The following is a 57671-nucleotide window of genomic DNA, read 5'->3' as shown; positions in this document are numbered from 1 at the left end:
GGCGCATGGACTGGCTATGGTTTTCATGAAGACGGCTTGAAATCCGCGCTGCGCATTGCTGCTGATTTTGATGTTTTACCTGCATGGGCGCAGCTCTGATGCGTGCCGCTTATTTATTAAGCGGGCAGGTGATGCACGAGCGGCTCAGGCCGGTGCAAAACCGCTTCGTGTATCCGGTGTTCTGCCTGCGGCTGAATCTGGCCCGGCTGGGTGAGCTGAATAACCGCTGGTTTGGCGTTAACCGCTGGCGGCCTTTATCGATTGCCACGCGGGATTATGGCGCCAGAGATGGCTCTGATTTGCAGGGCTGGATGCGCGGCCTGCTTAAAGATGCGGCGATAGAGGCCGATGGCGAAATCTGGTTGCAAACCTTTCCCAGAATCTTTGGCTATGCCTTTAACCCGGTTAATTTCTGGTTTTGCCACGATAAAAAGGGCGGCTTAAAGGCCGTGCTGGCCGAAGTGAACAATACCTTTGGCGAGCATCATCGCTATTTACTACAAGCAGCTGGCGGTGGGGACATTCTGCCTGACAGCGATTTACACAGTATGAAAGCGCTGCATGTTTCGCCTTTTTGTCCTGTGGCGGGCCATTACCAGTTTTCTTTTAAAAATTCGCCAGACAGTGCTTTTGTGGGGATTGATTATTTTGATCAGGAAGGCCTGCTGATTAAAACGGCGATTGCAGGCCGGCGCGTCTCGTTTACCCCCGCACATTTACGGCGTGCTTTGCTGGCTCAGCCATTTTTAACGCTGGGCGTGGTTGCCAAAATTCATTGGCAGGCGCTGCGTCTGTGGCTGAAACGCGTGCCGTTTTACCGCAAGCCTCAGCCTCCGTTACATCCTGTCAGCCATCCACTTCATTTGCGAAGTTCAAAGGAAAGCCAATCATGAGCCAAGCGCGCAGCCTGTCTGCTTTGCCCTCTGCCGCGCCTGCTGCGGCCCGGTTATTTATTCAAGTCTTGCAACGCTTGCGGCATGGGCATTTGCAGCTGATTACTCCCGGCGGCAGCCATCTTACATTTGGCAATTTACATACGCCGCCCAGCGCCGTGCTGCATATTCATGACTGGCGCGCTTGTGGCCGTATTATTAAGGCAGGCGATATTGGTTTTGCAGAAAGCTTTGCAGCTGGCTGGCTGGATACGCCAGATTTAACCGCCTTGCTGCGGCTGGCTTTAAAAAACGAAGCGGCGCTGGAGCGCTTTGTCTTTGGCGGCAAGCTGGCCACGCTTTGGTATCGGCTGAAACACTGGCTGCGCCCCAACACGCGTGAGGGCAGTAAACGCAATATCCACGCGCATTATGATATCGGTAATGATTTTTACCAGCTGTGGCTGGATAAAAGCTGGACCTATTCCAGCGCTATTTTTGCAGGTGATTTCAGCCAGAGCTTAGAAAGTGCCCAAGCCGCCAAATACCAGAGAATTATCGATACGCTGGCTTTAAAAGCAGGCGATAAAGTATTGGAAATTGGCTGCGGCTGGGGAGGCTTTGCCGAGCATGCCGCACGCTGCGGCGTTGAAGTGCACGGCATTACCATTTCAGAAGCGCAGCTGGCCGTGGCTCAAGCGCGCAATCAGGGTAATAGCGCCAGGCTGTGGCTCTGTGATTACCGCGATTTAAACGAGCAATACGATGCCATTGTGTCGATAGAAATGTTTGAAGCCGTGGGCGAGCGCTTCTGGCCCGGCTATTTTAATCAGCTGCAGCAATGCTTAAAGCCGGGGGCAAAAGCGCTGGTGCAAAGCATTACCATTGATGATGCGCGGTTTGAAAACTATCGCGCCAATACCGATTTTATTCAGCAGTATATTTTCCCCGGCGGCATGCTGCCCAGCCCGGAGCGCTTTGTGGCCAAGGCGGCCGAAGTTGGCCTTAAAACACTCGATCAATACCATTTTGGCGCAGATTATGCCGAAACGCTGCGCCGCTGGAGCCAGGCTTTTAGCGCGTGTGAAGCCACCATTGCGGCGCAAGGTTTTGATGATGAATTCCGGCGTATCTGGCGGCTTTATTACGCCTATTGCGAAGCAGGCTTTGATGAGGGGCGAACCGATGTGGTGCAGTTCTTATTACAAAAAAACCGCTAGTGCGCTGTTACTGATTCTGCTGCTGACGATGGTGAATGGGGCATTTGCCGCCAGCTGGCGGGAAGAGCTGCCTGCTGCTGCGCCGCTTGGATCGGGAGAATTCCGCTGGTTTGGTTTTAGGGTATATACCGCCCGTTTATGGAGCGAGCAGCGCCCCTTTACAGCCAGCGCGCCGTTTGCGCTGGAGCTGACTTACCACCGCAGCATCAGCCGTGAGCGTTTTGTCAGCACCAGCCTTGATGAAATCAAGCGTTTATCCGGCAAAGAATACAGCAAGGCGCAGCTGGCCCGCTGGCAGGCTGAAATGGAGCGCGCGTTTAGTGATGTAGAAAGCGGCGATCAGCTGATTGGCGTGTATCTGCCCGGTGTGGGCTGCCGTTTTTATGGCAAGAAGGGCCTGAATGCCGAAGTGGCCGATACCGAATTTGCCAAAGCCTTTTTTGCCATCTGGCTGGATGAGCGCAGTAAAGACAGCAATCTGCGCGCGCAGCTTTTGGGGCAAAAGTGAAGCCCGCGCTGGCTTATGGCATGCTGGGCTTGCCGCTGGCCATGGCCGCTCTGCCGGTTTATGTGCACGCCCCGGCTTATTACGCAGGGCAATTAGGCATGGCCTTATCCACCACGGGCTGGGTGCTGTTTGGGGCCAGGCTGATTGATACCGTACAAGACCCGTGGCTGGGTTATTTAATTGACCGGAGGGCAGGGCGCTTACGTGGCTGGATGCTCTGTGCCGGGCTGCTGCTGGCCGCCTCATTTACTGGTTTGTGGCTGGTGCCGGTGCAAGGCAGCGCCTTAATTCTGTGGCTGGCGGTGATGCTGACCGGCATTTACACCGCGCACAGCATGCTCAATATTGCCTACCTGGCATGGGGGGCAAGGCTGGGGGATCAGGCCGCTTTACTTCATGCCGCCGCCTGGCGCGAAGGCGCGGGGCTGATTGGTGTGGTGCTGGCAAGCATCGTGCCGGGCTATTTAATGGCGGGCCAGCAGGTGGAGCAAGGTATGGCCTGGTATGCCCTGGCGTTTGCACTGTTATTAGCTTTGGGCATCGCAGCGCTGCTTTGTCGGGCCCTGCCCTGGCTGGGCGGGGGAGAAAAGCAATCCTGGCGCGAGCCGCTGGCAAATCCGGCATTCAGGCGCTTATTACTGCCTTACTTTTTAAACGCGGTTTCGGTGGCGGTTCCGGCCACGCTGGCGCTGTTTTATATCCGCGATCGCATCGCCGCCCCGCAATTATCCGGTGCATTTTTAGCTGCTTATTTTGTGGCTGCGGCTCTGGGTTTGCCGCTGTGGGTAAGGCTGGCTAAGAAAACCGGCACGGCAAAAGCGTGGCGCTTGGGCATGATTTTGGCTGTGCTGGCTTTTGCAGGCGCGGCTTTGCTCAGTACTGGTGATGTGGCTGCCTATGCCGTGGTGTGCATTCTGGCAGGGCTGGCGCTGGGGGCCGATTTAGCCCTGCCGCCCGTGTTACTGGCCGGACTGATTTCACCCCGGCATTCACCCGCCAGCTATTACGGAATCTGGACACTGCTGGGCAAGCTGGCCCTCGCCCTCTCTGGGCTCGCCTTGCCGCTTTTGGCTTTGGGCGGCTATCAGCCGGGCGTCGCAGGGCAGGGCGGATTAAGCCTTGCGCTGACTTATGCCGCCTTGCCCTGCGCGATTAAATTGCTGGCAATGTGGCGTTTAAATTTAGTCATCCGGCAGCAAGCCACTTTAAAAGGATTCACACCATGAAAGCCTTGTTAATTATGTTTTGCATGCTGCTTGGCGCTTGTGCCGGGCCGGATGTGCGCCATTACCAGCAGCAACAGCCTGCCTTGGATTTAGTGCAGTTTTTTAGCGGCCAGACAGAAGCATGGGGCACGTTTCAAAAGCGTGATGGCGCAGTGGTCAAGCGTTTTCATGTGCTGCTGACCGGCACTCAGCAGGGGGATCACTTTGTGCTGGATGAAGACTTTAGCTATAGCGACGGCAGCAAGCAAAAACGCGTTTGGACTTTACGCCAGCAAGCGGGTGGGCAGTGGACAGGCACAGCGGACGATATTAAAGGCGAGGCGCAAGGGCAGATTGCTGGCAATGCGCTCAACTGGAAATACACCATGCTGCTGCCGGTAGATGGCTCGGTGTATGAAGTGCAGTTTGATGACTGGATGTTTTTAATCGATCAAAAAACCATGATAAACCGTGCCAGCATGAGCAAATTTGGCTGGCAGCTGGGTGAAGTTACGCTGTTTTTCCGCAAAAAGGATTAGCCATGTTTGCCAGCCTTAATCCTCAAATCAGGCAGTGGCGCGCGCAGCGTGTATGGCTGATTGGCGCTTCCAGCGGCATTGGCGCTGCGCTGGCCCGTGATTTAATCGGCAAAGGCGCACGCGTGGCTTTAAGCTCGCGCAGCGAAAGCCGGCTGCTGCAAGTGGCTGCGGCGAGTGAGCAGGTGCAGATTATCCCCTTTGATGTGGCCGATGCAGCCGCCTGGCCTGGCGCTTTTCAGCAGATACAAAGCGCATGGGGCGGGGTAGATCTGGTGGTGTTTTGTGCAGCGGATTACCGGCCTGAGCGCAGTTGGGAGATAAAGGCCGCACAGGTGGAGCGCACGCTGGCGGTGAATTTAGCCAGCGTTTACTTTGGGCTTGAAACCATCCTGCCTGATTTACTCGCCCGGCAAGCGGGCAGCGTGGCAGTGATTGCCAGTGTGGCGGGCTATATGGGCCTGCCCAATGCTTCTGTTTACGGCCCGAGCAAGGCCGCGCTCATTAACCTGGCTGAGCTGCTCTATGCCGATCTGCACCCGCACGGCCTTGGCGTGTATCTGATTAATCCGGGCTTTGTAAAAACGGAGCTAACAGCAAAAAATAACTTCAGCATGCCCGCTCTGCAAACGCCGGAACAAGCCGCCAGCGCTATTTTGCAGGGCATGGAGCAAGGCAGTTTTGAAATCCACTTTCCCCGCCGCTTTACGCTGGCGATGAAGTGCCTGCAAAGATTGCCCTACCGCTGGCGTTTTTCCTTGCTGCAGCGATTGGCGTGATTTCAAGTTATCAGCCCATTTAAGGATTTAAGGTAAACCATGCTGCTTGATGAAATGTTGCAATGGTACGAGGCAATCAGTCCGCAAAATCTGGATGAGATCGAGCGCTTTTATAGTGCAGACGCTTGGTTTAAAGACCCGTTTAATGAGGTAAGCGGTGTGGCAGATATCCGCCGTATTTTTGCTCATATGTTTGAAACCACGCAAAAGCCACGCTTTGTGATGAAAGATCGCGTAATGCAGGGTGAAATGGCGTTTATTACATGGGATTTTATCTTTGAGCTGCAAGGCAAGGCGTACAGCGTGCACGGCGCATCTCACCTTAAATTAAATGCACAGGGCCAGGTGTGTTATCACCGCGATTATTGGGATGCAGCCGAAGAGTTATTCCAAAAACTGCCGGTGATTGGCATGCCTATACGCTGGCTGCGGCGGCAGTTTGCTTTGAAAACGACTGCACTTTAGCTGCCATAGTTTCGTAAGGGGCTGCAAACGCGGTGGTTGCGATTTTTTGCTTAATCTGTGAATGAAAAGCGTTAGATGACGGATAAATATGCCAGTTATCGACCGGTGTCAGGTTTTTTTCCTTAAGCAGTTTCTTCGCTTCCAATTGATCTGGTGTCAGTGCTTCCGCTTCTTTTCTCGTTCCCTGGCAATTGGTATTGTGTACCCACACGCCCATTTCGCCGACAAAGTATGTATGAAAGTCCTCGACTTCAAAGTTGTACACAGTCGTGCGATATACTGGGAATAAAAACTCCTCTCCCTTCCCCTCCATTTCGTCGTTATAAACCCGATCGGGGTTAAAACTAAGATTGGTCATCGGCCCATTAGCAGTAAACTCGACGGATCGGCCATCCAGTTCATCCTGCCAGGCTCCCGCCGCACCATCGCCTTGAATAAAGCCGATGTGTGCATTTTCAGTCTGCGCCAAATACAAGGACTTAGTCACCGAAACCATATGGCCATCAGCCAGCTCCAGCACCATACCAGGATCGATCAAGTCGGCACGCAGCCAGACGTCAGATGGATAATTTGAATCCTTAGTAAGAACTGCGTGCCCAATTTCCTGCGAATATTTCCTCATCCCTTTTATCCAGAACGGATGATTGCGAGTACAGATCAGGAAGCCTTGATCTTGGGACGGTCGTTCAGACTGAGACCCCAGCCACGCAAATTCGAGATACCAGATCTCCTTATCTTCAAAACGATGAGTTTTGCGCACCCGCTTGTACGCCGTTTCGCCCTGACCAGACTCGTCCTTCGCCAGTACCCAATCACCAACCTGGATTTCTTCGATCGCTCGCAATCCGTCTTTGGTGTGCACCAAGGTGCCAGCCACAAAGCAACCTTCCGGATCAAACATCGGACCACGTCGGCGTGTTGCATCCGCAGCATCTTTGATAATCTGATCGTACAAAGCATTACCGCTATACTCTTTGCCACATAAGCATTTCAACTCGTCAAAATTAAGAATGGGTAGCATGTTGCCAAGCCGTGCATAGGATGATTTTCTAAGGCTACCTGATAGCGCCAGAATACGAATTTTTTTCATTAATAAGTGCTCGTGGTATAGAAACAAGTGCAGAGGCCTTCACGCCATATTGCGTATTCTTAAGCATATCCATGCTTGTTGCTTACTTATGTTTTTATACAAGTGTAAAAACAGTTATATTTACTGGCATCGTACAAGGGTGAATCAGAAATGACCATGAAGTGGATCGTGATTGTGTTTTGTACGCTGCTGGTGGGAAACACTTTGGCGAAATCGTCGTCCAAAAGTTATAGCGGCGGGTTTTCTTCTTCCCGCAGCAGTAAATCATCATCGGGCAAGCCTTCTGCTCCGCAAAATACCGGCAGCAGTGAATCTAAAAAAACATCGTTTGGTGTTTTTGGCAGCGCAAAGAAAACCGACACTCAAACCACACCCAGCCAGTCTGCATCGAATAAAAGCATGAGCCGTGCGGCAGAAAAAGATAAAGCTTTAAAGACACTGAATGAGCGGGAAGCCAGATCGCGGCAACCGGCTTCAAATATTTATATTCCTAATCCCAAACCTGATCAAAATCAGCAGGCTCCTGATCCCTACCGGCAGGCGGATTCAGAGCGCAATCCTAACCGTAATGGCTCGTTTGGCCAGTCTTTGGCGGGATCGGTGCTGGGCAATATGCTGGGCAATGCAATCAGCCGCTCCAGCCATCAGCAGGGCACAGCACAGAATCAACAGAATCAGGCGCAAAAGCCGGAGCAGTCTTCTGGCTGGCTGGGGGTGTTTTTCTTTGGTTTGATTGTATTTATCATCGCTTTTTTAATTCTGGCTTTTTTCTTAAGAAAAAAAGCGGCGCCGCAGCGTTACTCCTTAGGGGATCGTTAAGATCAACTTAATTCACTTATGGTTTAAACATCGTTGCTTTTGCAGCGGGCGAGCGCGCCTTGTAACGGATAAGGGATTGTAAAAATGGGCTGGAAAGACGCGTTTAATTACGGTTCTAAATTATTTGCAAAAGAAGAAGAGCGTCAGGATGCAGGTTTGCCTTTGGGGGCCAGAATTGGCAGCCTGATTACCTTGCAAATGTCGCCTTTTATACGCGCCAGTACCAGTGGATCGGTGATTGAAGCGCCTGCTAATTTAAGCATGCTGATTCAGGCGGTAAGCCGGGTAAAAATCAATTTATCGGGGCATTTATATCGCCTGTATATTGAAACCGGCAACGATGAAACGCCTGAAAAATTTATCCAGGTCTTTCAAAACCAGGCAGGCGTGGTGGAAGAAGTCATGTATTGCACACGCTTAACGCGTGTTTTTCCAGCCAGTGCGGAGGATCAGGAAGCCTTTACCGGTGAGGCGGGCTATGGTTTGGGGTGCCAGAGCTACGCTTTAGCGCGCGAGCAGTTTGTGGAGCTGGGTTTTAGTGACAGCAGAATTGCGGAGATCTTTGGCGGGGAAGAGCAGCTGGAATATCAGCGTGATGCAGGCAGTGCCGAAGTGGAGTTTATTCCTCCTTTTACCGGCTCAGAAGTGCGGATTGATGATGCAATGGGCGCGCAGGGCTTAAGTCAGAATATCTGCTTTATGCCCTATGTGCGCCAATTGGCCAGTGGCCCGGAATACTTATTAATTAGTACAGAAGTCGTGACAAGCGAAGATGGCGATTACTCAAAACGCGCCATTCACGTTGATTTTATGATTGGTTTACCTTTAGAGCTGGAACGAATCACCGTGCAGTAATTGCTGGATGTAGCCTGGTGCTGAGCTTGCGAAGCCCAATATTTATGCGAAAGTCACTTTCTTTAATAAAGGAAATCCTATGTCTTCAGGTTGGAATTTAACGGCACGTTTAGTTGCAAAACACTTCAGTGCGCTCGGGGACAAAATCTCTGGCGTGATTGCAAATTTTGATCCTGAAACGGCAACCGAAGCAGATCGTGATCAGCTGCGCAGCGTGTTGCAGGATTCGGCACAAAAATTAGCCAAGGCCAGAGCTGATTTTGCCAAAGAGCAAAAAGATGTTGATGATTTAAAGGCCCTGATTGCTAACGATGAAAAAGCCTTAGAAACCCTGGCTGCACGTTTATCTGCGGGCACAATTTCTGAAGCCACCGTGACAGTGTTTTGCGATGAGCTGGAGGCCAATAAAGGCCGCGTGGCGCAGGAAGAACAAGAAGCTGCGGATGCCCGTGAATTTATGGGTGAGTTTGAAGAAATCGTGAAGCAGCTTTCCCAGCAATTGGCTGATTTTGATGCTGCGGCGAAAAAAGCGTTGCAAGCGCTTGCTGCCGCTGAAGCACAAAAAGATTTGCAGGCAGCCCGTCAGGCAAGGCAGGAACAATTGGCCGGTTTTAAAGGCGTATCGAATAATTCTAACGCTTTAAGTGCTTTAACCCGCCGGGCAGAAAAGGTATCGAATGAAGCGGCCGGGATGAAAATTATTACAGATATCGCGCAAAAGCCATTGGATCAGGCGGCTGAAATTGCGGCAATCAGGCAATCTGTGGCGGCCTCTGCCAGCGGTGAAACGGCGTTGCAGCGTTTACAGCGCTTGTCGGGCAAAGCTTAAGACGGTGCTGTTGTTTTAAGTAAAAGTGGGCGGAAACGCTCACTTTTACTGATTTATATGCTGCTGGCTGCAGCATCGCCTGGATCAGTTTGCATATTCAATTCATGCGCAAACAGGGGCTTGCCAAAGTAGTTGCCTTGAAAAGCCACGCAGCCAATCACCATTAGAAAATCGCGCTGCTCCTGTGTTTCCACTCCTTCCGCAATCACTTTCAGGCCAAGGCTGTGCCCAAGCACAATAATTGCGCGTGCAATAATGGCGTCGCTTGGATCGGACATAATATCCTGTACAAAAGACTGGTCGATTTTAAGCTGATCCAGCGGCAGTTGTTTCAGATTGGACAAGGATGAATATCCCGTGCCAAAGTCATCCAGAGAGAAGCTGACTCCTTGTTTTTTCAGATGATTCATTTTGTCGATGATGTCTTCTATATCGTCGATCAGCATGCTTTCTGTGAGTTCTAATTTCAGCTTTCTGGGGTTTACTCCGGTTTTTTTCAGGGCATAGCTGACGTGTTCAACAAAATTAGCCTGCGTAAACTGCAGGGCGCTTACATTGACGGCCATGCTCCAATTTGCGGTTAAAGGCTGCAATGACCATTGATGCAGCTGATTGCAGGCCGTTTCGAGTACCCATTGCCCCAGCGGTAAAATGATGCCGGTTTCTTCGGCAAGCGGAATAAACTCAAGTGGCGCAACTAAACCCCGCTCAGGGTGATTCCAGCGAACAAGGGCTTCGGCTCCGGTTATCTCGCCGTTGTTATCCACTTGTACCTGATACTGCAGTACAAATTCCTGCCCTGCAAAACCCCGGCGCAAATCCCTGACTGATTCATCATGTGCAGCAGCAGCGGCCTGCATCACGGGGTCAAAGAAACGGGCCGTATTCCGCCCCGCACTTTTGGCCTGATACATCGCCACATCGGCTTTTTTGAGCAGCTCCTCCATGCTTTCCAGGTCTTCCAGAAATAAGACAATACCAATGCTGGGGGTGCTGGAGTAAACATGCTCGTTAAGCGCATAAGGCAGGCCAAGTTCTTCCAGTATTTTGCTGGCGATAAGCTCGGTTTGCGTAACCGCCTCGTGGGGATTGGTGCTGAGTTCTTCGAGCAGGACAACAAACTCATCCCCGCCCAGACGGGCCACGCTGTCTCCTTCCCGCACACAATTTTGTAATCTTTCGGCCACCTGCTGCAGTAAGAGATCTCCCAGGTCATGGCCTAAATTATCATTCAGCTGCTTGAAGTGATCCAGGTCTAAAAACATCAGCGCCCCGTGCTGGCCGTTACGAGCCGAGGTAATCATGGCTTGCCTTAGCCTGTCTGCCAGTAAACGCCGGTTGGCAAGGCCTGTCAGCGGGTCATAAAAGGCAAGCCTGCGAATTTCCTGCTCGTTTTCGCGGTTTTGCGTGATATCCCTGATCAAACCAATAAAGGTGATTCTTCCTGTCAGATTGATTTTTGATACCGACAGGCTCATTGGAAACAGCTGGCCATTTTTGCGCAGGCCTTCTACCTCTCGTGGAACACCAATAATGCGCGCTTCACTGGACTGATAGTTTTGCAGATAGCTGTCATGGTGGCTGCGATGCGGCTCTGGCATCAGCAGGGAAATATTCTTCCCTGTTATTTCTGCGTGGGAATAGCCAAAAATGGCGCTGGCAGCCTGATTAAAAGATTCAATGATGCCGCGTTGATTTATCGTAATGACCGCATCGGCCATGTTATCTAAGATCGTTTGCGTGTGTAAGGCTGAGTCATAGCGAACGGCCTCACTGTGCTGCCATGCATCGAGCATTCCGTTAAATTGCTTTGCAACGGCTTTGATTTCCAAAGGGCCATCCACACTGGCGCGGGTATGGGTATCGCCTTCTGCAACCTGTCTGGCTGTGCGGACCAGCCTGCTGATGGGCTGAATAATAAATATACTGATGCGCCAGGCCAGCAGCAGCGCCAGTATAAGAAAAATGATGCTGAGAGTAAGGCTGTACCATAAGTATTGAGTGTATTCGGCAAAAACTTCTGCCTCAGGAATCCCTGCAAATACGCGCCATTTTGTTCCCGGTACTGTGGCAAATGAGTTAAGCCGGCTGATGCCGTCTTCATTTTTAATAATGCTTAGCTCATTGGGGCGGGCCGATGTTGTGTATTTTGTTTTTTGGCCGATCCATGTTGCGGCATCCCCGGAGTGAAGCGCAATGATATTGCGCTGATCGATTACCGTGATAATGGTTTGTGCGGGCGTGCTATGAAAAACATCTTTGCTGAATTTGAGTAAATCCAGAGGCAAAATGAGCAGCCCGCCCAGCGCGGGATTAAAAACAGGCTGAGCCAGTACCGCAACCCAGCGCCCGGAAGAGCTGCCCACATCGGCGTCACCCAGGGTGAAATGCTGCGTTTGTATTGCTTCGGTAAACCATGGGAATTGCTCCAGCTGGCGGGTGCTTGGTGGCTGGCTTAAATAGCTGCAGATGGGCTGTGCATTTTTGTCCCGCAGAGACAGGGTGGTGAATTCGGGAGAGAGCTGAACAAACTCTTTGAGAAGCGGATCGCAGTGTTGTGGATCAAGTGCTTTTACCTGCGGCCTGCTGGCGATTCTAAGCAGTGTCTGCTGGTAGCGATGTAAGCGACTGGCAATGTCAGAGGCCGAGTTATTGGCAATGATTTGTACTTTTGCATAGGCCTCTTTATGTAACTGCTTCAGCTCATGATTCAAAAAGAGGCCCAGCATGACAACAAATGGCAGTGTAATGGCGAGCGTCAGCAGAAAAAGCTGGATGCGGATAGAGAGTCGCTGCAAAGAGGTAATCATCATAAGTCGTTCATCAGAGTCAGATAAAGCGAAATGCCGGATGATGTAAACATCATACTGCTGTTTTGTTCTTCAGAGCGCTAAAGCTCCTCCTGTTAAGAAGGTAGAATAGTAAAAACGGGGAAAAACTTGTTTTTGGTAACAGATAAGCAGCACGCTTGAAAACAGGCTTTGGCGAAAACGAAATAAATACAAGTATTCTTCCCGGAAGAAAGTGATCTTTTTGCCCGGATTTGTGTTTTGGGGATACTCCTTTTTATCTGCATATTTATCCTTTAAATATAAGCTGCAGAACGCTGAAAATCTCTGATGTTCATGCGGAGTTTTTTGCAAAAAAATAAAGATATTATCTTGTATGCAATTTGCATTTTATTCTTTGCATGATGGGCTTTATTTCATGGCACAGAATGGGCTAAACCCAAACTTTGCATAAACGTCATGGTGCGATGACGTGATAAACTCGCGCACGTCTTTTAACACCCTTCTTTTTGGAATTCCCGGCATGACGATAGTCACCCGCAAACAGCAAGAAAGCCTTCAGGAAAGCTTGCAACAGGTTGTTCGCCTGTTGGACAGGCATCGCGTTGTTGAAGATATGGTGCATCGTCAGGATATGGCTAAGCACGAGCTGGTTGAGCAGCTGGTGCATAAGCAGAATTTGGTCGAGTTACAAAAAAAGCTGGCGAGTTTGCACCCCGCAGACGTAGCGCACATCTTAGAGGCCTTGCCTTTATTTGATCGCTTGCTGGTTTGGGAGCTGGTGAAATCCGAGCATGATGGCGAAATCTTGCTGGAAGTATCCGATGCAGTGCGTGAATCGCTGCTGGCCGATATGGAAAACTACGAGATTATCGCCGCGGCCGAGCATCTGGATGCTGACGAGCTGGCTGACCTTGTGCCGGATTTATCCAATGAGGTACGTTCTGAATTATTAGGCGGGCTGGATGAGGAGGAGCGGGCGCAGCTGCAATCGGCGCTTTCATATCCTGAGGATGAAGTTGGCTCCTTAATGGATTTTGAGATGGTCACTATCCGGGATGACGTTACCCTGGAAGTGGTGCTGCGCTATCTGCGCCGCTTTGACGAGCTGCCTAATCACACCGATAAATTATTTGTGGTTGATCACGAGCAGGTGCTTAAAGGCGTGCTGGCGATTAATCACCTGCTGGTTTCCGATCCCGATTTAACCGTGCACGATGCCATGGCCACTGATGTAGTGACTTTTCGCGGCCACGATGATGCCGGGGATGCCGCGCAGGCGTTCGAGCGTTATGACTTAGTGTCTGCACCGGTGGTGGATTCCAACCATAAAGTGATTGGCCGCCTGACGGTGGATATGATGGTGGACGTGATTCGTGAAGAATCTGACGCCGAAGTCTTGTCTCTGGCCGGTTTGAAAGAAGAAGATCTGTTTTCCAGCGTGTGGAAATCCGCTAAAAACCGCTGGCCATGGCTGGCGGTGAATATCTGTACCGCTTTTGTGGCCAGCCGCGTGATTGGCGCTTTTGAAGAAACCATTACCCATTTAGTGGCGCTGGCCGCTCTGATGCCGATTGTTTCGGGCATTGGCGGTAATACCGGTACGCAAACCATTACCCTGATTATTCGCGGCCTGGCTTTAGGGCAAATTACACCGAGTAATTCAAGCCGCCTGATTGGCAAGGAAGTGGGTATTGCGCTTTTAAATGGCCTGGTTTGGGGCAGCGTACTGGGCGTAATTGCATGGCTGCTTTACCGCCAGGTTTCGTTGGGCGTGGTGATGATGGCGGCCATGATGCTGAATCTGTTAGTTGCGGCTCTTGTGGGGATTTTAGTGCCGCTCACCATGCAAAAATTGGGACGTGATCCGGCATATGGCTCATCAGTCCTGCTGACCGCCACCACCGATTCGATGGGCTTTTTTATTTTCCTTGGGCTGGCTTCGGTCTTCCTGATGTAATGGGCAGAGTATGCGTTTTTCAAAAGCACAGGAACAATGGTTTGTACTGCTGGCTTTAGCCAAATGGCTGTTGCTGGCTGTTTTGGTTGGTATTCTCGCTGGCACGGCCTCGGCGTTTTTTCTGTTTGCTTTAGACTGGGCGACTACGACAAGGCTGGATTATCCCTGGCTGCTGGCGGGCTTGCCCATGGCGGGGGGGATCGTTGGCTGGATTTACTGGCGCTTTGGTAAGCAGGTTGAGGCAGGCAATAATCTGCTGATTGATGAGATTAATGATCCGCAAAAAATTATCCCGCTCAGGATGGCGCCTTTGGTTTTGGGCGGCACCGTGGTTTCCCATATTTTTGGCGCCTCGGTAGGGCGTGAAGGCACGGCAGTGCAAATGGGCGCGGCGCTGGCTGATCAGCTGACCCGGCTGTTTCGCTTACAAAATGGCGACCGGCGCTTATTGCTGATGGCGGGGATCAGCGCGGGCTTTGCCTCTGTATTTGGCACGCCGCTGGCAGGCGCTGTGTTTGGTTTTGAAGTGCTGGCGATTGGCCGTATGCGGGTTGATGCCATCTGGCCCTGCCTTGTTGCTGCCGTGGTGGCCGATCAGGTGGGCCTCTTGTGGGGCGTGCATCATACGCATTATCTGATTGGGGCCATCCCCCCGGTTAGCCTTTGGGTTTTGGCCGCTGTTTTGCTGGCCGGGGCGATTTTTGGTCTGGTTGCGCGCAGCTTTGCCAATGTCACACACCAGCTTGCAGCTGGAATGAAAAAGCTCATTCACTACCCGCCGCTCCGCCCCTTTATTGGCGGGCTGCTGATTGCTTTGGTGGCCTGGTTTTCAGGTGCTGAGCGTTACTTGGGGCTGGGCATCCCAACAATTATCGAATCTTTTCAGCACCCGATGGCAAATTACGATTTTGCCGCGAAATTTGCATTTACTGTGGCGTCGCTTGGCAGTGGCTTTAAAGGCGGCGAAGTCACGCCTCTATTTTATATTGGCGCGACCCTGGGCAATGTACTGGCGCCATTTTTAAATCTGCATTTTGCTTTTCTTGCTGGTCTGGGCTTTGTGGCTGTATTTGCCGGTGCGGCCAATACGCCCATTGCTTCTACGCTGATGGCGATGGAAATGTTTGGGGCAGAAGTGGGCGTGTATGCAGCATTAGCCTGCGTAGTGAGCTATTTATTCTCCGGGCACACTGGTATTTACCGCGCGCAGCGCATCGTGCACGGCAAATACCGGGCGGCGCCTGAGGGCATTAAACTGAGTGAAATAGCGGCTTATCGTGCTTCAAAAAAGTAATCAAATTAAACAGCTGATGCGTTACTGCGAAAACCTAAATTTTGAAATACGTTTACCACGGAAAGCACGGCGTTTTATGGCGATAGTCTTGTTGTGCTTTTCTTCGTAGCCTTCCGTGTTTTTCCTTTGTTCCAAGGTTTAATATTTGAGTTTCATCCTTGGGTGGAATTTTAGCTGCCGTGTATGAATGAGCATGGTTTAGCCAACCGTTTTACGGAAGCCTTTATGAATTATTCAGCTTTATTGCTGCAAAGTGGTTTGGATAAGATTGATGCACAAGTTTTGTTTAGCCATTGCACGGGTAAAAACCGCGCATGGTTAATTGGCCACGGCCAGGATGAGGTTGATCCGGCCCATGTCAGTGTTTTTAATCCACTGGCTGCCCGCCGCAGAGCGGGCGAGCCGGTGGCGTATATTATTGGTTCGCGTGAGTTCTATGGGCGTGATTTTGTTGTAAACCCCAGTGTGCTGATCCCAAGGCCGGATACCGAGTTATTAGTAGAGCTGGCTTTAGAGCGGGCGGCGGACGGGGCAAGGGTGCTTGATCTGGGTACAGGCTCAGGCTGTATTCCGATTACGCTGAAGCTGGAGCGGCTGGATCTGGATGTGAGCGCCGTCGATTTATCCCCATCTGCCTTGATTGTGGCCCAGACCAATGCCAGCCGGCTGGATGCGGCGGTGCGTTTTTATCAGTCGGATTGGTATCAGGCACTGGGAGATGCACGTTTTGAGATCATTGTATCCAACCCTCCCTATATTGAGAAAAATGATCATCATTTAAGCGAAGGCGATTTACGCTTTGAGCCACGCAGCGCCTTAAGTGATGAGGGCGATGGCCTCGTGCATCTTCGCCGTATTATCAGCGGTGCGTGCCATCACTTAAAAGAGAGTGGCTGGCTTTTGTGTGAGCATGGCTGGGATCAGTCAGCGGCTTGCCGTTCCCTGCTGGAAGATGCTGGCTTTCATGAAGTGCAAAGCTGGCGTGATTTATCAGGCATAGAGCGTGTTACCGGCGGACGTTACACTCTGGCGTGATAAAACATGCAGTACACGAAATCTGCCGGATTTGGCTGTGAAATACCCCAAAATGGTCGGATTGAACCTGCCTTATGGGATTTACTTGCCGCGATTTTTTCATAAAAGTACAATACCCGAGTAAATACATCAGGTATCACAAAGGAAACTTAAAATGAACACGCAAGATCTGATTCGCCAGCAAGTAACTGAAAACGCAGTGGTTCTTTATATGAAAGGCACGCCTACCTTTCCACAGTGCGGTTTCTCTGCAGGCGCAGTACAGTTGCTCAAAAACTGTGGCGTCTCTTTTGCTGCGGTAAATGTGCTGGCTGATGCCGATATTCGTCAGGGCATTAAAGAATACGCAAACTGGCCAACTATTCCTCAGCTCTATATCAAGGGCGAGTTTGTCGGTGGCTCCGATATTATGAAAGAGCTGTTTGCCACGGGCGAGCTGCAAAAAATGCTGGAAGGAATTGGCGAAGAGTAAGGCGAAGATCAGTAAAGCAATCCAGGCCTGCCAGCTTAAGCGTGGGGCAGTGCCTGGTTTTATACAGAATAAGGCGTGTTAGTGGTTTTCCTTGCCCACCGCTGCTGTGTATACACCCTGCAATATAGTCTTAAAAACTGCTTCATATCATGGGTGGGGCGGTTTCAGTAAAAGACGGGCGCTCTTCAAGCTTGCTGTAAAATTTCTGCAAATTCGGATAGCGGCTCTGCCAGCCAAGCTCAGGCAGGCGAAAATCGATATAGGCCAAGGTGCATCCCAGCGCCACATCGGCCAAAGAAAATAAATCACTTCCCCACCATTTCTTCTCATCCAGCTCACTTGCAATCTGCTCAAGGCCGCGCTCTATTTTGGCTTGCTGATGCTCAATCCATTCTGTGGATTGCAAATGCGGCGGGCGGATGCGCTCTTGCCTGATTAATACCGCAGCATCGCTTATTCCGTCGGCGAGTGCTTCGCGGCGCTTAATGCTGATGGCCTGGCGATGATCACTGGGGATGAGTTTGCCAACCGGCGAGCTGTGATCCAGAAAATCTACAATCACTCTGGAGTCATACAAGGTTCTGCCATCGTCCAGCAGAAGAATCGGCACCTTACCCAGCGGATTCAGTGCGCTGACACTGCTTTCAGCTGCCCATGGATTGTCTTCAATCAGCTGACATTCAATGCGTTTTTCGGCAAGAACGATGCGTACTTTGCGGCCAAAAGGGCTGGTATACGAGGTAATCAGCTTCATGCCATCTGCATAGGTTGGGTTTGGGATTTCATCTTAGCCGTTTGTCAGGGGGGAAACCAGATTTGTGGTTTGAAAACAACGCAGATAATGGGGATGGGGCGGGTTTCACCCCAATCCTGTCAGCTTAAGCAAAACACAAATCGCAGGAGCGGCTTTCGCCGCGATGGCACTGCTTTTAAAATTATCGCGGCTAAAGCCGCTCCTGCGCTGCTGATGATTAAATAGTCAGGATTAGGCTTCACCCGTCCTTACCAATCACCATTTTTTTGTGGCTGGCGTAATGCACCTCGCTTCTTAACGCCTTACACCGCCGCCATCACTGCCTCAACTTCTTCTGCAGTGCGCGCAATATGCGGGCCAAGAATGCGGCTGCCCGTTTCGGTGATCAGCACATTGTCTTCGATACGGATACCGCCAAAGTCTTTGTATTCATTAAATTTGGCGTAATTAATCAGATCGCTGTGGCGTCCTTCTGCCTGCCAGCTGTCGATCAGGGCAGGGATAAAGTAGATGCCAGGCTCTACTGTAATCACCATGCCTGCTTTTAACGGCTTACCCAGACGTAAATAACCCATGCCAAATAAGTTGCTGCGTTCTACCCCTTCACCATAGCCGACTAAGTTTTCGCCCAGGCTTTCCATATCGTGCACATCCAGACCAATCTGGTGCCCAAGGCCGTGCGGGAAGGCGATGGCGTACGCGCCGGATTCAACAATCGCGTCAGCGTCGCCAGTAAAGAAGCCCAGCTTGCTCATAGCTCTGACCATGACTCTGGCGGCTAATTTATGGGCCGTCAGGTAAGGCAGGCCGGGTTTTAATGCGGCAATGGCCTCGGTCTGCATGGCCAGTACGGCATCATATAATTCGCGCTGGCGCAGGCTGAATTTGCCACCTACCGGAATAGTGCGCGTGATATCGCTGGCATAGCCGCCGGATGAGGTGGCACCGGTATCGTTTAGTACCAAATCGCCAGTTTGCAGTACCTGATGATGATGGTGGTTATGCAGCACTTCGCCGTTTCTGGAGAAAATGCTTGGGTAGGCCAGCTGTAAATCATGGCTTCGGACAATGCCTTCCATTAAGCCTACAACCTGATGCTCCAGCACGGTAGCGTGTGATGCACGCATCGCGGCATGGTGCACATCGCGGGTAATCGCCAGCACTTTTTCCATTTCGGCGATTTCTTCCGCCGATTTAATTTCACGTTGTGCAATCACGGCGTGGGTTAGGGCGCTTGAAAAGCCTGCTTTTACTTTTGAGCTGTCGGTGCTTAATAGCTTTGCCAGCTCCAGAATTGTTTCGCCACGATAGGGGGCCAAATATTGCACGGTAATGCCTGCCGCCTGGGCGGTGGCTAAGGCTTCGCCGAGTTTTGAGTAAGCCTGGCTCTGATTTACACCTGCAGTAGCCGCGCGCTCGCTTAAGCTGGGCTGAGGGCCGGTCCAAACGATATCAGCCACTTCCGGCTCATTACCAAACAGGGTTACCACATCATTGGCGGTATCGATCAGGCCGGCAAGGCCGGGCTCGTTCAGGCCAAAGTAGTAGCGAAAGCTGCTGTCCTGAATAAACGGGAAAATATTATCCGAGTAATTCATGGGCGAATCGACGTTGCCTAGCAGCAAAATCAGGCTATCCGGCAAGCTGGCAGAAAGAGTGGCACGGCGTTGACGATAGATTTCGGGCTGAAACATGGCGTTTTTCCATTGAATGTGTGGGGCGTATCTTTGTTGAAAGAGCGCCGTTTGTAAATGGGTGGAAGTGGCATTTAATCGTGCTGATACCCCCTGAATGGCTGATCTTTTTCTTTTACTAAATGAAACCTGGCGCTTTGCTGCTTAGTTTGCCTGCTAAAGATAGCTGGCTGATCTGCTGAGAAGTGAGGGGGCTGTACTGCTGCTGAGGCTCAAAAACAGCAGGGCTTTATTCGTATTTGTAATAAAGATTAAAAATTATTGTTAAATTTTACATATAGCTTATGTGATGATAATGTTGCTGCACAATAATTAATTGGCATATTCGGGGGTCAGGTTGCTGCAATTTTTAAAGCGTTTATACCTTACAGGGCTGGCGGGTTTCTCTGTTTTTTATGCAGGAAATATTTTTGCGGCCACAGTGCCAGCGATTGAGGATTTCTTTCGTAAGCCGGATATGGTTCAGCCTGTGATGTCGCCTTCGGGTCAGTATATTGCGGCGCTCATGTCGGTGGGGGCAGAAAAGCGTTTAAGGCTGGTTGTGCTCAATATGGATGATTTATCTAAACCCCGCGTGGTTGCCGGGTTTGCTGATGCGAATATCTCAGATGTGCATTGGGTGAATGATGATCGCCTCATTTTTAGTGCCGATGATGGCCAGTCACCCTATGCCTCCCATCAGGGGGCGGGTTTGTATGCGGTGGATCGAGAAGGCAGAAGCACCGTCCGCCGCTTAATTAAGCGCAGCTGGTCGAAAATTTCTGAGGCGGGCGTGATTGATCACGAGTTATCTGCCCTGCATGGTTTTTTTGCACCCTTAAATGATGGCAGCGATGACATCATTGTGGCTCGTTATAATTTAGATAATTTGCACGAATTAAGATCACTGACCTTACTCAGATTGAATACACGTACAGGCCTGAGCAAAACGCTGACCCAGGGGGCTCCGCAGGGAGCGAGGCATTGGGTGGTGGATGCCCAGGGCAATCCGCGTGTGGTTGTGGCGAGTGTCGGGGCAAAAGCGCGTCTGTACTGGAAGCCAAAACCACAGGATGAATGGGGGCTGGTGCAGGAGGGAGAGTTGTTTGGCAACAATGCCCTGAGTTTTGATCCCTTATTTTTAAGCAGTAATAATGTGCTTTACGCCAAGGCTTATGCAGACGCTAAGGCTGATACCCTGTCTTTAGTCAGTATCGATTTAAATAACAAGCCTTTAAAACCAGAGCCTGTTTTATCGCTTAAGGGGTACGATTTCAGCGGTGGTTTGATTCTGGACGAGCAGCGCCAGGGGCTGCTGGGGGTAAATTATCTGACCGACGCCAGGGGCTCACACTGGTTTGATCCGCAAATGAAAGCCTGGCAGGATAAGGTGAATGAGCTCCTTCCCGCTACACTCAACCTATTTGCGTGCAGAAATTGCCGGCAAGCAAAACAATTACTGCTTACATCTTATTCAGACCGGCAACCGCCTGTTTATCGTTTATTTAATCCACAATCGGGCGAGTTAACCCTGCTGGCGCCTTCCAGAAAATGGGTTAGTGCTGAGCAAATGGCTTCCCGTGATCTGGAACATTTCCCGGCCCGGGATGGCCTTGATATCCCGGTGCATATTACCCGGCCTGCAGAGCAAAAAGGCCCGGCGCCTATGGTGGTGCTGGTGCACGGAGGGCCTTATGTGCGGGGTGGTGAGTGGGGCTGGGACAGCCAGTCACAATTCTTAGCATCGCGCGGCTATGTGGTGATTGAGCCCGAATATCGCGGGAGTACTGGCTTTGGTACGAAGCATTTTAAAGCGGGCTGGAAACAGTGGGGCTTGAAAATGCAGGATGATATTGCTGACGCCACACTCTGGGCTATTAAACAGGGTTTTGCAGATGCTAAGCGCGTCTGCATTGCAGGGGCCAGTTATGGCGGCTATGCCACATTAATGGGTTTGATTCGTTATCCGGAGCTTTATCGCTGCGGCGTGAACTGGGTGGGGGTGACAGATATTAATCTGATGTATTCCATTAATTGGAGCGATTCGGATGAAGTATGGAAAACCTATGGTATGCCTGTGCTGGTGGGCGATCCTGTAAAAGATGCCGCTCAATTAGAGCAGACTTCACCTCTTAAGCAGGCAAAGAGGCTGACTCAGCCGCTGCTGCTGGCCTATGGCGGGGAAGACCGCCGCGTACCGTTTGATCACGGCACATTATTGCGCCGGGCGCTGGAGCCGCATAATCCCAATACAGAGTGGATTTTTTACCGTGATGAAGGCCATGGCTGGTCTCAGGAAGAGAATCAGGTCGATTTCTGGAGCAGGGTGGAAAAATTTCTGGATAAAAACCTGAAGCCTTAAGTCCCGTGTGTGCAAGTGGCGGATATTTCTGGCTTTGATTTACGAATGCCAGCAAGCCGGGGGGGTAAAGACAGCTCCCCCGGTATCGTATTTGAATGGTGAAATCAGCAGCGCTTGTTTGAGGGCTTTATTGTTGCTGATGCACTTCCTGCAATGCCTGATTGAATTGCATTAAAAATTCACGGGCCTTGGGTTGATTGATGGGAGTAATCAGGTGCAGGGTGATTTTTTCAATGATGCCGCCAACAGGCACTGGGGTTTGGTGTAATTTTTTAGCCAGATGCGCGATGGTTTCCTTGCCTTGTTTTTGATCGGTAATAATAAAGTCGGCTTTGTCCTCGGCCATTAAGCGTATGCAAGCGCTCATATCGTAGGGGCGGATTGGAAGGAGCAATCCATTTTGAATCATGATTTCGATTTGCTTTAAGTAGGCCCAGCCCAGGGGGTGACAGTAACGCTTGCCGGCTAAAGTTTCGGGCTGCGTGCCGTCCAGATGGCTGCCTTCTAAGGCAAATACACGCATTTCAAGCACGAATAACGGATCGGAATAATCGAATAATTTACGCCGCTCAGGCGTGCTGATATAGGGAAAGGTGCCGGTATACGCGCCTTTCAGCGTTGAGCTATAGCCATTTGACCATGGCCGCCATTCCAGCTCATAGGGTAAGCGGGCTTGTTTCATTACTTTTTTAACTAAGGCAGCAGCCAGCCCGCCATCTGGTAAGGAAGGGTCTGTATAGGGAGCGTAATCCGGCCCTGTAACCAGCTTCACGGGCTCGGCCAGAGTAAGTGCGCTCCAGATGAAAAGCATGATTGCTAACTTGGGCATTGAATTTGTTCTCTTGGCTGTTCAGGTATTTTAGACACAGATCGCCATGATGATGCCCAAGTTGATGATTTGCTGCAGACAGCCTGCCCTGAATGAGCAGGCTGCTGCGTTTAACTGCCTAAGTGTTTGGCAAAGAAGCGCTCCATAGCCTCATAAGCATCAAAGCGGTTTTCCTGATTATGAAAACCATGGCCTTCGTTTTGCTTAACGATGTATTCCACTTCGATTTTGCGTTTTTTAAGCGCTTCAACAATCTGATCTGATTCGGCGATATTCACCCGCGGATCTTTCGCCCCCTGTAATACCAGCAGTGGCGCTTTGATTTTGTCCACATGGAAAACCGGCGAGGCCGATTGCATCAGCGCCTTATCTTTTTCCGGATTGCCCACCATTTCATACATCATTTCCAGATAAGGCTTCCAGTAAGGCGGGATGGTATTCATAAATGTGAACAGATTACTTACCCCTACATAATCCACGCCGCAGGCATACAGATCGGGTGAGAAAGTCATCCCTGATAAGGTGGCGTAGCCGCCGTAGCTTGCGCCATAGATGCATACTTTTTTCGGGTCTGCCACGCCTTGTTTAATCAGCTCTTGTACACCATCGCTGATATCGTTTTGCATGGTTTTGCCCCACTGCTTAAACGACGCTTGCCAGAAGGACTTGCCGTAGCCGGTGGAGCCACGGAAATTCATTTGCAAAACAGCGTAGCCACGGTTGGCTAAAAATTGCACTTCCGGATTAAAACCCCAGCTGTCCCGGGCCCATGGGCCGCCATGCGGGTTGACAATTACAGGCAGGTTTTTAGCTTCTTTGCCTAAAGGCAGCGTCAGATAGCCATTGATGGTAAGCCCGTCGCGGCTTTGATAACTGATCGGTTTCATCTTTGCCATTTGCTGTTCTGGCAGCTCTGGCGAAATATCGGCAAGTTTTTCCAGCTTGCCGTTGGCGTAGTAATAACGGCTGCCCCGGCTGCGGTCGTTCCATGTGGAAACAATCCAGGCGTTTTCGTTTTTATTGCTTTGCAGGCGTAATTCGTAGCCGGGCAGCCTGGCCTGTAAGTCTTTTAGCAGGGCTGCGGTGTCTTTATCCAGTACATGGCGCTCTTCTTTCCAGGTTTCAAAGGTAGCGGCCGTCAGCACTTTGCGCTTTTTGGAGAACAGCAAGCCACCCACATCAACATCATTGCGCTCATATACCACTTTGAGCTCTTTGCCGGTGGCCGGGTCCAGCTCCACAATCGCCAGCTTATCGCGGCCAAGGTTAGACGTGGCGTAGAGGCGTTTATTATCAAAGGTAAAGAAGAGCGGCTGTACCGTGTCTTTGTAGCTGGTGGTGAGTACCACTTTAAATGGGGATTTTTCATCGCTGCGGTAGAGCAGGCTGCTGCTTACACCATCGGTGGTTTTAGCGGCGCGAATCTGCCCTGTGTGATCGGTGATCCAGCCATCGATATTGCCTGGGTTTTCTGCCACAAGGGTCAGCTCACCGGTTTTGATATTCAGGCGGTAGGCATCAAAAATTTCCGGATTTCGCTTGTTTAAGCCAATCAGTACATCGTTCGGATGGTCTTCCAGCTCATCGATCAGCTCGACGCGTACTTTTTCAAATGGGGTTAAATCTTTGGTGGCCTTGCCTTCTTTATCTACCGCAAATAAGTGGAAATTTTCATCGCCGCCATTGTCTTTTAAAAACAAAATATGATCGTCGCCCTTCCAAAAATATTGGCGGATATCACGGTCTGTAATGGCGGTAATGGCTTTGGCCTTGCCACCATGCGGCATGATATGAATATTCAGCCGGTCGGCCACAGGCTGAGTGAAGGAAATAAACTGACCACTGGGGGATAGCTGGTAATTGCTGCTGGGCGGATTTTTAAAAAAATCGCGCATAGGAATCTTAGGCGTGATCACTTCATCTGCAATTGCAGTACCCGATAAAGCAAGCATAAGGCCGGCGGTTCCGGCGGCAAAAAGGTGTTTCATTGCATATCCCTGGCTGATCTGTGTACCAAAAACTATATCTAAATATCCCATTAGAATTGTCGTTAAATTGTAATCAGCACTCCATCCTGATGATCATCGCGCTTATTTGAGTTTTTCTGCTTTTTTAATTTTATTTAAATGCTGATTTTTCTTACTTTGGTTTTAAAAGGCAGTTTTCGGGCGAAAAGGGAGAAGGCTGAGGCAGGAAGGGTAAATGCGTTTTTCTGGGAATTAGCCGGGGCTGTTTATTATTTATAATCCCAGCGGAAAAAATGTTTTATCTTTTCCGCTGGGGAGTCATTAATCAAAACCTTTAATGTGCTCGCCGCGCAAAACAGGTAATTGCCAGCGTAAACGCATTGCTAATAATCTGAAACTAAAGCCCGCAACTAAGGCAATCATTGAGGCGGGGCCGGTTTCTACTTTTAAATAATGCAGCAAAATATACAAAGCGCCGGTAGCCAGAGACACACTGGCGTAAAACTCGCGGCTCAGTACCATTGGTTGCTGATTGCAAAGCACATCGCGCAGCAGCCCGCCAAATACGCCGGTTACAACTCCCGCCATAATGGCTATGCCGGGATGCACGCCAGCTTCCATACCGATATTGCAGCCAATAATGGTGAAGGCTACCAAACCCAGTGCATCAACAAGCAAAAATAAGCGGCGCAGATGATGCAAATGGCTGGCGATTAAAGCAGTTAAAGCGGCTGCCCCAATGGTAAACAGCAGATATTGCGGGTGCGCCACCCAGCCCAGCGGATAGTGGCCCAGCAGCATATCGCGTGCTGTACCACCACCCAGTGCGGTGACCGTGCCTATAAAACAAATACCAAATAAATCCATATTGCGGCGCATGCCCATCAGCGCTCCGGACATGGCTTCGGCAGTGATGGCAATCAAATAGATAGTGTAAAGCAGCATTTCAAACTTCTTTTATCAGAGTGGGGCATAAGTGCTTATGCGAAATAATTAATTAAATGACATTATCCATAAGTGTTTGGATATATTGAATATAATTTAATAAAAATAAGGTATGCTTAAAAATTCTTAATATGTGAAAGATACGCTGGTGAATTTAGACCCCAGACAAACCGAAGCGCTGCGTGCCGTGATTGAAACCGGCAGCTTTGAACAGGCGGCATTGCGCTTACATTTAACGGCTTCTGCTGTCTCGCAGCGGGTGCGGGCGCTGGAAAGTAATCTGGGTAATCCACTGGTCGTGCGCAGCCGTCCGGCCCGGGCCACGCCGGTAGGCCAGCGATTGCTGCAATATTTGCGCCGTGTGATGCAGCTGGAGGCCGATCTGGCTTCAGATTTAGCCGTGGAGCGTTATTCGCCCCTGCTCCTGACTATTGCACTGAATGCAGATACGCTGGGCACATGGTTTTTCCCTGCGCTGGCGCAGGCACTGGTCAATGAAGAAGTGCTGATTGATTTAATTGTTGAAGATCAGGATCACACCTACACCCTGCTCGAATCAGGGATGGCCATAGGCTGCATTGGCAGCGAAGAAAAACCCATGAAAGGCTGCTTTGCCGATGTCTTAGGCGTGATGCGCTATCGCCTGGTGGCGAGCAAAAGCTTCTGCCAGCGCTGGTTTCCTCAGGGTATTAACCGCAGCGATGCGCGGCGTGCTCCGGTGGTGGCGTATTCTCACAAAGATACGCTGCAGGCAGGCTTTCTGGAAAACCACTTTGGGCTGCTGCCCGATGCCTATCCCTGCCATTATGTGCCCGGCACCGAGCCCCATCTGGCAGCTATTTGCCACGGCTTAGGCTATGGCATGGTGCCCGAGCTGCTGCTGGCTGAATCCACTGGTGATCTGATTGATCTTGCACCGGATTACCCGTGCGATGTAAAGCTTTACTGGCACTCATGGAAAGTACAATCGCCGCGTATGGAAGCGCTGTCAAAACAGATTGTGGATGCGGCAAGAGCAGTACTGGGCACGCCTCTTTCCGGGTAGCTATATATGAATACTTGCCGGTGAGTGCCATGCAGGCAACAACTTGTCAGCTGCATATCTTAGAAAACAGGATGGCAGTGTATATTGCTTAAATTCGTAAGGTGTTTATTTCGCGCATAGAAAACCGCTATGCTTGTGAAATAAACGGGCTTAAATAAGTGTGCATTGCCATTTAAATCATAAAGGGAGGTCTATGAAAAAAAATATAATCAGATTCTCCTGTTTGGGGCTGATGATTTATGCTGCATCCGCAATAAGTGCACCACTGGAGCTGGTGACGCTGCAGTATCCCCCTTATCAGTATGAAGAAAATGGGCAGACTAAAGGTTTTGTGGTGGAGATCGTAAAAGAAGTGTTTCGCCGGATGCAGCAGCCCGTAAACATCACTTTAATGCCCTGGACCCGCTCAATTAAAATGATTGAAGATGGCACTGCTGATGCTGTTTTTACTGCATATAAAACGCCAGAAAGAGAAGTATTTGCGGATTATTCTAAAGAAGTGCTGATGCCGCAGGCAGTGTCATTATTTGTTTTAAAAGAATCAAATATTAAGTTTGATGGTGATTTGCAAAAGCTGGCTAATTACAGTTTTGGTGCGGTAAATAAAGTCAGTTATGGGGATGTTTTTGATAATGCAGTTAAAAATAAAATGATTAAAGCCCCGGATGTGACGTATACCGGTGAACAGAATGTGGAAAAATTATTAGCAAAACGTTTTGATATTCTGGTCAGTAATAAGTATGGCGCCTTAGATATTTTAAGGCGCAAAGGTGCTGAGCATAAAGTGAAAGAGCTTGCCCCCGAAGTGCAGGCTATTCCCAGCTATATGGCTTTTTCCAAAAAAAGAAATCTGAGAGCGATAAGGGATAAATTCGATGAAATTTTATCCGCGATGAAAAAAGACGGCAGCTATCAAAGAATGATTGCCAGCCAGAGCCCGGTTGAATTAAAAATCAAATAATGATTGCATGGCACATTTAAAAAACGGGAAGCCCTGGCTTCCCGTTTTTTATTTCAGACGATTAACACCTGTAAACCATTAATAGCGGTAATGCGCCGGTTTATAAGGCCCTTGCTTGGGTACGTCGATATAAGCCGCTTGCTCGTCGGTCAGCTCGGTGAGTGTTGCGCCGATTTTTTTCAGGTGCAGGCGGGCCACCATTTCGTCGAGGTGTTTGGGTAAAACATAAACGCCAACCGGATATTGCTCGGTTTTGGTAAACAGCTCGATTTGCGCCAGTACCTGATTGGTAAAGGAATTGGACATCACAAAGCTGGGGTGGCCGGTGGCGCAGCCCAGATTTACCAGACGCCCTTCGGCCAGCAGGATAATACGTTTGCCATCAGGGAAAATAATATGATCGACTTGCGGTTTGACGTTTTCCCATTCGTACTGGCGTAAGGACGCAACCTGAATTTCGCTGTCAAAGTGGCCGATATTGCAGACGATGGCGTTATTGCGCATCTTGAGCATGTGTTCGTGCGTAATCACGCCCACATTGCCGGTGGTGGTAACAAAAATATCGCCCTGATCGCAGATGCTGTCCATTGTCACCACACGAAAGCCTTCCATGGCGGCTTGCAGCGCGCAAATCGGATCGATTTCGGTGACGTAAACGGTGGCGCCCAGGCCGCGCAGGCTTTGGGCGCAGCCCTTGCCCACATCGCCATAGCCAAGAATCACGGCGGCTTTACCTGCGATCATTACATCGGTAGCGCGTTTAATGCCATCAACCAGTGATTCACGGCAGCCGTAAAGGTTGTCGAATTTAGATTTTGTAACGGCATCGTTAACATTAATGGCAGGGAAGGAGAGACGGCCTTCACTGTGCATTTTATACAGGCGGTGTACACCGGTAGTTGTTTCTTCGGTGACGCCTTTAATATAAGCAAGGCGGGTGGAGTACCACTTAGGATCTTTGGCCAGTGTGGCTTTGATTGAGGCAAACAGCACGATTTCTTCTTCGTTGCCGGGGGCAGAAATCACCGAGGGATCGGTTTCAGCACGTGCGCCAAGGTGCAGCAAAATGGTGGCATCACCGCCATCATCCAGAATCATATTGGCGTACTGGCCGTTGGGGAAATCAAAAATGCGGTGGGTGAAGTCCCAGTATTCTTCGAGTGTTTCGCCCTTGTGGGCAAATACCGATGTACCTGCAGCAGCAATGGCCGCTGCGGCGTGGTCCTGGGTAGAGAAAATATTGCAAGATACCCAGCGCACCTCGGCCCCCAGTGCTTGCAACGCTTCAATCAGCACAGCAGTCTGGATGGTCATATGGATAGAGCCCGCGATACGGGCTCCTTTAAGTGGCTGTGCTTTGGCATACTCGCTCCGCACAGACATCAGGCCGGGCATTTCTGTTTCTGCAATGCGAATTTCTTTACGGCCCCAATCTGCCAAAGATAGATCAGCGACTTTAAAATCAAGATTTGCCACAGTGGTGATTCCTATCTGTGGCCGGGATGGCATCTCCAACACGCATGCCGTACCCGGCGCGGGTTTACAGGAGAGCGCAGTTAAGAAATTCGAGCCTGGCCCCTGGCAGTCTGTCGGACTTAGGCGGTCGTAGCGAAAAATCGCATGGCCGGGACCAGTTTTTGCCGGATTTGTAGTGCCAATAACGAGTTATTGGTCAGAAAATCGGTGCAATATGGGCCGATCAGGTGATTCTGTCGCCGACTGATGCTAAGTTCGACAGGCTGCTAAGGGTTGCAGCGCCCCTCGAATGTGCTTTCATTATAGCGTTAAGAATCTGATGATTGTCTTGTTTACAATGCAGTATTTGCTTACATTAAGTAGCATTCGCACAAAGTGATGACAGGACTGGTTCTGCAGTTGGTAGCAAACTAGAAACAATGCGTTGCATTTATGCTGTGATTTTTAAAGTAAATTTATTTAGGGTCAGTTGGCATAATGAATTGTGCCGCTATCAACCAAGGTTGTGGAATGAAATTAAAACGATGCGCCAGCTTGATCCTGGTCCTGGCTTTAAGTGCCTGCGGATCAATGCGCCAGTATCAGGCCGAATCGCAGGGGGCGATTGATTTTGCCCGCGCAGGCAAGCCCGATAGCGCCCTGGCTGTATTGGAATCGAATAATAGCGATAAAGACCTTTTGTATTATTTGGAAAAGGGTCAGTTATTACAGCTAAAAAGTGACTGGTCTGGCAGTACCGGCGCCTGGCTGAAGGCGGATGCCAAAATTCAGGATTGGGAAGACGCCGCTAAAAACTCACCTGATAAATTAATGGGTGAGGTGGGCAGCTTTTTAATCAACGATAAAACCCGTCGTTACGATGGCTACGATTACGAAAAAGTATTGCTGTCTACTCTGCTGGCTATGAATCATGCCGCAGCAGGGGATTGGGCTAATGCACGGGTTGAAGTCAAAAAAACGCATGAACGCGAAGCAATTATTGCGGAGTATCGCTCGCGTGCATATGAAAAAGACGAAGCAGAGGCTAAAAGCAGAGGTGTAAAAACGACGTTTAAAGATTTAAAAGGCTATCCAACCGAAACGCTGGATGATCCGGACGTTTTAGCTTTAAAAAACAGCTATCAGAATGCGTTTAGTCATTACCTTGCGGCTTTTGTTTATGAAGCGCTGGGTGAAAAAAGCCTGGCAGCGCCGGGCTATCGCAAGGCTATCGAGCTGCAGCCCAATACCAGGATTTTAGAAGATGGCTTGTCTCAGCTCGACAGCAAAACCAGTAAACGCGGAATGAGCGAGGTGTTGTTTGTGGTGAGCTCGGGCCTTGCCCCGGCACGCAAATCTGTGACGGTGCCCCTGCCCATTTATCGGGTTGGCTTAACGGCGATGTCTTTTCCTGTGATTCGCTCTGGCAACGATTTTGCGCCGTCGCAGCTTAAATTAGACGGGCGTTTTCTGCCGGTCAGCACCATCGCCAGCGTAGATGCCATGAGCCGCCGCGCATTGCGGGACGATATGCCGGGCATTATTTTGCGCTCCACTATCCGGGCCGTGACAAAAGGCGTGGCGCAAAAGCAGCTGAATGACCGGGACAATAACGCCAGTGCAATTGCCAGCTTAGTGCTTGGGCTGGTCAGCGTGATTACCGAGCAGGCCGATGAGCGTACCTGGAGTACCCTGCCCGCGCAGATTGCCATCGTGCGGGCAACCCTGCCACAGGGTATGCATAAAGTATTAGTGCCAACACTGCAGGGGCAGGAGGCGTTTGATATTAAAGTAAGCAGCCCTTACCAGATTGTGCCGGTCAGGGTGATGGGTAATCAGGTGTATTTAGGAAAGACAGATTTGTCATCTGTGGTATTAGACACAGTGGTGACTGAGAGCGCAGACGCTATGATTCAGCCAGCTAAGCCTAAAAAGGTGAAGAAATAATCATCGTGTTTTCTACTTTGAATAAAGGAATAACCATGAAAAAGTATCTTGCCCGTGGCGTTTTACTGGCCGCTGTTCTTGGGTTTTCAGCCATCGCCCAGGCCGCCCCGATTTCACTTTCTGATCGCATCGAGCAGCTGGGTGAAATGAAATACATCAAACTCACCGGCGGGCGCACCGCTCAGCGTAATGGCCTGCTGGCAGTGCAGCTTGAAATGCAGAATCAGGATAAGGGCGATCAGCAGCTTTATTATCGCTTCCGCTGGTTTGATGATGCCGGCTTTGTGGTGGGCGGCGAAGAAGTATGGAAGCCGCTTAAATTTATTGGTTTGCAAAAACAAGTTATCGACACCATTGCCCCCGTGCCATCTGCCGTGGATTTCAAAATGGAAGTCAATAGCCCGGACAACACAGGTGCAGTCCCTGCTGCTAAGTAATTTCTAAAGGATCAGATCAATGAAAACAATGAAACAAGCATTAAAGCTGAGCGCGGTATTGGCAGCAGTATTGCTGGCCACAGGCTGCGCTTCCAGCTCATCACCTACCGTAGGCGGTGGCGATGTGGTTTATGGCGACAGCAAGGCGGTTGAAACGGTCACCAATGAATTTGGCTCTACCGATTTGCAAATGATTTCAGAATCAATGGCGCGCTCTTTAATGCAGCACCCATCCATGGCTGGCCGCCCTTTAATTGTGGTGGCCGAAGTTAAAAACAAAACCACTGAATATATTGATACCCGCAATATCACCAATAGCATGAAAACGCAGCTGATGAAAAGCGGTGCTAAATTTGTAACCGACAGCAGCACATTAGATGCGCAGGTTGAAGAAATCCGCCGCCAGACAGAAAGTGGCTTATATAAAAATAAAGTAAAAGTCGGGCAGATGAAGGGCGCTAAATATTTATTAACAGGCGAAATTACATCGATTGTTAAAAAGAACGACAGCACTAAAGACGTTTATTATAAATTCACACTGATCTTAAAGAATATCGAAGAGGGTGTGGATGAATGGCAGGATGAAAAAGAAATTCGCAAAACATCCAAGCGTTAATTTGCAAGGCGGGCATATCACTGTGCCCGCTTCTTGCATTGCAATAAACGCTGGTAGTATTCAATGCATGGGCAAGGTAGAACCTTGCCCGTTTTTTAATTACTCTTCGTCCGCTTTTTTCTGCGGATTGATTCGGGTGACCAGCAGCTGATCAATACGATAATTATCAATATCGACCACTTCAAATTTGTAATCACCAAAAATCAGCAGCTCGGCTTTTTTAGGTATGCGTTTAAGCATATACATCATAAAACCGGCAATGGTTTCGTAATTCTCTTCATCTTTTAATTCGTCGATATCCAGTGCTTTTTTTACGTCTTCAATCGGCGTTACGCCATCAACCAGCCATGAGCTTTCATCCCGCTGCACAATCTGATCGGCGCCAGGGTCTACCATACTGCCCATCAGCTGAATCGTGACATCGTTCAGCGTAATAATGCCAACCACTAAGGCGTATTCATTCAGAATAACGGCAAAGTCTTCGCGAGCTTCTTTAAATTGCTCCAGTACTTCAGATAAAGAAAGCGTATCCGGAATCGTCAGCAATTTGCGATTTCCGCATTGCTTTAAGCCTTCCAGCAAATTAATTTCGCCGCCTTTAAGTACCAATTGCAAAATATCTTTGGCATCGATATAGGCAAATACGCTGTCGATGCTGTTTTCACAAAGCAGAAATTTTGAATGCGGATCAGCCAGCATTCTGGCCCTGATTGTTTCTTCTTTTTCATTCAGAGAAAAGAAAATCACACTTTCACGTGCGGTCATTACGGATGTAACGGTACGAGTTTCTAATTCAAACACGTTTTCAATCAGATTGTGCTCTTTGCGGCGTACCGTGCCTGCCATTGCGCCAGCATCTGCCATGGCCACAATATCATCAGTGGTAATTTCATCCCGGCGCACTGCAGGTAAATTGAAGGCATTAAAAATCATATTGGCAATGCCATCAAAAATAAAAACCAGAGGGCGCAGCAGAAAAATACAAAATAAAATAGGTGACACAACATTTACAGCGGTGGCTTCGGGTACGGCCATGCCAATTCGTTTGGGAATTAAATCGGCAAACTGAATAAACAATCCTGTAACTACGGTAAACGACAGCAGAAAACCCAGCGTTTCGGCTGTTTCTGCCTGTACAGCCAATTGAATAAACAGCGCTTTAAAAACGGGGGAAAAAGCAGGCTCTCCCAATATACCGCCCAGAATTGCAACGGCATTTACGCCAACTTGCACCACGGTAAAAAAGTCTCCTGGCCGCTCCTGCAGGGCCAGTACCAGATCGGCACGCTTATCGCCGTCTTCACTCATTTGTTGCAGCTTGTGTTTACGTGCTGCGGCTAGCGCAATTTCTGAAACAGAGAAAAATGCACTAATTAAAATAAGAATAAAAATAATAAGTAAGCCATTCATCATAATATTAAATCTCCTGCCGCTAGCTTAGCAGCTCGCCAGCTTGCTATGAAGCTTCTTATGCAGGCAAGGCGGGTGGAAAGGTTTGTATAAAATTTACAATCTGTGGCACTTGTCCCCGGCGTTGCCCGAATTTATGCCGCATCAGGATGAGCCATGGGGTACATGGCTGCATATGTTTTTGAAGATTTATTCTATTACGCTTGCATGATATGTATATTTTATTAAGAAATAGTGTAAGTGTTTTCCCGTGGATTATAGACAAATGGGCGTTTAAAAGCTGACAATGTGGCTTGGAATATTTTTCCTATGTCGTACGTCTTCAGGGCGGGGTGCAACTCCCCACCGGCGGTAAGTGTGCTGTTTTCTCAAAAGATGATCACACAAGCCCGCGAGCGCCTGCGCTGTATTGATAAGCTCAGGGTCAGCAGATCTGGTTAAATTCCAGAGCCGACGGTGATAGTCCGGATGAAAGAAGATGCGTCGCTATAAACTGGTCATGGCTGCAACTGATGTTCAGGCTGCTTCGGCTTAAGTACTGAGTGAGCAAAATCCTGCACAGCAGAAAATACTGAGAACACCGCGTTTTACAGAAGAAGCGACAGATTCAATGGCTTTTTCTGTGGCCCGGCTGTGCTCGTTTTATTCTGTGCTTCAGGCTGAGCGCCTCTCAATACTGGCTGAAGAGTCTTGCTCATCAGGCTGCTGCTTACCTGCGGCTGTCCCACTCCCTGAACCGTTTTTCGCCTACCTATTTTGCGAGAGCGTTTCTCTATGTTTACTGAAATTCTGAATCCTGTACTTGCTCCTTTTTCTGTTCGCTTTAAACAAGCACTGGCTGATATGCGCCAGGGACGCCCGGTTTTATTAATGGACGATTTCGATCGCGAAAACGAAGCCGATTTAATTGTGGCTGCAGAAAAAATCACCGACCGGAGCATGGCGCAAATGATTCGCGATGGCAGCGGTATTGTTTGCCTTTGCCTCACCGACGAAGCCTTGCAGCACCTGCAGCTGCCGCCTATGGTGACTGACAATCAAAGCCGTTTCAGCACAGCTTTTACCGTATCAATTGAAGCGCGGCATGGGGTCACAACCGGAGTATCTGCCGCCGATCGGGTCACCACCATTAAGGCTGCGATTGCCAGCGGTGCACAAGCGGGTGATCTGGCCAGCCCCGGCCATGTGTTTCCGCTGCGTGCCACGGCCGGCGGCGTTCTGGCGCGGCGCGGGCACACGGAAGGCTCGGTTGATCTGGCCGTTTTAGCAGGGCTGCAGCCCGCGGCAGTGTTGTGCGAATTGATGAATCCTGATGGCACAATGGCGCGTGGCGAAGAAATCAGTGAATATGCATCAGAGCATGGTTTGCAGGTATTAAGCATTGCCGAGCTGGTGGAGTACAGGCTGCAGCAGGCAGGCTAATCAGTTTTTACCCCGTTTATTATTGACCCGTTTTTATTGATACAGAGCGAGTATTCAGATGAATAAAACTAAATTAGCCCTTGCGCTTGCTGTTTTGGCTGGCGCAGGTTTTGCAGGAGCAACCTGGTACGCAGGGAGCACCCTGGATCATAAAGTCAGCGAGGCAGGTGATGCGCTGAAAGACTACAAAATTGTAAAAGTTGTAAAACGTGATTTCAAAAAAGGGTTCTGGACTTCAACAGAGGAAGTGACTTACCAGCTGGGTTGTGAAGATGGGGGTGAAGCATCACCATTACATGGCGCAACAGGGCAGATCACTTTAATTAATACAATTCAGCATAATCCCTTTGGTTTGGAAATTAACACCAAAGTTGTTTATAGCGATAAAACAAGGGAAGAGCTGGCTAAAGTATTTAAAGGTAAAGAGCCTTTGGAAATTAATACCAAAGTCAGTTTATCTGGTGATTTACAAACCCGCATTTCCAGCCCTGCATTTACCGTTGACGATGAAAAAGGCAATGTAAACTGGAAAGGATTTAACTCGCTGATTAAGTACGATAAAAATGCCAGCTACATCGATTTTGATTTTGCAGTGAATGGTGCAGAGGGCAAGGAAAGCAATAATGTCACCCAGTTCAAGCTGGGTGCTATTAGCTATAAGGGAAACTATAAAAATGCTGCAGATGGAGTTTATGCGGGGGCTGAGTCTTTAACTGTTGAAGGCTTTGATGTTTCCAGCAAAAAGCAAGAGAAAGATATCCAGGTTTCTATGGGCCAGCTGCTGTTAAATAGTGAATCTAAACTTAATAATGGCTTGCTGGATTTTTCCGGAAAGGGAACGGCAGATAAAATTAAATTCAACTCAAAAGATATTGGCAAATTTGAAATGAATTTAGCGGTAAGCCAGATTGATCCAAAGGCACTTAAAGGGATTAATGAGTTAAGCTGGAAAAAAGGCATATTGCAGTGTAATTTCGATGGGAAATCACAAGCTAAAGCAATGCAAGCCTTGCTGATGGATATTCTGAAGAAAAACCCTTCTATGAAGCAGAATATTAAACTGCATACGCCTGAAGGCGAAAGCATGATTGCGCTGGATTTAAGCAGCAAAGATATTAAACAGGAAGATTTGGAAAACCCGGATCAGCTGATTAATAAAGTAAACGCCATGCTTGCCCTGCAATTGCCTAATGCTTTTGCTGAAAGAATGATTCGTGAATCAGCTGAAGAAGAAGCAATTGAACCCACGCTGGAAATGTTTCAATCCTCGGTTCAGCTTGGGGTTGAAGATGGAAAGCTGGAAAATGATGGCAAATTACTTAAAACAAAAATTCAGTTAAAAGACGGAAAAATCGTACTGAACGGAAAAATAGTTGAATTGCCTGAACTGCTTGGCATGCATTAATCAGCATTAATAAACGGATGAGCCACAGGCTCATCCGTTTTTTTAGCTTGCGATGATGATTATTTAATCATTTTTGCAACTTTCGCTTCAAACTCATCAAAGCGTTGTTTCAGAGCCTGTATTTCTGTGGCTTTTTCCGCTTTGCCCAGGAATGAATAACGAATGCTGTTCATGGCGGTGTTTTTCAGCTCGTCGTAGGATGGTTTATAGCGGCTGGCGTAGAGCAGGTATTCGCCGCTGAGATTATTGCGTGATACACCCGGATCATCGCTGGATATTACAAAGGGCACACCGTGACGGCGGTAAACCTGAACAGGGTGTGCTTCGTTTTTTACCCCAAGAATAAATTCATTGCTGGTGAGGTTAACTTCTACCGCAATATCTTTTTCTTTCAGCTTCTTTAAAAGTACATCAGCATTTTTTTCGTGGGTAATATCAATGCCGTGGCCAATACGATTTGCGCCAGCGATTTGTACCGCATCATTAATATGATTTTTTAACCCTTCCGGCGGAACCATACCAAGTGCTAATTCACCCGCGTGCAGGGCGAGCTTGCTGTCCGGGTAGCGTTTCTTAAAAAATTTAAACATTTGCATATGCAGATCATAATCACGCATCGCAACGTGTTCATTTTCTGGCCCTACAATATTAACGGCCACAATTAAATCGCTGGCTTTATCTGCGGCAAAGGCGGAATACATTTGGCTAAAGACCAGAGAAGGCGACAGATTGCGCAATACATAGGCTTGCACGCGTAATTTAAAATCGCTGCTGTCTATGCCTTTGGCTGCATCTTCCATGGTTTTGATATAGGCGCTGATTTGCTGCTGGCTGGCGGTGTCTTGAGCCATAAAATCGGCATAGCTGGCAAAAATGGCTTCAGCATCTTTAGGGTTTTGCACCAGCTGATTCATTTTTTCGTCTAATTCTTTATTGCTGATGCCAGGGGCCAGATCGACCATGGTTTCCAGATATTGCACGTTTTCTGCCAGGGCACGCTCTTTTAAAGATTGAAAGCCTTCATGCATGGCGTAGCTGGCAACCGGCATAAAATAAAAGAAGGTATTAAAAAAATTCTGATCAGGCGCTGGCTGATCATGGCTGTGATTACTGAAATCTTTATCAGACCATTTTTGCAGTAATTCACGGTAGAAAGCATTGTTCTGCCGCGTTGCATCGGCACTCAGACAAATTTTACTGCTTGCTTCAGCAGGGCTGGTATTGATATGAAATTTCTGTGCATTCAGTGCGGCGTTGTCTTCGCTGTAAATGCAAAATTTTTGCCTGCCCACCCATTCCAGATAAGTTTCAGCATAAATAGCGCCGGAATAATGGTGATGTAAATCTGCACCTTTAGGCAGCATATTCATCAATAGCCCCAGTTCTGCCGTATTGGGTGTGGGGGCGCTGATTAATTGCGTATAGTACTGCCTGGTTTGTGTGTAGTTATTATTAATATCTTTTGCGTGGCCAGTCCCGATGGCAAGCAGACAGAGTGCAAGTAGTTTGGTTTTCATCTTTATCATCTTTTATGAGTGTAATGCCAAATTATAGGCTGCAATAAAAGAATAAATGAATAAGGTGTTAGGGCGCTTGCATTTTTTTAAATTGGGGCGTTGCTTAATGGTATATATAAATTGGCAGCAATAAATTAATGCTGTAAAAAAGGCAATTATCTATTTAATGCTTAAATTATTTTTTGATCTTTGCGAATAAGCAATAAAAGAAGAATATGTTTGATTAAACAGGGGGAGTCAGGGTGTGCCGCTGCTTGCACACCCTTTGAAGCGGGCTCTTTATAAAATACTGACTCTTATTTCAGCCTGTCGTAGCCTGGTAAAGTCAGGAATTCGACAAAATCCCCGCTGGTGGTCAGCTCGTCAAACATCAGTGCAGCCTCGTCCAGCGTGCTGCTAAAGCGGCCGGTAGTGTGGATTTTGGCCACTTCTTCTGGCAGCCACTGGCGGAACAGCTCTTTACTGACTTTGCGGCCATCGTCCAGCACGCCCTTGGGGGATCTGATCCATTGCCAGATTTGCGAGCGGCTGATTTCGGCCGTGGCCGCGTCTTCCATCAGATTATGAATCGGCACGCAGCCAAGGCCGGAAATCCATGCGGCCAGATATTGCACGCCTACGCTGATATTGCCGCGTAAACCGGCTTCGGTAATTGGCGCTTCAGGCTGGAAGTTCAGTAAATCACTGCTTGCCACGCTGACATCCGGGCGTTGCTTGCTGATTTGATTGGGCTTCTCGCCCAGAACCGCATCCCAAGCGGCCTGTGCAATGGCCACGAGGCCAGGGTGAGCCACCCAGCCACCATCGTAGCCATCCGTCGCATCGCGCTCTTTATCCGCGCGAACTTGCTGCATGGCTTTTTCATTGGCCGCTTCGTCGTTCTTGATGGGAATCACCGCGCTCATGCCGCCCATTGCCGGAGCATTGCGGTGATGGCAGGTTTTAATCAGCAGCAGTGAATAAGCGCGCATAAACGGCACGGTCATGGTGATTAAGCTGCGATTGGCCAGGCAAAAATCGGTGTTAACGCGAAATTTCTTAATACAACTGAAGATGTAATCCCAGCGCCCGGCATTCAGGCCTGCGGAGTGTTCCTTTAGCTCGTAAAGGATTTCGTCCATTTCAAAAGCGGCGAGGATGGTTTCGATCAGTACCGTGCCCTTGATGCAGCCATGCGGTGCGGCCAGCTCAGCCTCTGCCCAGGTAAAGACATCGTTCCAGAGGCGGGCTTCTAGATGCGATTCCATTTTGGGCAGATAGAAATAACACGATGTGCCCTGGCTTAGGCGGTATTTCAGGTTGTGAAAAACGGCAAGGCCAAAATCAAATAAGGAACCAGCGATGATTTCGCCGTCGACTTCAACGTGTTTTTCCATCAGATGCCAGCCACGCGGGCGCAGAATCAGCGTGGATATTTCATTATTTAATGTGTATTGCTTGCCTTCAGGCGAAGTAAATGACAGCTCTTTGCGATAGGCGTCTTTTACATTGATCTGGCCTTCGATCTGGTTTTCCCATGTTGGCGTATTGGAATCTTCAAAATCGGCCATAAACGATTTAGCGCCGGAATTAAGCGCATTAATCATCATCTTGCGCTCTACCGGGCCGGTGATTTCGGTGCGGCGGTCGAGTAAATCTGCGGGCAGGGGCGCAATGCTCCAGTTGCCATCGCGGATATGCTGGGTTTCGGGCAGAAAATCAGGCACTTCACCGGCATCCAGCCGTGCCTGGCGCTCAATGCGGGCAGCCATCAGCTCGCGGCGGCGCGGCTCGAAGCTGCGATGCAGCTCGGCTAAAAAAGCCAGTGCATCGGGGGTAAGAATAGGGGCAAAAGCAGGGCTGATATGGCCGAGAACCCGAATACCTGCAAGCGTGGTTGTCATGGTTTATCCCTTAGCATTAGGGGGAAACCCAAACCTTGAAACACAGAATTTTCGCAGGGTGGGTCAGGCCGCTCTTTGATGTTCAGGGCGCTGATCTGTTTCGGCCGTCACCCACCATGGCTCTGAGGTGGGTGACGGCCAGGATACAGCCCCACTTCTACTTGAGTGCATTTTCTGGCCTAACCACCCTGAGGATTGATCTCCGTGTTTTAAGACTTGGGTTTTGAGTCTTAGTGGAACTGTTCTTCTTCGGTCGAGCCTTTCAGCGCGGTGGTGGAAGACTGGCCTTGCTGGATTACCTGCGTAACCGAATCAAAGTAGCCTGTACCCACTTCACGCTGATGTTTCACTGCTGTAAAGCCACGTTCTGCAGCTGCAAATTCAGCTTCCTGCAGCTCAACAAAGGCGCTCATGCCGCGGCGGGCGTAGCCGTGGGCCAGGTTAAACATGCCGTAGTTCAGCGCGTGGAAACCAGCCAGGGTAATAAACTGGAATTTGTAACCCATCTTGCCCAGCTCAGCCTGGAAGGTAGCGATGGTTGCGTCATCCAGGTTTTTCTTCCAGTTAAACGATGGCGAGCAGTTATAAGCCAGCAATTTACCCGGGAACTGGGCATGAATTGCAGCTGCAAATTTGCGGGCGTATTCTAAATCTGGTTTGCCGGTTTCACACCATACCAAATCAGCATAAGGCGCGTAGGCAAGGCCACGGCTGATCGCTTGCTCAAGGCCCGGTGTGGTTTTGTAGAAGCCTTCTGGTGTGCGCTCACCAGTGCAGAATGGCTTGTCGTTGGCATCCACATCGGAAGTCAGCAAATCAGCGGCTTCGGCATCGGTACGCGCTACGATCAGTGTTGGCACGCCCATGATGTCGGCAGCAAAACGCGCTGCAACCAGTTTTTCTACCGCTTCACGTGTTGGCACTAATACTTTGCCGCCCATATGGCCGCATTTTTTAACCGAGGCCAGCTGGTCTTCAAAGTGAACACCGGCGGCACCGGCTTCGATCATGGATTTCATCAGCTCGTGGGCGTTCAATACGCCGCCAAAGCCTGCTTCTGCATCAGCTACGATCGGAGCAAAGAAATCGATGCTGTCGTCCCCCTCGGCGTGATTGATCTGGTCGGCGCGGGTCAGCGCGTTATTGATGCGGCGCACCACCAGTGGAACCGAGTTCGCTGGGTAAAGCGATTGGTCCGGGTACATTTCACCTGCGATGTTTGCATCTGCGGCAACTTGCCAGCCAGAAAGGTAGATGGCTTTCAGGCCTGCTTTAATTTGCTGCATTGCCTGGTTGCCGGTTAAGGCGCCCAGCGCATGCACATAAGGGGTTTCGTTCACCAAAGACCAAAGTTTTTCTGCGCCACGGCGGGCCAGTGTGTGCTCAACCTGCACATTGCCACGCAGGCGTTCAACGTCTGCGGCTGTATAAGGGCGGGTGATGCCTTTCCAGCGTGGATTGGTGTCCCAGTCTTGCTGGATGGCGGCGATCTTTTGTTCCTTTGTACTCATAACAATACTCCCTGAAGGGTGATGGGCTGCATGTTTAAGTAAAGCATTTTATGGCCGTGTTGCAGAGTTATTTTGCAGTGCACCATTCGATTGTAGTCAGTAATAATTGACTACATATTGGGGCTTTCATGTACTTTTTTTTCAGTAAGTATTTAGTCAACCGATGGTAATTAAGTATTTGAAAACCAAGATAAATGCTTGCTGTGCTTTTGTTGCTTTAAACAACTGTTTTAATGGCATAAAGTATCATTTCGATCAAAAAATGTAGTTTTTTATAAAATTTTTTCTGTCAGCTACATGGCCAGTTATGCGGCTTGCTTTAAGAAAAAATCTATAAAAAAAATTGTATTTATTGATACATCTGCTAAGGGCAGGCGCTTGGATGCGGATTAAGTTGCTTTGTTTTTAACTAAAAAAACAGCCGGCACTGGCTTGAGCTGGGTTTCGCCTGCAGAAGTTTGGCTCCGGCTTGTTGCGATGCACTTGAAATGCACGGCGATAACCCCATCTGCCCTTGCATGTTTGAAATAAGTTTTGACTGGAGTTCCTGATGAGTAACGAAAACGTACAAGAGCAGACCAATTTAGATGCCGCCGCCGAGGCTGCTGAAGCTGTTGTCGAAAGCACTGAAAATTCGCTGGAAGCGCAATTGGCCGCTGCAACTGCAGATATTGAAAAAGCCCGTCAAGACGTGCTCTATGCCAAGGCAGAAGCAGAAAATAATCGCCGCCGCTCTCTTGAAGAAGTCGACAAAGCCCGCAAATTTGCGGTTGAGAAATTTGCGATTGAGCTGTTGGCAGTAAAAGATTCACTGGAAATGGCGCTGGCTGATCAGACTGGTGAAGTTGAAGCACTGAAAAACGGTGTTGAGCTCACTTTAAGACAGCTGACTGCGGCATTTGAAAAATCGCAGCTTACAGAAATCAACCCGATGGGCGATAAGCTGGATCCGCATAAGCACCAGGCTATTTCAATGGTGCCAAGTGATGCAGAGGCCAATACAGTCGTGCAAGTGATGCAAAAAGGCTACGAGCTGGCTGGTCGTGTGATTCGCCCGGCAATGGTGATGGTTGCAGCAGCGAAGTAATGGTGCAACTGGCAATCGCAGAGGCCAATACAGTCGTGCAAGTGATGCAAAAAGGCTGCGAGCTGGCTGGCCGTGTGATTCGCCCGGCAATGGTGATGGTTGCAGCAGCGAAGTAATGGTGCAACTGGCAATCGCAGAGGCCAATACAGTCGTGCAAGTGATGCAAAAAGGCTACGAGCTGGCTGGCCGTGTGATTCGCCCGGCAATGGTGATGGTTGCAGCAGCGAAGTAATGGTGCAACTGGCAATCGCAGAGGCCAATACAGTCGTGCAAGTGATGCAAAAAGGCTGCGAGCTGGCTGGCCATGTGATTCGCCCGGCAATGGTGATGGTTGCAGCAGCAAAGTAAGAAATACGTTTTGAGGTGGGGGAGGATTTAAAAAATGTCCTCTTGAAAATGCTTAGCGCATCCCCACTTTGTGAACATGGTTGTTAATTTACCGCTGCCTGAGGGCAAGCGAAGACAAGGAAAAACTAAAAATGGCAAAGATGATTGGTATTGACTTAGGTACAACAAATTCTTGTGTGGCCGTATTTGAAAACGGTCAGCCTAAGGTGATCGAAAACGCAGAAGGTACACGTACAACGCCTTCCATTATTGCTTACCAGGAAGATGGTGAGATTCTGGTTGGTGCGCCGGCTAAGCGCCAGGCTGTAACAAACCCAAAAAACACTTTGTACGCGGTAAAACGCCTGATCGGCCGCAAGTTTGAAGATAAAGAAGTACAAAAAGACATCGACCTGATGCCTTTCTCCATCGTTAAAGCCGACAATGGCGACGCATGGATCTCGGTTCGCGACAAAAAAATGGCGCCACCGCAAATCTCCGCAGAAGTACTGCGCAAAATGAAAAAAACCGCTGAAGATTACCTCGGCGAAGAAGTAACCGAAGCCGTTGTGACTGTTCCGGCTTACTTTAACGACGCACAACGTCAGGCTACTAAAGACGCTGGCCGTATTGCTGGTCTGGACGTAAAACGCATTATCAATGAGCCAACTGCTGCTGCGCTGGCCTTTGGTATGGATAAGAAAGAAAAAGGCGACAGCAAGATCGTTGTATACGACTTGGGTGGCGGTACATTCGACGTTTCTATCATTGAAATTGCTGATGTAGATGGCGACAAGCAATTTGAAGTACTGGCAACCAACGGCGATACATTCCTCGGCGGTGAAGACTTCGACCAGCGCATCATCGATTACATCATCGACGAATTCAAAAAAGACACTGGTATCAATCTGAAGCAGGATGTGATGGCTCTGCAACGCCTGAAAGAAGCGGCAGAAAAAGCGAAGATCGAGTTGTCTTCCACCACACAAACTGAAATCAACCTGCCATACGTGACTATGGATGCAACAGGTCCTAAGCACTTAACGCAAAAAATTACCCGCGCTAAGTACGAAAGCCTGGTAGAGGACTTAGTTGCACGCACTATTGAGCCTTGCCGTATTGCCCTGCAAGACGCTGGCCTGAAAATTACTGATATCGATGACATCATCCTGGTTGGCGGTCAGACCCGGATGCCAATGGTGCAAGATAAAGTTAAAGACTTCTTCGGTAAAGAAGCTCGCCGTGATGTGAATCCGGATGAAGCGGTTGCTGTAGGTGCTGCATTGCAAGGTTCGGTATTGTCGGGTGATCGTACTGACGTATTGCTGCTGGACGTAACACCGTTGTCCCTGGGTATTGAAACCATGGGCGGCATTCTGACTAAGCTGATCAAGAAAAACACCACGATTCCTACCAAGGCATCGCAAGTGTTCTCTACCGCAGAAGATAACCAGACAGCCGTAACCATCCATGTACTGCAAGGTGAGCGTGAACGCGCTTCGGCAAATAAGAGCCTGGGCCAGTTTAACCTGGGTGATATCCCGGCTGCTCCGCGTGGCGTGCCACAAGTTGAAGTAACATTTGATATCGATGCGAACGGTATTCTGCACGTAGGCGCTAAAGACAAGGCCAGCGGTAAAGAAGCACGCATTACCATCCAGGCTTCCAGCGGTTTGTCTGAAGCTGAAATCGAAGCAATGGTGCGCGATGCAGAAATGAATGCTGAAGAAGACAAGAAATTGTCTGAACTGGTAGGCGCACGCAACCAGGCTGACGGCATGGTTCACTCAGTGAAAAAATCCCTGGCTGAATTTGGCGACAAGATTGGCGCAGACGAAAAAGCGAAGATCGAAGCCGCTATGGCCGAAGTTGAGCTGGTGCTGAAAGATCACGCAGACGATAAAGAAAAAATTGAAGCTGCAACAGCAACGCTGACTGAAGCATCGCACAAATTAGCTGAGCAAATGTACGCTCAGCAACCTGAAGGTGCAGCAGCAGGCGCGGCCGCAGGTGCGGAAGCGGATGCTAAGAAAGATGACGGCAATGTCGTTGATGCTGAATTCACAGAAGTAAAAGATAAATAAGCCAGGCTTATTTAAATAAAAAACAGGCCCGCTGATGCGGGCCTGTTTTTTTGCGTCTGTGAACGTAAAACGCCGCAGATCTTTTCTCTAACGAGGATTCATGCCAGCTTAAACCGGCTGATGGATAGTTTCAGGGCGTTGGCAACCTGAACTAAGTTATTCGAAGAATTGGCGACTTCTTCTACTGCGGCACGGTTTTCTTCGGCCATTTGTGCAATCCGCTCTACATTTTGTGCCAGCTCGGTGCTGACTGAGCGTTGTTGCGAAAGCGCTGAAGCAATATCATTAATTGAAGTTTGCACTTTAAAAGAGCCCGCTTTGATCTGCTCCATGACTGCATTGGTTTGCTCTGATGCAGTAGAAACCTGGCTTACGCTTTGCTGGCTGGATTGCATGCCGCTGACTGCAGCACGCGTGCCTTGCTGGATGGTCTGGATCATGCCGGTGATTTCTTGCGCCGAGCTGGTGGTGCGCTCAGCCAGTTTACGAACTTCATCGGCTACTACGGCAAAGCCGCGGCCTTGTTCCCCTGCCCGGGCGGCCTCGATAGCGGCGTTTAAGGCCAGCAGATTGGTTTGATCGGCCACGTCTTTAATTACTGTGGCGATATTGCCAATATGGGTAGAGCTTTGCTCCAGGCTGGCAATCTGCGTGCCGGTGCTGTTGACGTTTTCTAAAACATTATCAATCAGTGAATTCGATTTTTTGACTTCTTCGCTGCCGGAATTAGCCAGCATCCCGGCATCATGGGCCTGCTGATTGGCTTCGCTGGCGCTGGCCGAAACGCTGTCTATGCTGACCGTCAGCTCTTCCACTCCGGCAGCCGATGAGGATGCAGATTCTGATTGGGTTTGCGAGCTGATGGCCACTTGCTGCGAGGCACTGGCCAGCAGATCAGACATACTGACCAGCTCGGTACAGTTGTTATTAATGCTCTGAATGGTAGCTTTCAGATCGGCTTGCATTTTTAACAGATCGGCCTGCATGGCCGCCAGCTCGTCTTTGCCTTCTACATCAATGTGCTCGCTTAAATTGCCTTCACGGATTCTTTCTAAAGACAGGCGTACATGGCTGATGGGCGTGGTGATGCTTCTTGTCAGGATAATACCCAGGGCGATCGCCAGTACAACGGCAATCAGGGTAAGAAGTGTGGATTTGGTTTTGGTTGCCGCCAGCTCCTGATTGCTGATGACCATGGACTCATCTGATATTTTTTTATTCAGGTCGACCAGCGCACTGAGTGCATCGTCATAAGGTTGAAATGCGGCTGCTACTGAGGTGGACATCAGCTCTGCGCCAAGCTTGAAATCATTGGCTTTTCCTGCGGCCATTGCGGGTTTGGTGGCTTCTAAATAGCGTGGCCACAGATCGTCAACTTTTTTGAGAAGCTCAGCTTCAGGCGGGGTTAAAGAGGTGGCTCTGTATTTATCCAGCAATTCTTTTAGCTTGCTTTCATGGGCTTTCATATCTTCTGCGATTTTGGCCATTTTATTATCATCTGGCTCTCCTACAAATGCATATAAGCCCCGGTGATGATAAATCGCCTGCATATTGGCATTCGCTAAATCCATAACGGGTACAAGCTGATTGTCGTGCATATCCGCAGTAAGTGCTTGCATGGATGCCGCACTCTGAAAGCCAAGTACGCCTAAAATTAAGGTAATAAGCGCACAGGACAAGAAACCAGCAAGTAACCTGCCGCCTATTGAAAATTGATTCAGGATATTCATGACATGCCTTTTTAAAGCGGATGTAAGAGTACTGACTTATTCATAGGGTGATAAGGACCTATGTACAAGTGAAATCTCATAAAGAAGAGCGGGGGGCTTGTAGATTGAATACTTCGCCCCAATGTGCAATCCGTTGATGAATTCGTGGGGCGCGGCCTCCTGTGCAGGATTAAAAAGATGGCTAAAAAAGATTTTTACGATACGCTGGGTGTGAACCGCGATGCGGGTGATGACGAAATTAAAAAAGCGTATCGCAAACTGGCAATGAAATATCATCCGGACCGTAATCCGGACAGCAAAGATGCGGAAGAAAAATTCAAGGAAGGCAAAGAAGCTTACGAAGTCTTATCTGATGCGCAAAAACGCGCTGCTTATGATCAATACGGCCATGCTGGCCTTGATCAGCAGTCAGGTATGGGCGGTGGTGGCGGTGCAGGCTTTGGTGATGCCTTTTCTGACATTTTTGGCGATATCTTTGGCGCGGCAGGTGGCGGTGGCCGTGGCGGGCGTTCAAACGTCTACCGTGGCGCTGATTTACGTTACAACCTGGAAATCAGCCTTGAAGAAGCCGCGCGCGGTGTAGAGCGCCAGATCAAGATTCCATCGCATGAAGAATGCAGCAGCTGCCATGGCAGCGGTGCCAAAGCAGGCACGCAGGCTAAGACTTGCCACACCTGCGGCGGTCACGGCCAGGTTCGCGTTTCACAAGGCTTTTTCAGCCTGCAACAAACTTGCCCAACCTGCCACGGCAGCGGCAAATATATCCCTGATCCATGCCGCCCTTGTAACGGCACGGGCCGCGTGAACACGCATAAAACGCTGGCAGTGAAGATTCCTTCCGGTGTGGACGAAGGCGATCGTATCCGCTTAAGTGGCGAGGGCGAAGCCGGTGTGAATGGTGGCCCTTCAGGTGATCTGTATGTGGTGATTCATGTTAAAGCGCACTCGGTATTCCAGCGCGATGGCAATGATCTGCACTGCGAAATGCCAATCAGCTTTACCGTAGCGGCACTGGGCGGCGAGATTGAAATCCCTACTCTGGATGGCAAAGCACGTATTACTATTCCGCCAGAAACGCAAAGCGGCCAGCAATTCCGCCTGCGCAGCAAGGGGATTAAAGGCGTACGCAGTGCGATCACCGGCGATTTAATGTGCCACGTGATTCTGGAAACGCCAGTTAAGCTGACTTCGCGTCAGAAAGAGCTGTTGAAAGAATTTGAAGAAATCAGCCAGGGCGATTCAGACAAGCACAACCCACGTGCTAAATCGTTTATGGATAAAGTAAAAGACTTTTTCGCTTCATAAGCCTAAGCAAGCCTTGCTCTGATCAGGAGTAAGCGCTTGCTTGTATCGGCAAAAAAATAGCGATGGCTAAGCCATCGCTCTTTTTTTATCTGCAGTATTAAACAGCGCCCCGCAAAACACATCAAAGACTGAGGAAAAACGGATTATTGCTCCGGGTGTGCTCAGCGCGTCCGTGGTTCAGGATTCAGGCTTATTTATTTAATCAGACGAATCGCAAAAGGCAGGCGGTAAGTGTCGCCCCTGCTGGCACTGACGGCGGCAATAATGCAAAACACCAAATTGGCAATACCCAGTGCAAAAGCAGTCAGAAAGCCAACCAGAATCAGCATCAGTACCCATGAAATGGCATAGCCAATCATAACGGTAATCGACCAGTTGAGCGCTTCCTTGGCGTGATCCTGCACATAAGGGTCTTCTTTTTTAATCAGGTAAACCACCAGCGCGGGGATAAAACCAAAGAAAATGGTGCCAATCCAGGTGAGGATCGCAATGGTGTTGGAATCCGAATTGCTGGTTTTTACAGGGAATTGGCTTTCATCCATCTTGGTTCTCTCGCTTAAAGGGGATGCCCATTCTAGGTGGCTTTATAAGATAAGAGCAAGAATCTCGTATGACGATGTCGTTAAGGCGTAATTTTTACATGCGCTTTGTGAGCATCGGCCCAAAATTAACCAGTAAAACCCCTGCTGCAATCAGGACCGCACCCAAAATCCGCAGGCCGCCAATCTCCCGCACAGGCAAGCCCAAAATGCCAAAGCGATCGAATAAGAGCGAAGCAATAATTTGGCCGCTGATAATTAAAGATACCATCGCCGCTACGCCAATTTTGGGCGCAAGCAAGGTGGTACCAAAAACAAACAGCGCCCCCATCAGCCCGCCAGTCAGCATCCACCACGATGCATTCCCCAAATTAGCCAGCCCCGCCCATTTTTGCCCGCTGAGTAAAGCAATCAAAGCCAGGGTCAGTGTGCCAATCGAAAAAGACAACAAAGCCGCCAGCAGTGTGCTGCCACCAATCACTCCCTTGAGCTGATTATTAACGGCAGACTGCAGTGGCACGATCAGGCCAATGATGAGGGCGAGGATGAAGTAAGGAAGCTGCATGGGAATTGTGAGTAAGGAGTAAGGCGGATGAGACTAGCATATTTTCTGAGTAAGGGCGGGCGTAAAGAGTGAGGATTTGGAGCGCGCGGTTGGTTTGATTTTCCGGCTCCCTTACTCCCCACTCCTCCTGCGTATTTAATTAAGCCTTGTGATAAACCTCGGCTCCCTTCTTGATAAATTCAATTGACTTGGTTTGCATGCCGATCTGATTTGCTTCTGATTCGGCCACGCCCTGCTGGGCTGCGAACTCGCGCACATCCTGGGTGATTTTCATCGAGCAGAAGTGCGGGCCGCACATGGAGCAGAAGTGCGCCACTTTACCGCTGTCTTTAGGCATGGTTTCGTCGTGGAAAGAGCGGGCGCGGTCTGGGTCCAGACCCAGATTAAACTGGTCTTCCCAGCGGAACTCAAAGCGTGCTTTGGATAGCGCGTTGTCGCGAATCTGCGCGCCCGGGTGGCCCTTGGCCAGATCCGCTGCGTGGGCTGCCAGCTTATAAGTAATGATGCCTTCTTTCACATCGTCTTTATTGGGCAGGCCCAGGTGCTCTTTAGGCGTCACATAGCAAAGCATGGCGGTGCCGTACCAGCCAATTTGTGCCGCGCCAATGGCTGAGGTGATGTGATCATAGCCAGGGGCGATATCGGTGGTCAGTGGCCCGAGGGTGTAGAACGGCGCTTCATGGCACCATTCCAGCTCCTTATCCATATTTTCTTTAATCAATTGCATAGGCACATGGCCCGGGCCTTCGATCATCACTTGTACATCGTGCTGCCAGGCAATCTGGGTGAGCTCACCCAGTGTTTTCAGCTCGCCCAGCTGCGCTTCATCATTGGCATCCCAGATCGAGCCAGGGCGCAGGCCATCGCCCAGGCTGAAGGCCACATCGTAGGCTTTCATGATTTCGCAGATGTCGGCAAAGTGGGTGTAAAGGAAGTTTTCTTTATGATGTGCCAGACACCATTTGGCCATAATCGAGCCGCCACGGCTGACAATGCCGGTCATGCGGCCGGCTGTCATTGGTACGTAGCGCAGCAATACGCCGGCATGGATGGTGAAGTAATCCACGCCTTGCTCGGCTTGCTCGATCAGCGTGTCTTTGAAGATTTCCCAAGTCAGGTCTTCGGCCTTGCCGTTTACTTTTTCCAGTGCCTGATAGATAGGTACGGTGCCAATTGGCACCGGGCTGTTGCGTAAAATCCACTCGCGGGTTTCGTGGATATTCTTGCCGGTGGACAGATCCATGATGGTGTCTGCACCCCAGCGAATACCCCAGGTCATTTTTTCTACTTCTTCGCTGATGCTGGAGCTGACGGCGGAGTTGCCGATATTGCCGTTGATCTTAACCAGAAAGTTCCGGCCAATAATCATGGGCTCGGATTCAGGGTGGTTGATGTTGTTCGGAATAATGGCGCGGCCACAGGCGATTTCGCTGCGTACAAATTCGGGCGTAATTTCGTCTGGCATCACTGCGCCGTAGTTCTGGCCTTGGTGCTGACGATTCATCATGGCCAGCATTTTTTCACCAGTTGGGCTGCTGTCACGCAGGCTTTGCAGATATGCGGCGCGGTTCATGTTTTCGCGGATGGCCACGTATTCCATTTCTGGCGTGATGATGCCTTTACGGGCGTAATGCATCTGGCTGACGTTGCTGCCTGGCTTGGCTTTACGCGGCTGACGTTTTAGTTCGAAGCGCAGTTCATCCAGCTTGGTATCGGCTTCACGCATGCGGCCATATTCGCTGGTGAGCTCGCTGAGCAGCTCGGTGTCATCCCGCTCTTCAATCCATGCGCTACGAATGGCTTGCAGGCCTTTACGCACATCGATTTTTGCTTCCGGGTCGGAATAAGGGCCGGAGCAGTCGTAAACAAAGATGGGTGGGTTTTTTTCTGTTGCGCCACTGATACTCATTTGCAGAGGCGTATCGGCCTGGCTGATTTCACGCATAGGAACGCGAATATCATCGCGGGAGCCGGTGACATAAATTTTGCGTGAATTGGGGAGCGGCTGGATGGCTGCGTCGTCAACGACGGCGGTGGATGCTAAAAATTGGGCTTTTGCGTTCATGCTCTACTCCACAAAGGCGCGGGTGAGCTAAACGAAGTATCTAGCTCGCTTCCCTACGCCGGTATTAACCGAATCAGGTTCAGAGGGTATCTCTCATCCGCGCGATTGGCGCAGAACCCCTAGCGATAAAAAATCAGCCTAGACGGTATCGAAAAACGGCGGAAACAGCAAATTTAAGATGATAGCGGGCTGATTTGTATCAAGGTTGTCGGGTTCTGTGGAGGCGCTGGCGGGGAGGCTGGCTTCCCTCGCCTTACTCCGACTAAAGCTGCGGGGGAATGGCGCTGTTCTTTACGCTATAAGCACACTGGGCTTGGTCTGTGGGATAATTGCCAAAATTTTCAAACGCTGGGCTTACTCCCAGCTCGCTTTGAGGTAATAAAAATGGATTGGGAAAACGCGCGTTATTTATTAGTAGAACAGCAAATCCGCCCATGGGATGTGCTGGATCAAAAGGTGCTTAACCGTGTGTTGGCGGTTAAGCGCGAAGAGTTTGTGCCCGCAGATAAAAAAGAGCTGGCTTTTGTAGACATCGAGCTGCCACTGGCCAATGGCGCACAAATGCTGGCGCCAAAAATGGAAGCCAAGCTGCTGCAGGATATTGATCCTCAGCCGAGCGATAAAGTGCTGGTGGTTGGCGCGGGTACAGGCTACCTGATGGCCTTGGCCGCGGGCCTGGTTTCACACGTTTATGGCGTAGAAATTGATGCTGCGCTGACGGAGACTGCCCGCGCTAATCTTGCGGCGGCCGGGATTAAAAACGTAACGGTGACGCAAGGCGATGCACTTGCTGCAGCCCAGGCTCAAGGCCCGTTTAATGCCATTATTGTGACCGGCTCTTTGGCTGAAGTGCCAGCCAGCCTGAAAGATCAGCTGGCTGTGGGCGGGCGTTTGATTGCGGTGGTGGGCGAGTTGCCGATTATGTCGGCTACGCTGGTAAGCTGTGTGGATAAGGGCAGTTTTGGAACCACAAAATTGTTTGAATACAATTTGCCACGCTTAAAAAATGCAGTTGAAAAAACCACGTTTGCATTTTAAAAACGCCATAACCGCAACAAGCCCAGCCTGTTTTTTGCTGCCCTGAATGAGGGCGTTAAAAAACCTTTGCTTACATACTAAAAGCGCAGAGAAAAGCATTGATTAAATGCTTTTCTCTGTGATTTAAGCCGGGCTGCGGCTCTGTGTGCTTGGGATAATGATTTTGTTATTTTGCTACCAGGGCTTCTAATGCAACAGATTAATCCGATTGAATTATCTCAATGGCTGAACGACGCAGAGCGTGAGAGCCCCATTTTGCTTGATGTGCGTGAAACGGGTGAGTATGAGATTTGCAATATTGCAAATAGCCAGCTTATTCCTATGAATACTATTCCCCACCGTTTTGCTGAATTAGATGAAGACGCAACGATTGTGGTGATTTGCCATCATGGCATGCGCAGTTATCAGGTGGCTTCCTTTCTGGAGCGCCAGGGCTTTGCGAATGTCATTAATTTAAATGGCGGAATTGCGCGCTGGGCAGAGGAAGTTGATTTAGCAATGGCAAAATATTAATACGCGTTAACTGAAACAGAATGAGAATAAAGGCGTAAAAACAATTTTATATATGTCATATGAATTGTTTTTAAGTCTCAATGGCTTCCATAGAGTACGTTGAGTTGTTATAGTCTCCCCGCTTGTTTGCCCGCACCCCTTGCCTTTCATAAGACATTACTAACCATGAAATTATCCAGAAGCTCCGCTGTTATTTCACTTTCGCTGCTTTTAGCCGGTCCTGCGTGGTCTGCTGCCTGTTTATCTGGTTCTGGTGATTGCCAAACAATGCCGGATGACCCGTCTGCATTAATGAATCAAAGTGCATTGCAAGGGCAGGGTACTACCCTGGGCTACCCTCAGCAGGGTATGCCGCAGAATCAGCAGGGGCAGCAAAACCAACAGAGCAGAAATTTCACCCCACAAATGCCAATGGCGCCGGTGAGCTGTGATGATGTGAGTGGCAAGCTCACATTGGATAAAAATAGTAAATATAAAACACCCGCACTGCCGCTGAATGATTTCCAGAAATACCTCTGCAGCAGTGCCAATTTGCCGCTGCCGATTTTTGGTCAGCAAATTTTTCAGATGCAGCAGGCTGCTTACTCGCCTTTTGAAGCCGCACCGGTGTCGGCTGATTACCTGATTGGCGTGGGGGATAATTTCTCTGTACGCCTGTGGGGGCAGCTGGATGCAGATTTGCAGCTCAAAGTAGATCGCTCTGGCGCGGTGTTTATTCCCCGTGTGGGCAATGTCAGCGTGGTAGGCATTCCTTTTGGCGCACTTAAGCAGCATTTAAGCCGTGAAGTGGGCAAGGTTTATCGAAATTTTGATCTGGCTGTTACGATGGGCCAGCTGAAAAGCGTGCAGGTTTTTGTGGTGGGTTTTGCGCAAAATCCTGGCAGCTATAGCCTGGGATCGCTTTCTACCGTGGTGAATGCCCTGTTTGCTGCGGGTGGCCCTTCTGCTAACGGGTCTTTACGTAAGATTCAGGTGAAGCGCGCTGGCAAAGTGGTGAACGAATTCGATTTATACGATTTGCTGCTGAAAGGCGATAAAAGCCATGATCTGATGTTGCAAGGCGGTGATGTGGTGTATGTGCCACCAGTGGGCGGGCAGGCGGCTATTTCTGGCAGCGTAAAAGTACCGGCTATTTATGAAGTGAAGCCGGGTGAAAACCTGCAAGATTTAATTAACTGGGCCGGGGGCGCTGGTAATTTTGCGCAAGATGGCAAGGTATCGGTCGAGCGTGTGGTTGCGCAAAAATCCCGCAAGGTAGAATCAGTTGAGCTGGCCAGGGCAACTGGGTTTGCTGTGCGCGGCGGCGATGTGGTGCAGCTCTATGGCCTCAGCCAGAAAATTGACAATATGGTTTCCCTGCGCGGCAATGTAGCGCAGTCGGTGCGTATGCCCTGGTTTGAAGGCATGAAGGTGAGTGATTTAATCACCAGCAAAGAGATGCTGATTGCACCGCGCTTCTGGGAAAACAAATATCAGGATAAAACCGCAAGCAGTAAGGATTTGCAGGAAGAGGAAGATCAGCAGTCCCTGCTCAGCCAGCAAAGCTCAGTTAATCAGCAAAAGCCACAACGTAAGGTTGATCGCACCCTCTTGGGGGCTTTACACAGCAATCAGCAGGAAATTAACTGGAATTACGCAGCGATTGAGCGCACCAATGAGCTGGACAGCACAACCACGCTTGTACCGTTTAATTTGGGCGCGGTTATTTTAAAACGGGATGCATCGCAGGATAAGCTTCTGGCTAAGGGCGATGTGATTCATGTGTTCTCTAAAACCGATATCCGCGTGTCTACCCAGCAAAAATCACGCTTTGTGCATATCGAAGGTGAGGTTGCTACCCCGGGTATTTACCAGGTGAGCGAAGGTGAAACGCTGACTACCCTGATTGATCGTATCGGTGGTTTAACCTCCAGCGCCTATCTGTATGGTGCAGAGTTCTCGCGTGATGAAGTGCGTAAAAAGCAGCAGGACGAGTTAGAACGCCTGGCAGACTATGTAGAGCGCAACGCTCAGACATCGGCTGGGCAGCAGGCGCAAAATGCTTTGAGTGGCCAGGGCGTGCAGGCTGCAAATATTCAGGCCGAGCAGCAAAAACTGCTGGCGCAGAAAATTCGTACCACCAAGGCAGATGGCCGTGTGGTGCTGGGTTTAAGCCCGGAAAGCAGTAAGGTAGCAGATATTCCTGAAGTGGCGCTGGAAGATGGTGATCGCGTCTTTATTCCTGCCCGCTCAGCTACCGTTGCGGTGATGGGCTCGGTATTCAGCCGTAATAATGCGTTTATATTCAGCAAAAACCGCAGCGTGGGCGATTACCTTGCGCTGGCGGGCGGGCCTACAGAAAGTGCAGACAGCGATAGTATTTTTGTAGTGCGTGCTGATGGATCGGTTGTCAGTGCCAAGCAGTTTGGCTGGATGTCCCGCTCATTTAACAGCGTGGCATCTTTGCCTGGCGATGTGATTGTTGTGCCTGAGAAGTTTGACCGTACTGGTTTTGTAAAGAATGCGCTGGATTGGACGCAAATTCTGGCTAACTTTGGTACTGGTTTAGCTGGGATTAAAGTATTGGGTAATTAATGAAGAGCGCATGGGGCACAGGCCCTGTGCGTTTTTAAACTTTGATTAAACAACAAGATAATTGAGCGCAATGGAAAACAAAGTAATGACACAGGAAAACGATCAGGATGATGAAATCAGCCTGGTTGATTTATTAATAGTACTGGCCAGGCACAAAAAGCTGATTTTTGGCCTGCCCCTTGTATTTGGTATTTTGGCTTTAGTGTATGGCTTAGTCGCCACGCCCATCTATGAAGCAAAAACCACTATTTTGCCGCCGCAGCAGCAGCAATCTTCTGCATCTGCCATGCTGGCACAATTAGGTGGACTGGCGGGGGGCGCAGGTGCTGCTTTGGGAATGAAAAGCCCGAATGATATCTATATCGCCATGATGCAAAGCCGCCGTCTGGAAGAAAAGCTGGTAGAGCGTTTTAAGTTGCAGCCGATATACGAAACTAAAACGGCAGGTGAAACCTTACTTGCCCTTGAGGGGAGCAGCAAGATTGTCACGGGTAAAGATGGCCTGATTTCGATTACGGTAGAAGATAAAGACCCTAAGCTGGCTGCTGCAATTGCGAATGCTTATGTGGAAGAGCTGCGCAATTTAAGTAAGGTTTTGGCGGTAACAGAAGCGGCGCAGCGCCGTCAGTTTTTTGAAGGGCAGATTGTAACGGCTAAAAAAGATCTGGCTGAAGCCGAAGTCGCTTTAAGACAGCTACAAGAAAAAACCGGCGTGCTGCAGCTGAATGAGCAGGGCAAGGTTGCGATTGAGGCCTTAGCCAGTTTGCGTGCCAAGGTATCGGCTAAGCAGGTGCAGCTAAATGCTATGCGCAATTTTGCCACTGAAAATAATCCGGAATTACAAAGAGCCAAGGCAGAACTGGATAGTTTGCAAACCCAGCTGACTGATATGAGTAAGGGCGGGGAAGAAAACGAAGATGTACTCATTGCCAGGAGCAAAGCGCCGGGAATTGGTCTCGATTACATCCGCAAAATGCGCGACGTGAAATATCAGGAAACTCTTTTTGAGCTGATGTCTAAGCAATATGAAATTGCTAAATTAGACGAAGCTAAAGATGGTGCCAATATTCAGGTATTAGACAGTGCTATTGCGCCAGAAAGAAAAGCTAAGCCTAAGCGTGCCATCTTGATTTTATTGGCCTTATTTGCAGGATTCTTCCTGGCTATTCTGGCTAGCTTTATTGTAGAAGCATTTAATAAAATGGGTACAAATCCGGAGCAAAAACAACGTCTGGATTTATTAAAGAATACATGGAAGGGCGTAGCATGATTTTAGTTACGGGTGGTGCTGGCTTTATTGGCGGTAATTTTGTACTGGATTGGTTGGCCCAGTCTGATGAGCCCGTCATTAATGTGGATAAACTAACCTACGCGGGTAATTTGGATACGCTGGCCTCACTAAAAGATGATGCCCGGCATATCTTTGTGCGTGCAGATATTGGCGATAAAGCGCTAATCAGCGAGTTGCTGGCTAAATACCAGCCACGCGCAGTGATTAACTTTGCGGCTGAATCGCATGTGGACCGCTCAATCAGCGGGCCTGGTGAATTTATCCAGACCAATGTGGTGGGCACGTTTAATTTGCTGGAAAGCGTGCGCGGCTATTGGTCTGATTTAGCAGCAGAAGCTAAAGCAGCATTTCGCTTTTTGCATGTTTCGACTGATGAAGTTTATGGTTCTTTAGCCAGCGATGATCCTGCCTTTACCGAGACCAAGACTTACGAGCCTAACAGCCCCTATTCCGCATCGAAAGCCGCATCTGATCATCTGGTTCGTGCATGGCACCATACCTATGGCCTGCCGGTATTAACCACCAATTGCTCGAATAATTATGGCCCGTACCATTTCCCGGAAAAACTGATACCGCTGGTAATTCTGAATGCCCTCGCTGGCAAAGCTCTGCCCATTTATGGCGATGGTCAGCAAATCCGTGACTGGCTGTATGTAAAAGATCATTGCAGCGCCATCCGCCGCGTATTGGAAGCCGGGGTGGTTGGTGAAACTTATAATGTGGGCGGCTGGAATGAAAAGCCAAATCTGGATGTAGTACACACTATTTGCCAGATGCTGGACGATCGTCAGCCGCGCAGCGATGGCAAGGCTTATGCTGAGCAAATCACCTATGTAACAGACCGCCCTGGCCACGATAAGCGCTATGCCATTGATGCAGGTAAGCTGGAGCGAGAGCTGGGCTGGAAGCCTGCAGAGACTTTTGAAACCGGTATTGCTAAAACGGTTGATTGGTATCTGACTCATCAGGATTGGGTGCAGAATGTCACATCCGGCGCTTATCAAAACTGGATTGAACAGCAGTATTCTTAAGTTGGAGGGGCACGTATCGGGCCCGGGCAAAAGTGCCCGGGGATGACGGTCTGATCCGCGCTTCCAAAATTCCAGCATTATGCATAGTAAGCAGCGCCAAAATATGACAAAAACTAATTCTTTACCTTTGCGTCTTCTCGTCACCGGCAAAAATGGCCAGCTGGGGTTCGAGCTGCAGCGCAGCCTTGCCGTGCTTGGCTCTGTGATTGCGGTTGATCGTGAAGACTGTGATTTAAGCGATCCTGATGCGATCCGTGAACTGGTTGCCAGAACACAGCCGCATGTGATTGTGAACCCAGCAGCGCATACTGCGGTAGATAAGGCTGAAAGCGAGGCTGAGCTGGCGCAAGCCATCAATACTATCGCTCCGCAAGTATTGGCAGAGGAAGCTGCCAAAATTGGCGCGCTACTGGTGCATTACTCTACTGATTATGTATTTGATGGCACAAAAGAGGGCTGGTATAGCGAGAGCGACACGCCGAATCCGCAGTCTGTCTATGGCAAGACGAAGCTGGCAGGGGAATTGGCAATAGCGGCAGCGAACCCACGGCATCTGATATTCAGAACCAGCTGGGTGTTTGGTGCGCATGGAGGCAATTTTTTAAAAACTATCTTGCGCCTTGCTGGCGAGCGTGAAGAGCTAAAAATCATCGCA

Annotated in this window: 51 protein-coding genes and 2 riboswitches (2 of these 53 only partly in view); of the genes, 35 read left to right on the top strand and 16 right to left on the bottom strand. The window is 49.6% G+C overall.

The window, feature by feature from the left end; translation table 11 throughout:
• The 8 genes in view from HA050_RS07905 to HA050_RS07870 are tightly spaced (at most 39 nt apart) and all read left to right on the top strand, a layout consistent with a single transcriptional unit that may run on beyond the window.
• Nucleotides 1-99 carry the 3' portion of an NAD(P)/FAD-dependent oxidoreductase gene (locus HA050_RS07905; protein ID WP_308418895.1) on the top strand. It extends 1188 nt beyond the left edge of the window, so 99 of the gene's 1287 nt are visible here — the last part of the coding sequence; the start codon falls outside the window, past its left edge; the stop codon is at nucleotides 97-99.
• Complete coding sequence (locus HA050_RS07900; RefSeq protein WP_205836342.1) at nucleotides 99-893, top strand: DUF1365 domain-containing protein; 795 nt, start codon at nucleotides 99-101, stop codon at nucleotides 891-893. Before HA050_RS07905 ends, HA050_RS07900 begins: the two co-directional genes overlap by 1 nt.
• On the top strand, nucleotides 890-2092 hold the full coding sequence (locus tag HA050_RS07895) for an SAM-dependent methyltransferase (protein WP_166824271.1): 1203 nt from the start codon (nucleotides 890-892) through the stop codon (nucleotides 2090-2092). The genes HA050_RS07900 and HA050_RS07895 overlap by 4 nt, the downstream gene beginning before the upstream one ends.
• Complete coding sequence (locus HA050_RS07890; protein WP_166824268.1) at nucleotides 2058-2600, top strand: chalcone isomerase family protein; 543 nt, start codon at nucleotides 2058-2060, stop codon at nucleotides 2598-2600. Before HA050_RS07895 ends, HA050_RS07890 begins: the two co-directional genes overlap by 35 nt.
• Complete coding sequence (locus tag HA050_RS07885; protein WP_308418894.1) at nucleotides 2597-3826, top strand: MFS transporter; 1230 nt, start codon at nucleotides 2597-2599, stop codon at nucleotides 3824-3826. Before HA050_RS07890 ends, HA050_RS07885 begins: the two co-directional genes overlap by 4 nt.
• Nucleotides 3823-4344, top strand: coding sequence for a DUF3833 domain-containing protein (locus HA050_RS07880; RefSeq protein WP_166824265.1), 522 nt, complete (start codon nucleotides 3823-3825; stop codon nucleotides 4342-4344). Before HA050_RS07885 ends, HA050_RS07880 begins: the two co-directional genes overlap by 4 nt.
• Before the next feature lie 2 nt (nucleotides 4345-4346).
• Nucleotides 4347-5120 carry an SDR family NAD(P)-dependent oxidoreductase gene (locus tag HA050_RS07875; RefSeq protein ID WP_166824262.1) on the top strand — a complete coding sequence of 258 codons (774 nt, stop codon included), beginning with the start codon at nucleotides 4347-4349 and terminating at the stop codon, nucleotides 5118-5120.
• A gap of 39 nt (nucleotides 5121-5159) precedes the next feature.
• Complete coding sequence (locus HA050_RS07870) at nucleotides 5160-5585, top strand: nuclear transport factor 2 family protein (RefSeq protein ID WP_166824259.1); 426 nt, start codon at nucleotides 5160-5162, stop codon at nucleotides 5583-5585.
• Here the strand turns inward: HA050_RS07870 and HA050_RS21930 are convergent.
• On the bottom strand, nucleotides 5536-6675 hold the full coding sequence (locus HA050_RS21930) for a polymorphic toxin-type HINT domain-containing protein (protein ID WP_205836341.1): 1140 nt from the start codon (nucleotides 6673-6675) through the stop codon (nucleotides 5536-5538). The genes HA050_RS07870 and HA050_RS21930 overlap by 50 nt on opposite strands.
• 150 nt (nucleotides 6676-6825) lie before the next feature.
• On the opposite strand from HA050_RS21930, the gene HA050_RS07855 reads away from it, so the two are divergent.
• The 3 genes from HA050_RS07855 to HA050_RS07845 all read left to right on the top strand — a co-directional run bounded on the left by HA050_RS07855 (nucleotide 6826) and on the right by HA050_RS07845 (nucleotide 9178).
• A complete protein-coding gene (locus HA050_RS07855) occupies nucleotides 6826-7494 on the top strand; it encodes a hypothetical protein (protein ID WP_166824256.1) in 669 nt (222 codons plus the stop codon).
• A gap of 84 nt (nucleotides 7495-7578) precedes the next feature.
• Nucleotides 7579-8349 (top strand): DUF2491 family protein, encoded by a 771-nt coding sequence (locus HA050_RS07850; protein ID WP_166824253.1) that lies wholly within the window; start codon nucleotides 7579-7581, stop codon nucleotides 8347-8349.
• Nucleotides 8350-8428: 79 nt separating this feature from the next.
• Nucleotides 8429-9178, top strand: a complete 750-nt coding sequence (locus tag HA050_RS07845; protein ID WP_166824250.1) for a coiled-coil domain-containing protein — start codon at nucleotides 8429-8431, stop codon at nucleotides 9176-9178.
• Nucleotides 9179-9231: 53 nt separating this feature from the next.
• Here the strand turns inward: HA050_RS07845 and HA050_RS07840 are convergent, their stop codons facing one another.
• Complete coding sequence (locus HA050_RS07840; protein ID WP_166824247.1) at nucleotides 9232-11991, bottom strand: bifunctional diguanylate cyclase/phosphodiesterase; 2760 nt, start codon at nucleotides 11989-11991, stop codon at nucleotides 9232-9234.
• Nucleotides 11992-12583: 592 nt separating this feature from the next.
• Between HA050_RS07840 and mgtE the strand changes: the two genes are divergently transcribed.
• From mgtE to grxD, 4 genes are all read left to right on the top strand, one after another.
• Nucleotides 12584-13927, top strand: coding sequence for a magnesium transporter (mgtE, locus tag HA050_RS07835; protein WP_439898216.1), 1344 nt, complete (start codon nucleotides 12584-12586; stop codon nucleotides 13925-13927).
• A gap of 10 nt (nucleotides 13928-13937) precedes the next feature.
• Complete coding sequence (locus tag HA050_RS07830) at nucleotides 13938-15221, top strand: voltage-gated chloride channel family protein (protein ID WP_166824241.1); 1284 nt, start codon at nucleotides 13938-13940, stop codon at nucleotides 15219-15221.
• A 225-nt stretch (nucleotides 15222-15446) separates the two neighbouring features.
• The gene (gene prmC / locus HA050_RS07825) at nucleotides 15447-16256 is read left to right on the top strand and encodes a peptide chain release factor N(5)-glutamine methyltransferase (protein ID WP_205836340.1); all 810 of its coding nucleotides are present in this window, start codon (nucleotides 15447-15449) and stop codon (nucleotides 16254-16256) included.
• A gap of 154 nt (nucleotides 16257-16410) precedes the next feature.
• Nucleotides 16411-16728 (top strand): Grx4 family monothiol glutaredoxin, encoded by a 318-nt coding sequence (gene grxD, locus HA050_RS07820; protein WP_099396373.1) that lies wholly within the window; start codon nucleotides 16411-16413, stop codon nucleotides 16726-16728.
• 142 nt (nucleotides 16729-16870) lie between these two features.
• Here the strand turns inward: grxD and HA050_RS07815 are convergent, their stop codons facing one another.
• Nucleotides 16871-17482, bottom strand: coding sequence for a glutathione S-transferase (locus HA050_RS07815; protein ID WP_166824235.1), 612 nt, complete (start codon nucleotides 17480-17482; stop codon nucleotides 16871-16873).
• A 302-nt stretch (nucleotides 17483-17784) separates the two neighbouring features.
• On the bottom strand, nucleotides 17785-19176 hold the full coding sequence (locus tag HA050_RS07810) for an aminopeptidase P family protein (RefSeq protein WP_166824232.1): 1392 nt from the start codon (nucleotides 19174-19176) through the stop codon (nucleotides 17785-17787).
• A gap of 337 nt (nucleotides 19177-19513) precedes the next feature.
• Between HA050_RS07810 and HA050_RS07805 the strand changes: the two genes are divergently transcribed.
• Nucleotides 19514-21517, top strand: a complete 2004-nt coding sequence (locus HA050_RS07805) for an alpha/beta hydrolase family protein (RefSeq protein ID WP_166824229.1) — start codon at nucleotides 19514-19516, stop codon at nucleotides 21515-21517.
• Between the two features lie 127 nt (nucleotides 21518-21644).
• Here HA050_RS07805 and HA050_RS07800 read toward each other — a convergent pair whose 3' ends face one another.
• The 3 genes from HA050_RS07800 to HA050_RS07790 all read right to left on the bottom strand — a co-directional run bounded on the left by HA050_RS07800 (nucleotide 21645) and on the right by HA050_RS07790 (nucleotide 25258).
• On the bottom strand, nucleotides 21645-22328 hold the full coding sequence (locus tag HA050_RS07800; RefSeq protein ID WP_166824226.1) for a substrate-binding periplasmic protein: 684 nt from the start codon (nucleotides 22326-22328) through the stop codon (nucleotides 21645-21647).
• A 128-nt stretch (nucleotides 22329-22456) separates the two neighbouring features.
• Nucleotides 22457-24334 (bottom strand): S9 family peptidase, encoded by a 1878-nt coding sequence (locus HA050_RS07795; RefSeq protein WP_166824223.1) that lies wholly within the window; start codon nucleotides 24332-24334, stop codon nucleotides 22457-22459.
• Between the two features lie 300 nt (nucleotides 24335-24634).
• Nucleotides 24635-25258: a trimeric intracellular cation channel family protein gene (locus HA050_RS07790; protein WP_166824220.1), complete on the bottom strand. Its 624-nt coding sequence runs from the start codon at nucleotides 25256-25258 to the stop codon at nucleotides 24635-24637.
• 148 nt (nucleotides 25259-25406) lie between these two features.
• On the opposite strand from HA050_RS07790, the gene HA050_RS07785 reads away from it, so the two are divergent.
• Together HA050_RS07785 and HA050_RS07780 are read left to right on the top strand one after the other, a co-directional pair.
• Nucleotides 25407-26303 carry an HTH-type transcriptional regulator ArgP gene (locus HA050_RS07785; protein WP_166824218.1) on the top strand — a complete coding sequence of 299 codons (897 nt, stop codon included), beginning with the start codon at nucleotides 25407-25409 and terminating at the stop codon, nucleotides 26301-26303.
• Nucleotides 26304-26496: 193 nt separating this feature from the next.
• Complete coding sequence (locus tag HA050_RS07780) at nucleotides 26497-27264, top strand: substrate-binding periplasmic protein (RefSeq protein WP_240929010.1); 768 nt, start codon at nucleotides 26497-26499, stop codon at nucleotides 27262-27264.
• Nucleotides 27265-27342: 78 nt separating this feature from the next.
• Here the strand turns inward: HA050_RS07780 and ahcY are convergent, their stop codons facing one another.
• Entirely contained in the window at nucleotides 27343-28740 is a 1398-nt protein-coding gene (gene ahcY / locus HA050_RS07775) for an adenosylhomocysteinase (RefSeq protein ID WP_308418893.1), read from the bottom strand.
• Nucleotides 28741-29250: 510 nt separating this feature from the next.
• On the opposite strand from ahcY, the gene HA050_RS07770 reads away from it, so the two are divergent.
• The 3 genes from HA050_RS07770 to lpoB are packed head-to-tail and all read left to right on the top strand — an operon-like array spanning nucleotide 29251 to nucleotide 31719.
• Nucleotides 29251-30666 (top strand): COG3014 family protein, encoded by a 1416-nt coding sequence (locus HA050_RS07770; protein WP_166824214.1) that lies wholly within the window; start codon nucleotides 29251-29253, stop codon nucleotides 30664-30666.
• A gap of 35 nt (nucleotides 30667-30701) precedes the next feature.
• Nucleotides 30702-31103: a YcfL family putative periplasmic lipoprotein gene (locus tag HA050_RS07765; protein ID WP_099396384.1), complete on the top strand. Its 402-nt coding sequence runs from the start codon at nucleotides 30702-30704 to the stop codon at nucleotides 31101-31103.
• 19 nt (nucleotides 31104-31122) lie between these two features.
• Complete coding sequence (lpoB, locus tag HA050_RS07760; protein ID WP_218586925.1) at nucleotides 31123-31719, top strand: penicillin-binding protein activator LpoB; 597 nt, start codon at nucleotides 31123-31125, stop codon at nucleotides 31717-31719.
• Nucleotides 31720-31818: 99 nt separating this feature from the next.
• Here lpoB and paeA read toward each other — a convergent pair whose 3' ends face one another.
• On the bottom strand, nucleotides 31819-33132 hold the full coding sequence (gene paeA, locus HA050_RS07755) for a polyamine export protein PaeA (RefSeq protein ID WP_166824212.1): 1314 nt from the start codon (nucleotides 33130-33132) through the stop codon (nucleotides 31819-31821).
• 311 nt (nucleotides 33133-33443) lie between these two features.
• Nucleotides 33444-33613, top strand: a riboswitch (FMN riboswitch).
• A 290-nt stretch (nucleotides 33614-33903) separates the two neighbouring features.
• On the opposite strand from paeA, the gene ribB reads away from it, so the two are divergent.
• Nucleotides 33904-34551 carry a 3,4-dihydroxy-2-butanone-4-phosphate synthase gene (ribB, locus tag HA050_RS07750; RefSeq protein WP_099396386.1) on the top strand — a complete coding sequence of 216 codons (648 nt, stop codon included), beginning with the start codon at nucleotides 33904-33906 and terminating at the stop codon, nucleotides 34549-34551.
• Between the two features lie 58 nt (nucleotides 34552-34609).
• On the top strand, nucleotides 34610-35956 hold the full coding sequence (locus tag HA050_RS07745) for a YdgA family protein (RefSeq protein ID WP_166824209.1): 1347 nt from the start codon (nucleotides 34610-34612) through the stop codon (nucleotides 35954-35956).
• A gap of 59 nt (nucleotides 35957-36015) precedes the next feature.
• Here HA050_RS07745 and HA050_RS07740 read toward each other — a convergent pair whose 3' ends face one another.
• The 3 genes from HA050_RS07740 to aceA form a co-directional block, all read right to left on the bottom strand.
• Entirely contained in the window at nucleotides 36016-37473 is a 1458-nt protein-coding gene (locus HA050_RS07740; protein ID WP_166824207.1) for an adenosine deaminase family protein, read from the bottom strand.
• 296 nt (nucleotides 37474-37769) lie between these two features.
• Nucleotides 37770-39356 (bottom strand): malate synthase A, encoded by a 1587-nt coding sequence (gene aceB, locus HA050_RS07735; RefSeq protein WP_166824204.1) that lies wholly within the window; start codon nucleotides 39354-39356, stop codon nucleotides 37770-37772.
• A gap of 230 nt (nucleotides 39357-39586) precedes the next feature.
• Nucleotides 39587-40867 (bottom strand): isocitrate lyase, encoded by a 1281-nt coding sequence (gene aceA, locus HA050_RS07730; protein ID WP_166824201.1) that lies wholly within the window; start codon nucleotides 40865-40867, stop codon nucleotides 39587-39589.
• A gap of 550 nt (nucleotides 40868-41417) precedes the next feature.
• Between aceA and grpE (HA050_RS07725) the strand changes: the two genes are divergently transcribed.
• The 5 genes from grpE (HA050_RS07725) (at nucleotide 41418) to dnaK (ending at nucleotide 44365) form a co-directional block, all read left to right on the top strand.
• Nucleotides 41418-41954, top strand: a complete 537-nt coding sequence (gene grpE, locus HA050_RS07725) for a nucleotide exchange factor GrpE (protein ID WP_115229514.1) — start codon at nucleotides 41418-41420, stop codon at nucleotides 41952-41954.
• On the top strand, nucleotides 41954-42070 hold the full coding sequence (gene grpE / locus HA050_RS07720; RefSeq protein WP_205836339.1) for a nucleotide exchange factor GrpE: 117 nt from the start codon (nucleotides 41954-41956) through the stop codon (nucleotides 42068-42070). The genes grpE (HA050_RS07725) and grpE (HA050_RS07720) overlap by 1 nt, the downstream gene beginning before the upstream one ends.
• Nucleotides 42070-42186: a nucleotide exchange factor GrpE gene (gene grpE, locus HA050_RS07715; RefSeq protein WP_205836338.1), complete on the top strand. Its 117-nt coding sequence runs from the start codon at nucleotides 42070-42072 to the stop codon at nucleotides 42184-42186. Before grpE (HA050_RS07720) ends, grpE (HA050_RS07715) begins: the two co-directional genes overlap by 1 nt.
• Entirely contained in the window at nucleotides 42186-42302 is a 117-nt protein-coding gene (grpE, locus tag HA050_RS07710; RefSeq protein ID WP_166824198.1) for a nucleotide exchange factor GrpE, read from the top strand. Before grpE (HA050_RS07715) ends, grpE (HA050_RS07710) begins: the two co-directional genes overlap by 1 nt.
• 131 nt (nucleotides 42303-42433) lie before the next feature.
• Complete coding sequence (dnaK, locus tag HA050_RS07705; RefSeq protein WP_099396394.1) at nucleotides 42434-44365, top strand: molecular chaperone DnaK; 1932 nt, start codon at nucleotides 42434-42436, stop codon at nucleotides 44363-44365.
• 98 nt (nucleotides 44366-44463) lie between these two features.
• Here the strand turns inward: dnaK and HA050_RS07700 are convergent, their stop codons facing one another.
• Entirely contained in the window at nucleotides 44464-46095 is a 1632-nt protein-coding gene (locus tag HA050_RS07700; RefSeq protein ID WP_166824195.1) for a methyl-accepting chemotaxis protein, read from the bottom strand.
• A gap of 177 nt (nucleotides 46096-46272) precedes the next feature.
• Here HA050_RS07700 and dnaJ point away from each other — a divergent pair, with 177 nt between their 5' ends.
• Nucleotides 46273-47400, top strand: coding sequence for a molecular chaperone DnaJ (dnaJ, locus tag HA050_RS07695; RefSeq protein ID WP_099396449.1), 1128 nt, complete (start codon nucleotides 46273-46275; stop codon nucleotides 47398-47400).
• 194 nt (nucleotides 47401-47594) lie between these two features.
• Here the strand turns inward: dnaJ and HA050_RS07690 are convergent, their stop codons facing one another.
• The 3 genes from HA050_RS07690 to thiC form a co-directional block, all read right to left on the bottom strand.
• Nucleotides 47595-47942 (bottom strand): DUF4870 domain-containing protein, encoded by a 348-nt coding sequence (locus HA050_RS07690; RefSeq protein ID WP_099396396.1) that lies wholly within the window; start codon nucleotides 47940-47942, stop codon nucleotides 47595-47597.
• A gap of 94 nt (nucleotides 47943-48036) precedes the next feature.
• Nucleotides 48037-48504 carry a DMT family transporter gene (locus HA050_RS07685; protein WP_166824192.1) on the bottom strand — a complete coding sequence of 156 codons (468 nt, stop codon included), beginning with the start codon at nucleotides 48502-48504 and terminating at the stop codon, nucleotides 48037-48039.
• 139 nt (nucleotides 48505-48643) lie between these two features.
• Nucleotides 48644-50569, bottom strand: coding sequence for a phosphomethylpyrimidine synthase ThiC (thiC, locus tag HA050_RS07680; protein WP_166824189.1), 1926 nt, complete (start codon nucleotides 50567-50569; stop codon nucleotides 48644-48646).
• Between the two features lie 33 nt (nucleotides 50570-50602).
• Nucleotides 50603-50700: riboswitch (TPP riboswitch) on the bottom strand.
• 253 nt (nucleotides 50701-50953) lie between these two features.
• On the opposite strand from thiC, the gene HA050_RS07675 reads away from it, so the two are divergent.
• The 6 genes from HA050_RS07675 to rfbD all read left to right on the top strand — a co-directional run.
• Nucleotides 50954-51607, top strand: a complete 654-nt coding sequence (locus HA050_RS07675; RefSeq protein WP_166824186.1) for a protein-L-isoaspartate O-methyltransferase family protein — start codon at nucleotides 50954-50956, stop codon at nucleotides 51605-51607.
• A 189-nt stretch (nucleotides 51608-51796) separates the two neighbouring features.
• On the top strand, nucleotides 51797-52120 hold the full coding sequence (locus tag HA050_RS07670) for a rhodanese-like domain-containing protein (RefSeq protein ID WP_166824183.1): 324 nt from the start codon (nucleotides 51797-51799) through the stop codon (nucleotides 52118-52120).
• A gap of 165 nt (nucleotides 52121-52285) precedes the next feature.
• The gene (locus HA050_RS07665) at nucleotides 52286-54694 is read left to right on the top strand and encodes an SLBB domain-containing protein (RefSeq protein WP_166824181.1); all 2409 of its coding nucleotides are present in this window, start codon (nucleotides 52286-52288) and stop codon (nucleotides 54692-54694) included.
• Between the two features lie 85 nt (nucleotides 54695-54779).
• Nucleotides 54780-55964 (top strand): GumC family protein, encoded by a 1185-nt coding sequence (locus HA050_RS07660; RefSeq protein WP_166824178.1) that lies wholly within the window; start codon nucleotides 54780-54782, stop codon nucleotides 55962-55964.
• Nucleotides 55961-57016 carry a dTDP-glucose 4,6-dehydratase gene (rfbB, locus tag HA050_RS07655; RefSeq protein ID WP_166824176.1) on the top strand — a complete coding sequence of 352 codons (1056 nt, stop codon included), beginning with the start codon at nucleotides 55961-55963 and terminating at the stop codon, nucleotides 57014-57016. Before HA050_RS07660 ends, rfbB begins: the two co-directional genes overlap by 4 nt.
• 103 nt (nucleotides 57017-57119) lie before the next feature.
• On the top strand, nucleotides 57120-57671 hold the 5' portion of the coding sequence (gene rfbD, locus HA050_RS07650; RefSeq protein WP_166824173.1) for a dTDP-4-dehydrorhamnose reductase. Its footprint extends 375 nt past the window's final position; the window shows 552 of its 927 coding nt (coding positions 1-552); the start codon lies at nucleotides 57120-57122; its stop codon lies off the right edge, out of view.

It is taken from the genome of Iodobacter violaceini (assembly GCF_011601265.1).
GTDB classification, from domain to species: domain Bacteria; phylum Pseudomonadota; class Gammaproteobacteria; order Burkholderiales; family Chitinibacteraceae; genus Iodobacter; species Iodobacter violaceini.
This window is presented reverse-complemented; position numbering and strand designations above follow the sequence as displayed.

Bases quoted from the DNA above. Each gene is read 5' to 3' on its own strand.
- HA050_RS07900 (WP_205836342.1), top strand. From the start codon at position 99: ATGCGTGCCGCTTATTTATTAAGCGGGCAGGTGATGCACGAGCGGCTC.
- HA050_RS07895 (WP_166824271.1), top strand. From the start codon at position 890: ATGAGCCAAGCGCGCAGCCTGTCTGCTTTGCCCTCTGCCGCGCCTGCT.
- HA050_RS07890 (WP_166824268.1), top strand. From the start codon at position 2,058: ATGTGGTGCAGTTCTTATTACAAAAAAACCGCTAGTGCGCTGTTACTG.
- HA050_RS07880 (WP_166824265.1), top strand. From the start codon at position 3,823: ATGAAAGCCTTGTTAATTATGTTTTGCATGCTGCTTGGCGCTTGTGCC.
- HA050_RS07875 (WP_166824262.1), top strand. From the start codon at position 4,347: ATGTTTGCCAGCCTTAATCCTCAAATCAGGCAGTGGCGCGCGCAGCGT.
- HA050_RS07870 (WP_166824259.1), top strand. From the start codon at position 5,160: ATGCTGCTTGATGAAATGTTGCAATGGTACGAGGCAATCAGTCCGCAA.
- HA050_RS21930 (WP_205836341.1), bottom strand. From the start codon at position 6,675: ATGAAAAAAATTCGTATTCTGGCGCTATCAGGTAGCCTTAGAAAATCA.
- HA050_RS07855 (WP_166824256.1), top strand. From the start codon at position 6,826: ATGACCATGAAGTGGATCGTGATTGTGTTTTGTACGCTGCTGGTGGGA.
- HA050_RS07850 (WP_166824253.1), top strand. From the start codon at position 7,579: ATGGGCTGGAAAGACGCGTTTAATTACGGTTCTAAATTATTTGCAAAA.
- HA050_RS07845 (WP_166824250.1), top strand. From the start codon at position 8,429: ATGTCTTCAGGTTGGAATTTAACGGCACGTTTAGTTGCAAAACACTTC.
- HA050_RS07840 (WP_166824247.1), bottom strand. From the start codon at position 11,991: ATGATGATTACCTCTTTGCAGCGACTCTCTATCCGCATCCAGCTTTTT.
- mgtE (WP_439898216.1), top strand. From the start codon at position 12,584: ATGGTGCATCGTCAGGATATGGCTAAGCACGAGCTGGTTGAGCAGCTG.
- HA050_RS07830 (WP_166824241.1), top strand. From the start codon at position 13,938: ATGCGTTTTTCAAAAGCACAGGAACAATGGTTTGTACTGCTGGCTTTA.
- prmC (WP_205836340.1), top strand. From the start codon at position 15,447: ATGAATTATTCAGCTTTATTGCTGCAAAGTGGTTTGGATAAGATTGAT.
- grxD (WP_099396373.1), top strand. From the start codon at position 16,411: ATGAACACGCAAGATCTGATTCGCCAGCAAGTAACTGAAAACGCAGTG.
- HA050_RS07815 (WP_166824235.1), bottom strand. From the start codon at position 17,482: ATGAAGCTGATTACCTCGTATACCAGCCCTTTTGGCCGCAAAGTACGC.
- HA050_RS07810 (WP_166824232.1), bottom strand. From the start codon at position 19,176: ATGTTTCAGCCCGAAATCTATCGTCAACGCCGTGCCACTCTTTCTGCC.
- HA050_RS07800 (WP_166824226.1), bottom strand. From the start codon at position 22,328: ATGCTTTTCATCTGGAGCGCACTTACTCTGGCCGAGCCCGTGAAGCTG.
- HA050_RS07795 (WP_166824223.1), bottom strand. From the start codon at position 24,334: ATGAAACACCTTTTTGCCGCCGGAACCGCCGGCCTTATGCTTGCTTTA.
- HA050_RS07790 (WP_166824220.1), bottom strand. From the start codon at position 25,258: ATGCTGCTTTACACTATCTATTTGATTGCCATCACTGCCGAAGCCATG.
- HA050_RS07780 (WP_240929010.1), top strand. From the start codon at position 26,497: ATGAAAAAAAATATAATCAGATTCTCCTGTTTGGGGCTGATGATTTAT.
- HA050_RS07770 (WP_166824214.1), top strand. From the start codon at position 29,251: ATGAAATTAAAACGATGCGCCAGCTTGATCCTGGTCCTGGCTTTAAGT.
- HA050_RS07765 (WP_099396384.1), top strand. From the start codon at position 30,702: ATGAAAAAGTATCTTGCCCGTGGCGTTTTACTGGCCGCTGTTCTTGGG.
- lpoB (WP_218586925.1), top strand. From the start codon at position 31,123: ATGAAAACAATGAAACAAGCATTAAAGCTGAGCGCGGTATTGGCAGCA.
- paeA (WP_166824212.1), bottom strand. From the start codon at position 33,132: ATGATGAATGGCTTACTTATTATTTTTATTCTTATTTTAATTAGTGCA.
- ribB (WP_099396386.1), top strand. From the start codon at position 33,904: ATGTTTACTGAAATTCTGAATCCTGTACTTGCTCCTTTTTCTGTTCGC.
- HA050_RS07745 (WP_166824209.1), top strand. From the start codon at position 34,610: ATGAATAAAACTAAATTAGCCCTTGCGCTTGCTGTTTTGGCTGGCGCA.
- HA050_RS07740 (WP_166824207.1), bottom strand. From the start codon at position 37,473: ATGAAAACCAAACTACTTGCACTCTGTCTGCTTGCCATCGGGACTGGC.
- aceB (WP_166824204.1), bottom strand. From the start codon at position 39,356: ATGACAACCACGCTTGCAGGTATTCGGGTTCTCGGCCATATCAGCCCT.
- aceA (WP_166824201.1), bottom strand. From the start codon at position 40,867: ATGAGTACAAAGGAACAAAAGATCGCCGCCATCCAGCAAGACTGGGAC.
- grpE (WP_115229514.1), top strand. From the start codon at position 41,418: ATGAGTAACGAAAACGTACAAGAGCAGACCAATTTAGATGCCGCCGCC.
- grpE (WP_205836339.1), top strand. From the start codon at position 41,954: ATGGTGCAACTGGCAATCGCAGAGGCCAATACAGTCGTGCAAGTGATG.
- grpE (WP_205836338.1), top strand. From the start codon at position 42,070: ATGGTGCAACTGGCAATCGCAGAGGCCAATACAGTCGTGCAAGTGATG.
- grpE (WP_166824198.1), top strand. From the start codon at position 42,186: ATGGTGCAACTGGCAATCGCAGAGGCCAATACAGTCGTGCAAGTGATG.
- dnaK (WP_099396394.1), top strand. From the start codon at position 42,434: ATGGCAAAGATGATTGGTATTGACTTAGGTACAACAAATTCTTGTGTG.
- HA050_RS07700 (WP_166824195.1), bottom strand. From the start codon at position 46,095: ATGAATATCCTGAATCAATTTTCAATAGGCGGCAGGTTACTTGCTGGT.
- dnaJ (WP_099396449.1), top strand. From the start codon at position 46,273: ATGGCTAAAAAAGATTTTTACGATACGCTGGGTGTGAACCGCGATGCG.
- HA050_RS07690 (WP_099396396.1), bottom strand. From the start codon at position 47,942: ATGGATGAAAGCCAATTCCCTGTAAAAACCAGCAATTCGGATTCCAAC.
- HA050_RS07685 (WP_166824192.1), bottom strand. From the start codon at position 48,504: ATGCAGCTTCCTTACTTCATCCTCGCCCTCATCATTGGCCTGATCGTG.
- thiC (WP_166824189.1), bottom strand. From the start codon at position 50,569: ATGAACGCAAAAGCCCAATTTTTAGCATCCACCGCCGTCGTTGACGAC.
- HA050_RS07675 (WP_166824186.1), top strand. From the start codon at position 50,954: ATGGATTGGGAAAACGCGCGTTATTTATTAGTAGAACAGCAAATCCGC.
- HA050_RS07670 (WP_166824183.1), top strand. From the start codon at position 51,797: ATGCAACAGATTAATCCGATTGAATTATCTCAATGGCTGAACGACGCA.
- HA050_RS07665 (WP_166824181.1), top strand. From the start codon at position 52,286: ATGAAATTATCCAGAAGCTCCGCTGTTATTTCACTTTCGCTGCTTTTA.
- HA050_RS07660 (WP_166824178.1), top strand. From the start codon at position 54,780: ATGACACAGGAAAACGATCAGGATGATGAAATCAGCCTGGTTGATTTA.
- rfbB (WP_166824176.1), top strand. From the start codon at position 55,961: ATGATTTTAGTTACGGGTGGTGCTGGCTTTATTGGCGGTAATTTTGTA.